Genomic DNA, 57,671 nt, shown 5'->3' with positions numbered 1-57,671 from the left:
CGCTTCCACAGGTTGGAACTTGTGGAAGACCTTTATGCAGTCGCTCGTCTTCTGGGGCGTATTCCTGTTGTTGCTGCCCGTATCGCTGCGGTGGATGGAAGAACTCGTCGGTTGGCCCGCGTTCCACTTTCCGGGACAACTTGCCGCGGCGATTGCATTGTTCGTCGCGGCCAGTGTGCTCAACGTCTGGACCGCGGTGACGATGGCCGTCGTCGGGCGAGGGACCCCGCTGCCGACCGACTGCCCGCGACACTTGGTGGTGGCCGGCCCCTATCGCTGGGTGCGGAATCCGATGGCCGTCGCGGGACTCACGCAGGGCTTGGCCGTCGGGTTGGGGCTCGGTTCGTGGTGGATGCCGGTGGCGGTGCTGGCGGGGGGACTGCTTTGGAACTACGCCGTCCGCCCGGTGGAAGAAGAGCACCTCGAGCAACTCTTTGGCGACCAGTACCGGGAGTATCGAGCCCGGGTGAACTGCTGGTGGCCAAGGTGCTCGGCCCTTCGCTAACATGGCCATCAAGTGTTGCGGAGGCGAACCTTTGCCGCACGCTACATGTCTCCACGGTGTTTGCTGGGGGGAAGGAAATTCGGACGAGGAGGGGAACAATGTCGGGTACAACCCGGGTGGCGCGTCCTCGAGGGGCAGCGGCCATTGCAATCGTGAACGGCACGGCAGCTGTGCTGCATGTGTTGTTTTGGTCGCTGGCGTTTCTACGTCTCTCGTCGCCACCCGCGGGGGCGATATCCCCACCGGCCGAAGCCTTGCCATTTACCTATGGATTCGGAATTGCCGACCTGTTGTGGTCGGTGCCGTTTCTGGTGGTTAGCGCCATCGGCCTATGGCGAATGCGCGATTGGGGATGGTTTGCCGCCCAATTGGCCCACGCGCTCTATTTCTACTCGCTGACGGTAATCGTTGTTCGAGACCTGCTTAGCCGCGCGATATCCCCCGGCACGGTGGTGTTTCTGCCATTCGCCATGTTTGCCATGTGGGCAAGCGTCTATTTGTGGCGGACTCGAAAGCTGTTCTGGAGCAACGTTTCCAATTCGCCGTGCGTAGAACGCTGAGGTGTCACCCTCGCCCCATACGAAGCTGGCGCCGTCGGTCAGCTACCGACAACCGGTGCCCAATGATTCACCAGCACCATCACACCCACGACGCACGCGCCCAGCGAAGCCACCAGCACGGCACCGCTGGCGATGTCCAGGGCGTTGCGAACCTCGGGGTGTACTTCGCGTGTGACCGCCCGGGCCAGGTGTTCGAGGGCCGAGTTTAGTAGCTCGGCGGTCATCACCACGGTGATGCACAGCACCAGGACCAGCCATTCAGCAAGAGACACCTCGAGCCAGGCGGCAACAATGCACACCACGATGGCGGCAGGCACGTGGACGTAAAAGCTGTTCTGGCCTTGCATGCCGACCAGCACGCCACGCAGGGCGCAGGCAAACTTCCAGAGCCAACGCCGCATCGGCGACGCGGGAGGAGGGACGGGGGTGTCGTGGTGAACTAGGACCATGTTGTTCGAAAGTCGGAGTGCGGCGAGTGTGAGTTGCTGCTCTATTGTAGCTCAGCCCCCGTCGCTAAACGCGCAACTACTCCAATCCGCCCGCGCCAACGGGTGGGATGTCGATGCCGGTCGCCCGGGTGAGGCTGAGCGTGGGCAGGAAGCGGGGCTCGATCAGGAAGTTAAAGCTCACGTTATCCTTCGACTCGTCGATGTTGGCGCCGAAGCTGAAGATAAGCGACTCGCCGATGCGACTGAACGTTACCGACTGGCCGATGTTGCCGGCATCGCTGAAGTCGACCAACGAACTGACAGAGCCGACCCATTTGGAGTTCATGCGATAGTTGATGGTGGCCGTCAGTACGTCGGCCGTGAAGGGGCCCCGCATCGTGCGGTAGCCGAGGTACAGATTGCCGCGCGATGGACGGTTGACGATCATGCCGGCCGACAGCGTCTTGAAGCCTTCGCCGAAGAAGTCGGCCGCACCGTCGGACACAATGGTGAACCGGTCGCCCACGTGCCAGCGATAATCGTAGTCGGCCAGTCCCAGCGGGGTGCCGAAGTTGTCGCGATTGTCGTCGGGGAACCACGAAATGTTCGTGTCGAGTGTCATCCAGTCGACAGTGTGTTGCCGCCCGGGCAGGCCCCGTTTGGTTTGCAGCCGATGCCGCATGCCGAACCGCACCAGCGCCAGGTCGTCGGCCACTTCCATGGCGGGCGAGGTGACCCAGCTCTGTGTGTTGGTCCGCAGCAAGTAGTAGCGTGGGTCGAACTTCGGGTCGATCGTGGTGGGCGACGTCGTGGGGTCGAAGAACGTGCCAGCCAGTTCGCCACCAAACGGCTGGAAGAACAACCGCCGGCGAATCTCTTCGAACACGTCGTCGTCGATCTCGTCGTACAGCGGGAAGTCTTCCATGTCGCGGTTTGACGTGGAAACGGAAGCTTCCATGTCGAACACCACCTTGTGGGCCAGTCCATTGAGGTTGAACACGGGGTCCTGAATGTAGGGGTTCGCCGTCCAGAAGGGGATGCTGGCACGCACGCCGGCCTGGCCGTAGATGCGTTGAATGTCGTTGCCGTTGCGATCGGATCCCCAATGTCCCAGTTCGCCCGTGGTGTAGGGCACCACCTTGAAGGGCTCGAAGTTCCACGGCGCTGCGATCGAACTGCGGACCAGCAGGCGTTCGCCGCGGCCCGTGATCCGTCCACCGGCGTCGTCTTGTTCCCAGGGCAGCAGGGTCCACTCCGATTGAAGCTGCGGATTGGTGGGGGTGCTGGCGACGTTCTGGTTGGCGTAAGCCAGGCTGGTGTGCGTGTTCAAGGTGAGCGACTCGTCCAGCAGGTCTTGCCCCAAGATGTAATGGTCGAGCCGCGGCAGCCATTGCGTTTGTGTGAAGAAGGGGTTGAGCTGCCCGTTGGCCTCGATGGAGAGCGATCGGTTTTCGGTCAGCCGCTTGAGCCGCACGCCGGTCAGTTGGTCCTTGCGGTCGTCCCACTCCTGCTCGTAGTACTGCTCCAGGAAAGTGCGATCGCTGATCCAGCCGACCTCGGCTTGTACGGTCCAGCCTTCCAGCCAGCCTTGCCCGACCTTCTGGCGATGGTTCCAGAACGTACGACCACGATACGAGGCCTCGGGCACGATGTCGCGGCGGAAGAAACCGAGGTTGTCGACGCCGTTGTCGTCGATAAACCAGGCGTCAAACAGGCCGCTCGTTGGTCCGATGGTGTTAAAGAACGTGTCGCGGTTGTATTCCACCGTAGTGCCATAGCCGAAGCCACGCCGATTCAGGTAGTCGAGGCTGACGTCCCAGTCCACGCCTGCCGGTGGTTCGTCGACGCCCAGCAGTTGGAACATGTCGAGGTCCACCAGCGTCTGAAATCCGTAGATGCGATCGTTCCGCACCCGCAGGTTGCTGATGTAGAAATCGGGGCTCTCCAGATCCGTCGACATGGTGGGCCAGTAGAAGACTGGAATGCCACTGACGTAGACAAAGTTACCCTGACTCTGTGCCAGGCTCCTCGACTCGTAGAGCGGCTCTAAAGTCACGGGATCCTGCGCCTGAGCGCCCGTGAACGGGTCGATCTTCGGCTGCTGCGTGTTCTCGAACGTGATGGTTTGCGCGCCCAGGTGTGAGCTGGGCACTTCCAGTCGGCTGGGGGTCAGGATGGCATCGTGCGCAACGAACTGCGATTCGTTGAGTTGCTCGATGACACTTGCTTTCAGTCGCACAATGTCGTTGAATTCCACTCCCTTCAATCCGGAGAGCGGTGTTTGCAGTTCGGCATTGATGATGGTGCCCACCCGCCGGCGGACATCGTAGTACATCCGATCGGCGTACACGACGCGGTCGCCTTGCCGAAACTCGATGTTCCCTTCCATGTAGATTTCGAGTGGCAAGTCGTTCTGTTGCTCGAACGAGCCAGGATTGTGTATCGAATTCGCCGACCAGATCACTGCCCGGTCGGTTTGAATGTCCAGCACGCCCACCGGACCGAACGCCTGGGGCAGTCCATTGACTTCGAGCCCCTCGATGATGATGCGGGTGCCACCGGTAATGGTGGTGGCCGATTCGCCGCTGGGCAGCGTCCGTGAATTGATCTGCATGCCCACCTCGCTGCGCTGACCGATTCGTACCCGCCTCACACCGCCTGGGTCCGCAACCACGGGGGCCGGGGGCGGAACGAACTGCTCGAACTGCGCCAGCTGCACCTCGCCCGATGGGGCACTGGCGAGCGACGCGTAGGCCTGCGTACCGATGGCCTGAAAGTGCGCCGAAGCACGGGTGTGGATGGCAGGGGCATTCGGCGGTGGCGCCGATTGTCGGCCGACCCGCCACGCCACGCCGGGGCCGGTCCGCCAGCGACCAAACCACTGCGGTACGTTCTGCTTGGCACTCTTGCCCGTGGGATCGTGATGCGACAGCAAGATCATCTGCCCGGCCACGGGCTCGGCGTAGATGATCACCTTGTGCGGCTCGCCGGGCTTATCGACGGCAGGCGGCTCGACCCACACGATTGCCTCGTTGGCCTGAACGGTGTTCGCCCCCTGGGTAAATGTGCAGCCGCCCGACAGGTGCCAGGCCTCGTACACGCCTTCTTGCCATTTGGTGGCGGCGGCCGCAGTGATGGCGATTGCGGGATCGTCGGCGGGGCGGGGCAGGAACACTTCGCCACGCGCACCGAGCATCGTCGCCGCCAGAAGCACGCACGCCGTGGCGCACACTCCGAGCGTACGCACCGCGCAGCGAAGCGCTGGCGCGAGGACGCGGACCGGACTAGGCGATTGCTGGACGATGGGACGAGGCTTCCTTGCCACACGAAACACAGCGATAAGCGAGCCCTCTGCCGAAATCCTTTTCGCACAGATAGAGGGGCGGCGGAGTATAGGGCTGGCCTCGCCTGGCGGTCAAGGCGCGTTCGGGACCACGCTAGCAAGCGCAAGTTACTGACAGCGAATACTTTGCGCTGAACCCAATGAAGCGTGAAACGCTTCGCGGTCAGCCGGGGTATACTCACCTGACGAGAACCCGACTCCAACCCCAAGTGAACCTATGCCGCATCCAACCAACGATCGACGCCGCGAGCTTGCCCGTCTTCTCCCGATGCCCCAGGTTCGCATGGCGATCGTCGGCTGCTTGATTCTGGCCACGTCGACCACGGCCATAGCCAACTCGCTGGGGCGGAAGATCGACTCGTTCGAGCTGCCCAATCACCTGGGAAAGCCCTATTCGCTCGCCCAGCTCGACGATAGCAAACTAATTATCGTTGCCTTTCTGGGCACCGAGTGTCCGCTAGCAAAACTCTACTCGGGCCGGTTGCAGGCCATTGCCAACGACTATGCGGAGCAGGGCGTGGCCGTCGTGGCGGTCGACTCGAACCGGCAGGACTCCCTCCGCGAGGTGGCCGCGTTTGTCCGCCAGCACGAACTCGAGTACCCCGTGCTGAAGGATCCGAGCCACGAGGTGGCCGACCTGTTTGGAGCCGAGCGGACCCCGCAGGTGTTCGTGCTGGATGCCGATCGCAAGATTCGCTACCAGGGCCGAGTGGACGATCAGTACGTGGTGGGCGTTGTCCGCGATCACGCCGATCGCGAAGACTTGCGGATCGCACTTGATGAATTGCTCGCCGGCAAGCAGGTCTCGCAGCCCGAAACCAAGGCGCTCGGTTGCATCATCGGCCGCACGCGGGAAGCCGAGCCTTCCAGCGAGGTGACCTACACCCGCGACATCGCCCCCATCCTGCAAGCACGCTGCGTGGAATGCCACCGCACAGGAGAGATCGGGCCATTCGAGCTGGCCACCTACGACGACGTCGCCGGGTGGGGCGAGATGATGGCCGAGGTGGTCCGCGACCAGCGGATGCCTCCCTGGCATGCTAGCAGCGAGCATGGCAAGTTCGCCAACGACCGCAGCATGCCCGAGAGCGAAAAGAAGCTGATCTACAAATGGGTCGAAGCCGGCTGCCCCGAAGGCGACCCGGCCGACTTGCCCGAGCCACCAGTCTTCACCGAGGGTTGGCAGTTGTCCCGCGAGCCGGACTTGGAGTTCGCGATGGAGGAGGAGTTCCACGTGCCAGCCGACGCCGGCAAGCAGGGGGTGCCGTATCAGTACTTCCGCGTGCCGAGCGGGTTTGAGGAAGACACCTGGGTGAGAGAAACGGAAGTTCAACCGGGCAATCCGACCGTGGTGCACCACACGATCGTCTACGCCGAGCCACCTGGAGCGAAGGGGCGACGCAACTGGATCTTCCTGTCGGCCTACGTACCTGGCCTGCGCGGCGAGCCACTCCCCGAAAGTTCGGCCAAGCTGGTGCCGGCCGGCTCGGAATTCATCTTCGAAATGCACTACACGCCGGTCGGCTCGCCACAAACCGACGTGACCAAAATGGGAGTCGTATTGGCCGATCCTGAGGAGATCGAACACGAAGTTGTCACCGCCGAGGTGGGCAACATGCGTTTCGAGATCCCGCCGAACGACAACGCCCACGTCGTGACGGCCACCAGCCAACCACTGAAGCAGGCCGTAACACTGATCTCCATGTCGCCTCACATGCATCTGCGGGGCAAGGCTTTTCGCTACGAACTGGTGACACCTGAGGGCGAGCGGGAGACACTGCTCGACGTGCCGGCTTACGACTTCAACTGGCAGACGCGGTACGTGCTGGCCGAACCGCGCACGCTCGAGGCCGGCTCAGTAATCTTCTGCCGCGCGGTGTTCGATAATTCGAAGCACAACCTGGCCAACCCCGACCCGACGGACACCGTTCGCTGGGGCGACCAGAGCTGGGAAGAAATGATGCTCGGCTTTGTGGACGTGATGCTGCCGAAAGACAACCAACGCCGCGCCGGCCAAAAGCCGCTGCACACGGGTCTCGACATCGTGGCCATGTTCGACTCGGCCGACGCCGACCAGAACGGCGGCCTGGCCAAGCAGGAAGCCAAGGGCAACCCCGTGGTCTACGCCAACTTCGACCGCATCGACACCTCAGGCGACCAATTGCTGCAAATGGGTGAGATACTCAAGGCGCTGGCGAAGGTGGGGCAGGTATCGAAGTAGCGGCTGCACGTCCAGGGTACCGGCTACGCCGCAACCCTGGACAGTGTCGACAAGCACCCAATCCCCGATGCCCCACGCTTGCGCGCCCATTCGTCATTGGGTACTTCGTCTTCGTCCTTCGTCATTCCCCTCACGGATCGAGCGTGTACTTCAGAGTATTCAGCCCAATCCGCGCCGCGTCTTCGCGGGTGTAGCCGCGGCATTGCACGGCTTCGTGTTTTTCCAGGGCGCAGCTTATGTCCAGGGGCGAGAAGATCACGGCCCAGCGGTCGCCCAGGCGGATGCCTTCGAGTTGCGGCTCAATTTGTCGCACTCGCGCGGCCAGGGGGCGGTCGTCGGCGGCTGGTTGGGGGTCGCGAACCTCCACCAGGTGCAGGTCGTAGCCGCCGTGCTCGGTGGTCAGCAGGCTATCGGTCACGGGGATCCGCTCGAACGAATACTCGGGCAACACCTCGGCCATCTCCCGCCGGAACGCCTTGGTGAAGGCAGCCGACGCGCAGATGCTGTCGGCCATCACGGTACCGCCGTTTTCCAGGTACTTCCGCAGATTGTTGCGTTCGGCCGGCGTAAAGCGGAAGTCGTGGCGGCCGTGCATGAACACCAGGTGATGGCGGAAGAGCTGCTCGCCGCCGGCGCCAATTAAATCGGCATCGGTCGATACCCGCAGCTTCATCTCGCCCTGCGAGGCGGCTCGCAGCAGATTCGCCAGCGCGCCGGGCGCGTCGTCGCAACCACCGCCATGCCGCAGCTTTGCCACATCGATCACACCACGTCCCCCCAACTGGTTCTCGGGGTTGGCGGCAAACTCGTCCACGAAGCTCTGTTCTTTGCCTTTTGGCTCACGATTCGTGGCGTAGGTCAACACGTTGATGCCGATGGTCAGCGCGTCGTCGATGTGCTGTTCAATTTCCTTGGGATACTTCTCGATGCGCCCCGGCCGGTAGAGTTCCCAGTAGCACGACAAGTCGGCCTCGCACAGCACCACACAGGTGCGGCAGCCGTATTCCACGCTCCACAGTTTGCCCGCGTAGGGCGAATCGGCGCGTACCAACTTCTCCATTCGCCAAATGGGATGGCTCGGCGGCACGCGTTGCAGTCGGTACTCCGGCTCGGGGAACATCTTGGCCACCAGTTCGCGGAAGCCCTGGTTGAAGTTCTCCGAGTCGCGGCAACACGATTCGGCAAACAGGAATCCACCGCGGTCGATGTAGTCGCGCAGCTTCTTCGCGTCCGCATCCAGACTGCTGGGCGCTTGATTGCCACTGACGTACAGCACCGGCGCTTGCAGCAGGTCCTCCACGGTCGAAGGACGCGGGTGCATGACCTGCCAGGTAAGGTCGATGTCCCATCGCTGCTCGGCGTAAGCCGTCAGGTTAGCGGCGTCGCGGCGATGGTTGTTCCAATCCATGCCGACCCCATGCTGCAGCTTGCCGATCACAATCGGTCGGCGCCCCTTGGCCAGGAACAACAGGGCCATGGCCGTGGCGATATGCGGCTGGTTTTCGATGGCACTGTTGCCACGCCAGTAGTGGTGCAGTGGGTCCTGGTGATTTACCAGGTACTCGGCCCCTTCGCGGTACCAGTCGGTCTCGCCAATCAGTCGCCGAGCGGTCAGTCGGCCAACGCGCTCGACGCCATACAAATAGTAGTAATGCCAGATCTCACCCAGGTCGAGCGGACCCGGGTTGCGTTCCACCGAGAAGTGCTTGCCCAGCCAGTTGATCCCTTCTTCGATGTCGTCGTCTTCCTCATGGGGCTGGCAGCACAAGACGCGACCATTCACCACGCGAGCGTCACCATCGCTGGTGGCGAGCGACGTGATCACTAGCGCGCCGATGCCGGCGCAGGTCATGCTGCCGGTGGGTGGGTTGTCGCCGTACTGCCAGGAACCATCGGGGTTCTGCGTGCGTCGCCAATAGGCGGCCGCCAGTTGCCACGTCTGGGGATTCACCTGCACGCCCGCCCGCTGGGCTTCGTGCAGCGCGAGCACGGCGAACTGCGAATTGCTTTTGTCGCCGCCCGCACCGGGATACGACCAAGCGCCGCTGTGCTGGCCGGCTTTGACCTGCGTTTGTTCGAGCCACTTCACGTTCCGCTCGATCAGCAATCGATCGCGTTTGGGGTCGGCATTGGCCAGCACCATTGTCTGCAGGGCGACCGCGTAGGTGCGGCGGAACTCGTTGCTCCGCAGGAAGGCCAGCGCCTTCTGGATTTCCACGCTGTCGACTTCCACCCCGGCATTTAGTAGCGAGAAGGTCACCAGGGCGGTTACCCCGCCCGGGTTGGTGCCCATGTCCTCCCAGGTTCCGCGGGGTGATTGCTCGCGAAGCAGATAATCGCGGCCCCGGTCGATGGCGGCCGTGACGTCTGCCGCAGTGATTGCCGCCCGCGCATGGCGCAACGACGGCGCGAACAGCGCGATTACAACGCTCGTAACGATTAGCGAATACCGCCGGCCTGACATGGCGAACTCCTTTAACGGGCGAGACGCGTTATCGCGCCCAACTATCGTACGCTACGATACTTACCTCGACTACCAGGGCGTTTATTGCAGATTGTCGCATTCGGTAGCCATCCGTAGAATGAATTTCCGCATTGAGTGTCCGCTCGCGGCCCGTCCGCACTACGAAAACACCGAAGGATAGCAGTTTGAGTACCGCCACGCCCTCTGGATCGCCGAATCCCGCTGCGCAGGGTTCTGGAACAAAAACGCGCAACCTAGGCGACATTCTGCAGGAATTCCGCCAGCATCGCATGGTGATGCAGCAGGAGCTGCAGAAAATCATCGTCGGTCAGGACCTGGTGATCGAACAATTGTTCGCCGCCATCTTTACCCGCGGGCACTGCCTGCTGGAAGGCGTGCCGGGTCTGGCGAAGACACTCATGGTCTCCACGCTCTCGCAGATTCTCGACCTCGAGTTCAAACGCATCCAGTTCACGCCCGACCTGATGCCTTCGGACATCACCGGTACCAACGTGCTGGAAGAAGACGAGCAGGGGCGGCGTAACTTCCGCTTCGTCGAAGGCCCGATCTTCACCAACATCCTGCTGGCCGACGAAATCAACCGGACGCCGCCCAAGACCCAAGCCGCGCTGCTGCAAGCGATGCAGGAACGCGAAGTGAGCGTCGGCCAGGAAACCTACAAGCTGCCCGACCCGTTCTTTACGATCGCCACGCAGAACCCCATCGAGCAAGAAGGTACCTACCCGCTGCCCGAAGCGCAGCTCGACCGGTTCATGTTCAACATCAAGATCGACTATCCGACGCTGGAAGAAGAACAGCGAATCCTGACCACCACCACCCGAAGCGAAAAGCAGGAACCGAACAAGGTGCTCTCGGCGCGGGCGATTCTGAACCTGCAGAAGCTGGTCGGCAGCGTGGCAGTGAGCGAGTACATCATCAAATACGTCGCCGCCCTGGTGCGCGCGACGCGGCCGCGGGACGACTCGGCGCCGGAGTTCGTCAAAGAGCTAGTGGAGTGGGGCGCCGGCCCCCGCGCGGGTCAGTTCCTCATCCACGGCGGCAAAGCCCTCGCAGCAATGGACGGCCGCTTCAGCGTGGCCATCGAAGACGTCCAGAAGTGCGCCATCCCGGTACTCCGCCACCGCGTGAGCACGAACTTCCAAGCCCAAGCCGAAGGGATGACCAACGAAGACGTGGTAACGCGGCTCTTGAAGGAGATACCGACGCCGGAGATTCCGAAGTTTAACGAGAAGGGGTAGCTAGGGAGACACGCAGAAGGAATCAGTCGCGGATTAGCGCGGATTTGGGCGGATGGACGCGGATCAGGAACAACTTGTCATCCTGAGGGAGCCTAAGCGACTGAAGAATCTGATTGGCCAATTTGGGAGGAACCCTAACCATCGTTAATCTTCACTAATAACTACTCCTCATTTGCGTCGATTTGCGAAGATTAGTGTTCCAAAGTATCCGCGACAATCCGCTCAAATCCGCGTCCATCCGCGACGAATTCAATTCCCCTCGCAAACCAACCCCGGGCGCTGATGCTTCCGGCTCGCCGAAATAACAATGGCCACTGTCGAGCAATACCTGAAGCCCGCTGTGATTCAGCAGATCAAGCGGCTCGATTTGCGCGCGCAGTTCATTGTGAAGGGCTTTCTGCAAGGGTTGCACGCCAGTCCGTTTCATGGCTTCTCGGTCGAGTTCAGCGAGCATCGCAAGTACACGGCCGGCGATAATCCACAGGACATCGACTGGCTGGTCTACGCCAAGACCGACAAGTACTACACCAAGAAGTTCGAGGCCGAGACCAACATCACCGGATACCTGGTGATGGATCAGAGCCGCTCGATGGCGTACACCTACCGGCAGGAGATGACGAAGTTCGATTACGCGATCTGCATCGCGGCCGCGCTCTGCTACTTGATGGTGCACCAGAACGACCCGGTGGGCCTGGTGACCTTTGGCGAGAAGATCGACAAGTTCCTGCCGCCCAAGAGCAAGCGACAGCAGATTGGTAACGTGCTGAGTGTGCTCGCACGGATGGAGCCCGCCGGCGAGACCGACGTGGCGAAGAGCCTCACGCAACTGGCCGCCATGATCAAACACGCCAGCCTGGTGATGGTGTTCAGCGACCTGCTGGGCGAGGCGGAGGAGACGATCGCCTCGCTACGCCGCCTGCGACATGGCGGCAACGACGTGATTTTGTTTCATATCCTCGACGAGGCCGAGGTCGATTTCCCCTTTCACGGTTTGATGGAACTCGAAGACCCTGAGACGCACGAAAAACTGGAGGTCGACGCCGACAGCTTCAAGAGCGACTACGCCGAAGAAATCAACGCGTTCCGCGAACAGTACCGCACCGAATGCCAAAAGAGCGGCATCGACTACGTGCCACTCGACACCAGCATGCCGTTCGACCGGGCGTTGATGGAGTATTTGGTGACGAGAAGGCAACGTGCGTAAGGGCTGTCGGCTAATAGCTGTCGGCTGTCGGCAAGAGGCTGCGACAGATTCCGAAACATCAAATGAAGGGGATCCATGCAAAACTTTCGCAACCTTGAAGTATGGCAATTGGCTCACGAAGTGACCTTGGAGGTATATCGGACAACGCGAACCTTTTCGGTGGATGAACGGTTTGGCTTGATATCGCAGCTTCGACGGGCTGCGTCATCGATCGGTGCAAATCTTGCAGAAGGCTGTGGACGCGGTAGTGATGCAGACTTCGGGCGATTTGTACAAACCGCGCTCGGCTCCGCCAGTGAAGTGGAGTACCATTTGCTCCTCGCCAAAGATCTAAACTATCTAGAAGCCGAAAGTCATTTGCGACTAGAGTCCACGATTCAACGCATCAAGCGAATGCTTGCTTCACTGCTCAAGAAGCTCCGCACATCCACGTAAGTTAGCCATGCTCTTGCCGACAGCCGACAGCCGACAGCCGAAAGCCCAATGTCTTTCTTAGCCCCCACATTATTGGCTGGGGCGGCTTTCATCGCTCTGCCCATCATCCTGCATCTCGTGATGCGCCGGGAGCCGAAGAAGGTGGAGTTTCCTGCGCTGCGTTTTGTGCGGAAGCGGCAATCGACCAATCAGACGCGGCTGCGGCTGCGGCATTGGATTCTCTTGGCACTGCGGTGTGCGTTTATCTTGTTCCTGGTGCTGGCGCTCGCGCGGCCGGTGCTGCGGGGCTCCGGGCTGCTGGGCGAGGGCAAGGCGGGACTGGCGGCGGCCGTGGTGATCGACAACTCGCCGCGGATGGACTACCTGAAAAAGAACGAATCCCGGCTCGACGCGGCCAAAGAGACCGCTACATGGCTCTTGGAGAAACTGCCGGCCGACGCCGAGGTAGCGCTTGTGGAACCAGGGCGAGCGCGGCGGGCCAAACTCGGCGAACGCGACGCGGCCATTTTGCGAACCGAGCGCCTGCGAACCACGCCTGCCGCCGCGCCACTGGCGGATGCGGTGATCGAGGCCGTGAGCCTGCTGGCCGAACGGCCCGACCACCGCCGCGAGGTGTATGTGTTTACCGACCTTAGCCGCGTGGTGTGGAACGACGGGGCGCTCAACCTGATGGGCGAAGCCCTCAAGGCCAACGAAGGGACCAAGCTCTACCTGGTAGACGTTGGCGAGAAGGATCCCGTGAACGCGGGCTTGGGCGAACTGGAGCTCTCGGCCGACCATTTGGCCACTGGCGAAATTGTCACGCTCCGCACCGATGCCTTGGCCAGCGAAAACCTGAGCGGCCGTCCGCGTTCGGTGGAGGTGTGGCTCGCCCCCGCTGGCGGCAAGGCCACCAAAAGGGCAGAGGAGCAGGTGGAACTGAGCGACGTGGCCCAACCGGTCGAAGTGCCGCTCTCGGGGCTCACTGCCGGCGTGCACCAGGGCTACGTGCGGCTATCGGGCGACGACCCCCTATCGGCCGACAACACGCGGTACTTTACCGTGAGCGTCGATCCACCGCCACGTTTGTTGCTGGTGGGCGCCACGGTCGACGATACCAACCTGATGGCCGAGGCCCTCGCACCGTCGGCCCTTGCGCAAACAGCAGCGGCGCAGTTTGCGGTGGAGCAAATTGCGGTCGACGGGCTCGATCGCGCGCAACTGGCCACCTTCGACGCGGTGATGTTGCTCGATCCGCCGGCGTTGACCTCCGCCGAGTGGCGAAAACTTAGCGACTTCGTCCAAACCGGCGGCGGTCTGGCGGTGATGCTGGGCCGCAACGCGGTCGGCAAGCTCGACGAGTTCAACGCGCCCGCACCACAGTTGCTCTTGCAGGGCGAGCTTCGCTGGGTCGACAGCAAGGCCACCTACCTGGCGCCTACCGGCTATGGGCATCCCGTGTTGCGGCAGCTTGCCGACATCGCCGAGGCCACGCCATGGCCGGCGTTCCCGGTGTTCAAGAAGTGGGCCGTGGCGAATTTTGACAAAGCGGCCACCACGGTCGCCACGTTTGCCGATGGCACGCCGGCCATTGTCGAGGGGCTGTTTGGCAGTGGCCGTGTGTTGCTGGTCACCACGCCGCTTTCGGATCGCGCTTCGGGCGATCCCTGGAACCTGCTGCCCACGAACCCCGACCCCTGGCCGTTCCTCGCGCTGGTCGAAGGTATGGCCGACTACCTGGTGGGGGCCGACAATCGGCCGCTGAATTACGAGGCGGGACGCGTGGTGTCGTTGCCGCTGCCCCGACGGAGCGACCTGGCCACTTACGTACTCGACCCGCCGACGGGCGACCCGCTGCCACAGAGCCTTTCGCCCGGCCAACAGGAGATTGTGGTGACCGTCACCGATCAGGTGGGCAACTATCGCGTTCGCTCGGGTGGCGAGCGGGCGCGGCTCGACCGAGGGTTCAGCGTCAACTCGGCCCCCGACGTTGGCATGCTAGCGCGCGCTGAATTTCCCACCATCGAAGCAGCGCTCGGCGAGGACCGCGTCGAGCTGGTCGCCAGCCGCAATTCGCTCTCCAGCACCATCGACCTGGGCAGCGTCGGCCGCGAGTTGTTCCCCTGGCTGATCGCCATCGTCGCCATCGTACTGGCGTGCGAACAGTGGCTGGCCGATAGATTTTACAAAACAGATTGATTGAGCAAGCAGTCACCGTGTCATTCTTTTTCTAACGCCTAACCCCTCGATCCGCGCCCCTCGTTCATGTCCCTCACCTTCCATCCCGTCGGCGGCTATCTGTTCGTGGCGATCATCGCCGCGGTGCTGTTGGTGCTGCTGGCGCGCGTGGGGCCGCGGCACATGGAGGTGCCGTTTGGGCGGATGCTGACGCTCAAGATGCTGCGGTTGGTGGCGATACTGCTGCTGTTGTTCGCCATGTTGCGGCCGACGCTGCAGTTCACCCGCAGCACGCCCGAAGACGCCACGCTGTTGATCCTGGCCGATCGCTCGCGGAGCATGCAGGTGGAGGACTCGCTGGACAATCGCAGCCGGTACGACGCCGTGCGGTTGGTGCTGGGCGAATCGGCCGATGGGTTGCAGTCGCTCGCTGAGAATTGGAACGTCCGGGCGTACTCGTTTGCAGAGTCGCTCGACCCGGTCGAGGTGTCCGGCGGAACGCTCGACCTTGGCGATCGTCCCACTGGCGAGCAATCTCCCCTGGGGGCGGCGCTGCAGGAATTGCTGGAGCGCGAAGGCGATCAGCGGCTGCGGGGCGTGATTGTGCTGAGCGACGGAGCCCAGCGGGCGGTGCCTCCTCTGGACGCCGCGCCGCAATTGGTGGCCCGGCAGTACGCCGCGGAGTCGGTGCCGCTCTACACGTTCTACTTCGGTCAGCCTGGCGGTAGCGACCGCTCGGACTTGGCGATCGAGAATCTGTTGGTCAATGGCACTGTGTTCGCCAACGCCCCGATGCGCGTCAGTGGCCAACTGACGGCCGAAGGGTACGCCAACCGCCGGGCGAAGGTGCAGCTATTGTGGGAGCGAGTGGACGACAAAGGCAACAGCAAAATGGAGGTAGTCGATACCAGCGAGCAGGAGATCGTGGCGGCAGATAGTCGCACGCCGGTCTCGCTCGGCTACACACCCACCACGCCCGGTGAGTACAAAGTGACGTTGCGGGCCGAGAGTCCCGAAGGCGAGCTGATTACCACCAACAACGAGTCGAGCACTTTTGTCACGGTGCGCGAGGGGGGCATCAAGGTGCTCTACCTGTATGGTGCGTCGAACATTGGTGGCGGCGCTGGCGTCGAGCAGGCGTTCGTGCCCCGCAGCATCGACGAGTCGCCCGACATTTTGGTCAGCCGCAAGTTGTTCGACTACACCCGGCCGCAGGAAGACCTGCGTCGCGAACTACAGCCGGGCAACTACGACGTGGTGGTCTTGTCCGATGTCGACAAGGACGCCATGGACGCCGAAAGCTGGCAGGCGCTGGCCGAAATGGTTCGCCGTGGCACGGGGCTGATGATGGGCGGCGGCTACCACAGCTTCGGTCCGGGCGGATTTCTCAACAACCCAATTGCCGAAGTGTTGCCGGTGAACATTGGCCCTGCCGAACGACAAAACTTCCGCGAGAAGCTTCGCGAAGACGTTCACGTGGCCGGGCCGCTGAAGATGCAACCGGCGGGCGACATTGGTCGTACGCACCCGATTATGCAGATCGAAGCCAGCGGCCAGCCTGGCGCCGGATGGGAAGACCTGCCGGCGCTCGACGGAGCCAACCGCCTGTCGCGGCGGCTGTTGAAACCCAACGCCCAGGTGCTGGCCGAGTCGGCCGACGCCGCGCGGCATCCGCTACTGGTGGTGGGGCAAGCAGGCAACGGGCGGACGCTCGCCTTTGCCGGCGATACGACCTTCCGCTGGCAACTCGAAAACCACGGCGACGAATTCCGCCGCTTCTGGCGGCAGGTGATCCTGTGGCTCGCCCGTAAGGACGACGATGCCAGCGGCCGAGTGTGGCTCGACCTCGCTTCCCGGCGAGTGAGTCGCGGTGGACGACTCGACGTGGAGGTTGGTGCGACCCCGGGCGACGACGATGACCCGAACGCCACGATCGAGTTCGAGGTCATCATCACACTGCCCGATGGCACAAAGCAGCCCCTGGTTACCGTGGCCACCGACACCGGCCGCCGTGCGGGCACCTTCGCCACAACCGACCAACCGGGCGACTACGTGGCCGAGGTTACCGCCAAGATCGATGGCCAGGTGCTGGGGTCGTCGCGGGCGCGATTCCTGGTGCCCGACCAGGACCTGGAGCTCGACCGCCCCGGCGCCGAGCCCACTCTGCTGGCCGGCCTGGCGAAACTCACCGAAGCCGCCGGAGGCCAGGCACTCGCGCCCGAGGAACTGCCGGCCCTGGTCCGCAAACTGGCGGCCGAGAAACCCGAGATGAAAACCGAAGTGATCGAGCGCCGCACCTATTGGGACAAGTGGCCGTTCATGTTGTTGTTCATCGCCGTGGTGGGCGTTGAATGGTTTTTGCGGAAGCGTTGGGGACTGGTGTAAAATGGCGATGGGTTAATAGTTGCACGCCATTCCGAGCGATCCCATGCTTGTGTCATCCTGAAGGAGCCTAAGCGACTGAAGGATCCACGTTGCGGCACCCCAGACGCTCGTTCATCGCAGTGGGTGAATGCTGTATCATGAGAAGCGGGTAACAGGAGTTTTCCGAGTCTGGGGCGTGCGGCATGGCTTCACAGGATTTCATCACCATTGCGACTTTCAGCACGGGGCTCGAAGCGCAGTGCGCCGCTGCTCAGTTGGAAGCCGGCAGCATCCCCACCTGCGTGCTGAACGGCGAGATTGTCGATGCGGCCTGGTTCTTGGGCGGAGCCGTGGGGGGAGCCCAGTTGCAGGTCCCCAAGGACGATGCCGAAGAGGCTCGAAGGCTGGTCGAGCAGATGCGAGCATCGGCCGTCGCTGCAGGAGACGAAGCCGAGGGGGATGAATTCGACGTGGAGGACCGCGCCACGGAGAGCGAGTCCAACGTCACGGTGCGCCGCGCACTCCGCGCCGCGGCAATTGGCTTGCTGTTTCTGTCATTGCAGTTCTACTCGCTGTACTTGATCGGCAAGCTGATTATTTCACGCGTGTCGCTCGATCGCGGGCAGCGCAAGAAACTGGCTCTCGCCGCGGTGCTGGATTGTTGCGTGCTAACTTTCGTGCTGCTTTATTTCTGGCCGCGGCACTACATGTCGGTCGCACCACTGCCTGGTGGTGAGATGCCAGAGGCCATGGAAGTGGAAAGATGACGTAGGAGTCGGCGTGTCAATCGATCGAAGCGGAAGCCCTACTTCACCGCACAGCGATCGCCAGCGCAGCGCCCCGTGAGCCGCAGGCGGTTCTTGGCGAACACACGGTAGCCCAGGTCGAGCAGTTGCTTGGCGACAGGCAAACGGCTCATGGCGACCGGCCAGCGCCAACCCACGGCCGTGTACAGGCGGCGGAAGACATCCAAGCCGGTGATGATTGTCCCGTCCGGCAGGCGGCCGTGGATGCGGGCCATCATCGTGGCGTGATCGAGTCCTAGCTCACCGGCGTCGAACTCTTTGGCCGCGATGTCGGTGAAGCGAATCTTGTCGTGCTTGTCGAGTCGCTGAAACCAGCGGATCTCGCGCATGCACAGCGGGCAGTCGCCATCGTAGAAGACTTCGAATTCGTGGGGGGAGTCGGACATCTTCGACATTTCGGTGGTGGTTGGTCTGGCCTAGGGAAGTGTAGTCCACCAGGAGAAAACGGCCAAGTTCCTTACCCGCCGGTCGCTTGCTCGAGCGCCTTGTCGAAATCGTCGAGTGTGTCGCTCAGAATCTCGCGCAGGGCCTGGCGGTCGGTCGGGCTCAGGTGGGCGAAGGTCTCGGACTGATCGCTGCCCGTGAGCACCTCCGCCAGCCGCGCGAGGGCTTGTTCGCGGATCGGGTACGGCAGCGATGCGAACGAGTCGCTGTAGATTAGATAACTGCACGGATATTTGAAGAGCCGCGCCACCAGGTCGAACTCGCGCAAGCTTCGTCCCTTGGTGTCGCGTGGCCCCTGCTGGGGGAACTCGGCCGTGAACTCCGACGTGCCGGCGATCGGCGAGGTCAGTTGATACTCGCCGGCAAACAGCAAGGCTTCGACCAGTTGCTCGCTGGCCGACTCGATGCGCCGCCGAGAGACGTCGCTCACGGTATCCTCGGGGCGCTCGAGTATCCGATTCCACGTGGCGTCGTAGTGCTCGGCCCGTTTGCCTTCGTAGGCGGCAAGCGTAATCGCGTTGTGCACTTGCGACTGCTGCTCGAGCACCATCAGGGCCACCAGGTCGCTATGGGGCGACAGGTAGCGGTCGGTGTCCAATCGGCCCACCAGGCTGGTGACGTTGGCCCCCAGATCATTCTCAGTTGGTTCCGGCCCTTCGTCCGGCACCTGGCAGTTGCCACGGTGCTGCATGGTGCCGTGGGTTCCGGTGACGTACCAACCGCCAAAACGTTGGGCAAACTCCGTGGTCGAGTCGCTCGTGACGCTGCCCAAGTCGAACCGAGGCTGCCCGTCCACTTGCGTATAAACGCTGCGGACCAGGTAGCCCGGCACGTCACGCGTGCGTTGACTGTGGTGACAGGACAGGCACCTTGATCGGTCGCGCAGTAACTGCGGCGAGTCGCTCGGCTTCTGTTCGATGGAGTAGAAGATGGCGCCCAGTTCGGGATCGACTGCCGACAATTCAACCAAGTCGCCCGCTTGTGCGGCGCCCAGGTAGCCCACGTAGACGTCGTCGCTGAAGTACAACGCCCGTGGTCGTCGGGGTGAAATCTTACGCACTTGCAAGCTGGTTTTTGAGAACACCAGCGTTTGAGATGAAGTGGGAACGCGCAACTCCTCGAGCAGCGACGGCAGCCAGCCATGCTGCTCGTCCCATTCGAGCTGGGTGCGTCCCTCGGCCAGTCGCTTTTGCAGCATCGCCACGGCGTCGACCACTGGCGACGTTTCATAACGAATCGGCGCTTCATTGATGCTCTGCTGACATGGAGCGACAGCAGCGGTGCAGAATAGCACACCGAGTGCGAACAACCATCGATAATAATGCACATGCATGTGCAGATTATGGCATCGTGGGCCGCTCGACGCAAGAACTCTTGCGGCAGTGCAGTGTCATCATCGGTTACGCCTCAGGAATTCCGTCACTCAGCGCAGTGCTCGGGCTTCGCCGGATTGGTGCCCGTAATACTAAGACAGCAGCGACTGGTACGTTTCCTGCTGGTCGCCAGCGGAAACGACGACCACGATTTTGCCTTGCAGCGTGCCCGCTCCGCGGAGGGTGTTGTCTTCCTGCAAGGTGTGGGCGGCGGCAGCCTCTTGCAGGGGAAGCGTGGCGCCGATCGGCACCCTCAGCTTCCCCGAGGCAAGCCAGCCGTTGATGTCCATGGCTGCCTTCTGCTGCTCGGCGGGTGGCGCCTTGAACATCACAAAGCCCAGCAGGCGGCATTCCTTCACGTAGAAAGGGCCCACGGGAAATTCAGGCCGTGCGTCGCGACCCGCCATCACGATCATGCGGCCCCGTGGCGCCAGCAGGTCGATCGTACGGTCGAAGTCCGGCTGGCGGAGCGTTTCCCACCAGACGTCGACGCCCCACGAGCAGAACTTCTTCACCGCGGCGGGTATGTCGTCCGTCTTGTAGTTCAGCACCAGGTCGGCGCCATAGCTGCGGCACATCATGGCCTTTTCTTCGCTGCCGGCAGTGGTGATCACCCGGGCGCCGATCGCTTTGGCCATCTGTACCACCATGGAACCTACGCCACCCGAGCCACCGTTGATGAACAGCGTTTCGCCCGGTTGCAGGTTGGCTTCGCGGACCAGCCCCAAGTGGGCGGTGATGCCGACCAGCGGCACGGCGGCCGCGGTATCGTCGGCCACGTTGCCAGGCGTGGGGTAAACAAGGTTGGCGTCCGCGGCCACGTACTCGGCAAACGTCCCCTGGCGGCCCAGCAGGCCTTGGTTGCTGCCCCAAACCCGCAGGCCAACGGGCAGGTCGGTGACCCCGGCGCCCACTTCTTCGACGACGCCAGCGAAGTCCGCGCCGATGATAAACGGACGTGGCAGCTCGGCTGCCACATCGCCGCTACGAATGTAGGTGTCGATCGGATTGACCGACGCGGTGTGTACTCGCACCAGCACCTGCCCGGGACCGATCTGCGGCTTGGGGACCTCGCCCACCTGAATGACTTCGGGCGGTCCAGTCTGCTCGATATAGGCTGCTCTCATCGCTTGCCCCTTACTAGGTGTCCCCCCAGTGAATCGCCACGTGGCATCGTGTCACGCGCCTCCTTGTGTTTTAATAGCATACTGCGACATTCGATGTTGCGGGAGGCGTGCTCCCGCATGCCGGACAATCGTCACACGCCGCGCCAGCTGCACAAGACAGTCCGAACGGGAATCCTATACTTCTACAACTCTCTGTCCATTGATTTCGACAAACTGGCAGCTGCAAGCTGACAGCCAACGGCCGCTAAATGCCCAATCGCTCCACTACGTACCGTTTTCTGCTACTCGGTTTGGTGGCTGTGGCTGCGTACTTTGCTATCACGTTGCCACCCACGGTGATCGGACAATACGCGGCGGCTAGCGAACATAGTCGCCTGGTCGGGTACGCCTATCTCGCGGTCGTCGTGCTCGGCACCGTGGTATTGGTGGGAGTCATGCTGTGGGTGATGTGGAAGGTGTGGCAGAACACCCGCACCAAGGAGCGGCAGGTCGAGCGCCGCTCGAAGGATCCCAGCAAACTCTCAGCGCGGGAACGCCGCGCGGAACTCACCGAGAACATCGCCGCTGGACGCGACTACGCAGCCACCGGCGGCATCAGCGATGCCGTCCGCGGCGAGATCGAGCGGGCCGTGGCCGAGATGGAATCGAAGCACGAAGCCGAGCGGCTGGAGGTCGTTGCCTTTGGCGCCATCTCCAGCGGCAAGAGCTCGCTGCTGAACGCCCTGGCCGGCCGCGATGCGTTCCGCACCGGCGTGGTGGGCGGCACCACGTCGGCCCAGAGCCAGGTCGAGTGGCCCGGTAGCGACCGCGTCGTGTTGGTCGACACCCCCGGGTTGGGCGAAGTGTCGGGCGAGATCCGTGGCCGCGACGCTGCCGACGCCGCGAAGAATGCCGACCTGGTGTTGATGGTGGTCGACGGCCCCTTGCGCGACTACGAACACGAACTGCTGGAGACGCTCGCCGAGATGGGCAAGCGCATCCTCATCTGCCTGAACAAAGCCGACTGGTTTACCAGCGGCGAGCGCGCCGAGCTGTGCAAGCAAATCGCCGAGCAAGCCCGCGGGCTGGTGTCGCCAGAAGACGTGGTGAGTGTGCGTTCGCGACCGGTCGAGCGTCCCATCAAACGCGTGCTGCCCGACGGCACCGAGGAGAACGGCACCGTCACCGAGCCGCCCGACATCTCTCCGCTGGCCGACCGGCTAGTGCAGATCGTCACCAAGGAGGGCGACTCGCTGCTCTTGGCCAATCTGCTGATGCAGTCCCGCGGCATCGTCGACGACGCCAAGGAGCGAGTGCTCACGGCGCTCGACGACCAGGCCCGCAAGGTAATCGACCGCTACATGTGGGCCGCCGCCGGAGTGACGGGAGCGAACCCGGTACCGCTGTTGGATGTGGCGGGCGGTACCGCGGTGACCGTAAAGATGGTGATGGACCTGGCCGGCATCTACAAGCAGAAGATCGACTCGGAGACCATCGTCGAGATGCTCTCGCAGATGACCAAGAGCCTGATCGCCATGCTCGGCGCGAGCGCCGCCGCGCCTGCCGTGGTCGGGGCGATCGGCACCACACTCAAAAGCCTGCCCGGTGTCGGCACCATTGCCGGCGGCCTACTGGTAGGCCTGGCCCAAGCCCTGGTGACCCGCTGGATCGGCCGGGTGTTCATGAAATATTTCAAGAGCGAAATGAAACCCACCAGTGGCAGCATCGCCGAACTGGCCCGCGAAGAATGGAGCCTGGTCACCCGGCCGGAGGAACTGAAGAAGCTGATTGTGAAGGGGAAGCAGAAGTTGGAGGAGTAGAGGCTTGTAGACGGAACACTAATCTTCACTAATCTTCACTAATAATGCCGTCAATGAGCATGTTTGTAACAACCAACATCTACGCCATGGGGAGAGTCGATGTATGAGCAAGAGGGATACGATCTGATGGGAGCAGCATTCGAAGTGTACAACGAGATCGGATATGGAATGGCTGAGGAAGTCTATCAGCAATGCCTCGATATCGAGTTGGAACTTCGGCAGATTTCGTTCGTATCTAAGCAGGAGTTGCGATTGCGCTACAAAGGCCAATTGATCGACAAAAAGTACGTACCCGATTTATTTGTTTTTGATGCCATCGTAGTTGAGCTCAAATCCGTCGCCAAACTCACTCCTGAACACGAGGCACAACTGTTCAACTACATGCGAATTGCCCGACAACCAGTCGGTTACCTGATCAATTTCGGTCACAAAGGCACCCTAGAGTGGAAACGATTGGTTATATCCGACTTGAAGGGAGCTTGAAGTCCACTCCTCGTTCGGTCGTTGCGTCGCGAGATTAGCGTATATTAGCGCAGATTAGTGTTCCTCACCGTCTTTCCAATGAACACCCCTGAAACCACCACCGATTCCGACCAACCCCTGCTCGAGGCGCTGGGGGCCGTGGAGCATGCGCTAGAGCAGGTGGACGATTGCACGCCCGAGGAGCGGGCGGCCCTGGCCAGCGATATTCGCAGCCTGCGCGATATGTTGGCCAAGCTCAAATCGGGCCGGGTGGAGATTGCCGTGTTTGGCGAGATCAGCACCGGTAAGAGTGCGCTGATCAACGCCCTGGTGGGCAAGGAGGTCGCCTCGGTGAGCATTCGTGGCGGCTGGACCCGCGACGTGTGGGACGTGCCGTGGGAGGCCGATGGCTACCTGGTGCCGGGCTACGCCGACTCGGGTGTTGTGCTGCTCGACACGCCGGGGCTCAACGAGGTAGACGGCGCCGAGCGGACCGCCATGGCCCGCGACACCGCCGAGCGGGCCGACCTGGTATTGTTCGTCACCGACTCGGATCTGAACGAAACCGAGTACTCCGCCCTGGTGGAGCTGGCCACGGGCCACAAGCCGATCATCCTGGTGGTCAACAAGGTCGACCTTTACACGCCACAGCAACTCGAAGATCTGCTCGAACTGTTCCGCGGGCCCAGGCTCAAAGGCATCATCGAGCCGGAGAACATCGTGTGCGTCGCTGCCGATCCCCGGCCGGTGGAGTACCACATCGAATCGGCCGATGGCACTGTCCGCAAGGAATGGCGCGAGCCCGAGCCTGACGTGGAAGAACTGCGGGTTCGCATTCTTGAAGTTCTCGAGCACGATGGAACGGACCTGGTGGCGCTGAATGCCTCGATGTTTGCCGCCGACCGTAGCGACCGCGTGGGTGCGGTCCGCGTGAAGATGCGCAACGACCGCGCGAACGCCATCATCTGGAGCTACGCCGCGGTGAAGAGCGTGGCGGTGGCCGTGAATCATTTCCCAGTGCTCGACGTCTTGGGCGGCACCGCGGTCGACGCCGCCATGGTCGCCACGCTGGGCAAGGTGTACGGTATCGAGATGACCACCGACAACGCGCGGGCGCTGGTGACCAGCATCCTCAAGGCGGCCGGCTGGGTCATGGCCGGCGAAGCCGTGGTGAGCTACATCTCCAGCTTCTTCAAGGGCCTGACCTGGGGCACCAGCACGGCCATCAGTGCGATTCCCCAAGGCGCGGCGGCCGGTTACGGTTCATACATCGTCGGCCAGGCCGCGCGGTTCTACTTCGAACACGGCGCCAGCTGGGGCGAGAAAGGCGCCAAACGCGTTGTGGCTCGCATCCTGGAGAACACCGACAAGCAGTCGGTAATCGACCACCTGAAGACCGAAATCAAGAGCAAGCTCACCAAGAACCGCCACGCAGCGAAATAGAACCCGGCGAGCCGGAAGCGTCAGCGACCGGAGCAAATCGCAATCGCGTCATCCTGCGGGAGCCGCATCGATGTCATCCTGAGGGAGCCTAAGCGACTGAAGGATCTACTTAGCCTGGCATGGTCATGTTGCACTCCTGGAACTCGGCCAACCAAACTCCCGTGCGTGGCCAAGCTGTCGAGTCGGCAAACTAGATTTCTCAGTCGCTTAGACTCCTTCGAAATGACATTAACCGTCATTCTCGTTTCACCTACGCTGCGGATTGTCTGAACCACGTCAGCGGCGGCGCGCCGAACAGGGGATCCTGTTCGTGTTGCTTGCGGACCGCGGCGAATTGTTCCAATCGCTCCAGCGGACTCATCCGCACGTTCGAGTCGTCCAGGGCCACGGGCTGTCCGATCTGGGCGGCCACTACCTGCTCGATGCCGCGCTGGTTGAGCTGAGCGGGACGCAAAGCGATGCGTTCGAGCTGGGCGCTGCCGGCTGGTTCGACGGCCGCTTGTGGCGGGGATGCCGGTGCTGGCATCGGTGCCGGTACCGATTCGTAGACCGGCGTTGGCTCGGGGCCCGCGGGCGGGGTGGGCGATTCCATCGGCGGGTAACCGCCGTAGTATTCGGGCGGCAGGTAGATCGCGCCGGTGTAGAAGTCGACGGCAAACGCCACCACGCCTGGCACGAAGAACAATGCCAGGCCCAGCCCGTTGAGCGCCGCGATACTCCAGTCGATGTCGCGACTATGGGGCTGATGCACCCGTTCGCGGTACAGCACGGACCCACAGCCGGTGAGGCAAATCGCGCCGCTGGTCAACGCTGCACTACGCAGCGAGTGATACAAGAAGTCGCGCCGATCCATCGTTGCGCTCCTGAAGCTCAAAGTTGTGCGTCTAGTTCCGTTCCGCGGCGCCGTAGAGGGTGCGTCCTGTACTAGATCGGTGAGCACCCGACGCCCGCGCCAGAAAACTTGTGCGGCCGCCGTCAGCTACAGCAACGCTAGCGTGGGTGACCGTACCCCGTAGAATGGGTCGAGAAGCAACAACACCGCCGACTGAAGGATCGATGTTGCCCCGTCGAGAAGTCGCACGCAGACGCGAGAAGAAGGTCGGAACACTAATTTGCACTAATCTTCGCTAATAGAGAATTAGTGAGTATTAGCGTAGATTAGTGTTCTACCACTTACTGTTCTCCAGCTGCCATCGTGTGTGATCGTTCTGGTAGAATGGCAGGAGCTCCACGGAGGAACTTTACCATGGCCGAACCACTCACGAAGAGCCAGCAGCAACTGCGGGGCATGCAAGTTCGCGATATGTCGATCGAGGAGCTAAAGGACTGGATCGTGGCCTGCGATCGGATGGAGGTGTGGGTGAAGCCGAACAAGGTGCGACGCTCGTGGAAGGATGCGCGGGAAGAGGCCGAGGCGGAACTTTTTCGTCGACTCGGTGGGTAATCGCGGCATTGAGTAGCAGGCGAACATCATGTCCGAACCGAATCCTTATCGCTCACCCGCCGCGGAGTCGCCGCCGCCCTCGCGCCGTATCGTATGGCTGAACATCGCGAGGGCGATTTTTCATAACGCGACGATTTTCTTCCTGCTGCTGGTTGCTCTGCAGGCCTTTCTCGGCGAGCGGAACCCTTGGTTGATTGGGGCTGTGATTGTCCTGTTGCTGTTGATCAGTCTGGTTCGCATACGCCCGCAGCAAGCACAGCACGACCCACGTCCTGCCGAGTGGGTGGTTTTTGCCGCGGGCTTGGTGGCAGTGCCCATCCTGAGCTACTTGTTCCGGCCTTCGATTTCCATGCACTGGTACATCATTGCGATGTGGTGCTGGATCTTCGTGTTCTGTGCGGTGCGCGACTGTTTGTACGTGACTGGAGTTTTGCCAGGTAGTCGTGAATCTTGAGGCGCCGATTTGCTACCCGCACTCGGCAACGACTATATTCACGTTCGTCGGGCATGGTGGATTAACTACAGTTGCCAGGGGGGCTGGGGCGGTGAAATTCTCTCTTAAGTGGCTGCTTGTCGTCGTAACCTATTTGGCAGTTGCCACCGCTGCTTGCGTACACCAAGGCTACGGATGGCGATGGGCTCTGTGGGTGGGCAATCTGCTGTTGGTATTGTACGCCGTGCTGGCCGTGGTTTACTTTCGCGGTCGCAGCCAGGCCATGGCGTTGGGATTTGTGTTGTACGCCGTGGCTGCCACCGTGGCGATGATGCGTTTTGCGACGCTTTCGCCCATTGCGGATGCAATACGCCCGTTTGTTCCTGCAGCGGTGGCCACCAACGAAGAAATTGCGGAAGCTGCCGAACGCGTCGAACGGCTTCGCTGGGAGATGGTGATATCGGCGAATGCGGCCAGTACGGAGTATCGGGACCGCACTCAGCAACAATACAAAGCTGCCCAACAGCGACTGCAGAGCATGGTTCCCCTGATGTCTCTGGCTGGGGCGGTGGAGTCGTTGTGCGTGATGGCGGCTGGCCTGGTGGGGTGTGTGGTGGGGCGGCATGTATGGACCGTGGCTCAGCGGCAGCAGACCAAACCGGCCGAGGAGCGTTGAAGGCGTGTTTGTTCGTTGAGGAGCGAAGAGGACTTCCAAGGAGGCAGCATTGAAAAACGTACGACTGCGATTTCGCATTGTCACGTTACTTGCCGTTACGGCCGCGATCGCATTCTTGCTGTGGGCCGTACCGGCTCGGAAAGAATACAATCGGCGAATGGAATTCGAATCAGCGGCACGGAATCTTGTGGTGGGGCTCAATGGGTCTCTATTCGAGCTGTTGCCAGAACATTCCCACCAAGGTCAACTCATTTCGGCGCATCGCGTCGACGCGGCGGGTCGCCTATCTACGTCCAGTTTCTTTCGTTACCAGCACTATTGGTACTGCATTTACAGGCACACCCGCGATCTCACCAGGGAGGAGTTGCAGGAGTTGAGGGCGGCCGGTTCCACCAGCAGGACGAGAACCTCCAAGTATTGGGAGGACGTGCGGGTTTATCGCTTGCCGTCGCCTCCCGTGAGATATGTGGCGCAAACCGAAAGCGGCAGGCGGAAGGTGCACCGACATTCAGAAACGGATGGCCGTTTGAAAGTCACGCCCGAAGATCGTACCCCAAGAGAGCAGTACGAAGCCGACTTTGTGGAGATCATCACCGGGCACCAGTCGTCGACGCTCGACATCGACTACGAGCTCATCCACTCGGCGGGCGATCCGTAGTCGCCGCTCCCGACCCGATCGGTCCGCGCGAGCTGAGACTCGCTTGACGCCATCCTCCGCCTGGATGCAAAACCCCGGGTGTAAAAAAGCCGCGGTAGAATTCGACTCGCGGTTTGGTCTAATGGCGGTTTGGCCACCGGTGCGTGGTGAGTGGACGGTGGAGCATTGCCTCGGCCGTAGACATTACCAGCCGCCTTACGGCGGCCGCTCGCTGGAAGGGTTTTGTCGCACTTGCGGCGAACCGAGCGCAACAACCCCTCGAGTAAAGTCGCACCCCCTGATTGGTTTCGCCTGTTATTTCAGTGGGTTTTTTATTCGAGGTGCGACAATACTCGCCGAGTAAAGTCGCAGGGAATCGTTGTTCGGTGCGACTGCGACATTACTGCGACATTACTGCGACAAAACTACCTGAACCCGACGAACACCGCATGCAAGAAATCATCCAAGACGATTTGTACAATTACCCCAAGTACTATGATCTGGTGTTCGGGTCGGATTGGGGAGCGGAGCTAGCGTTCTTGCAGGCCGTGTTTGCCAAGCACGGCACGGGCAAGTTCCAGCGGCTGCTGGAGCCGGGGTGCGGCACCGGGCGGCTGATGTACCGGCTGGCACAGGCCGGCTTCGAAGTGGCTGGCAACGATCTGGCCGAGCCGGCCGTGGAGTACTGTAACGACCGGCTGGAGAAGCATGGTTTTCCGCGGACCGCGATGGTGGGCGACATGTGCGACTTCACCTTGTCTGATTTTAAGGGGGCCGACTTCGGGACCAAGAAGAAGTTCGACGCGGCGTTCAACATGATCAATACGTTCCGCCATCTGCCCAGCGAGGATCACGCCCGACGGCACTTGGAATGCATTTCGGCGGCCCTGCGCAAGGGTGGGCTGTACGCCCTGGGGCTGCACCTCACGCCGACCAAGGGCGAGCCGATGGACGAGGAGAGCTGGCACGCCCGGCGGGGGAATTTGACGGTTTTGTCACGTCTGTGGACGGTGGAGCACAACCGCCGCAAGCGGATCGAGCGGGTGAGGATGAGTTTTGACGTTTATACTCCCACACGCACTTTCCGACTGGTAAATTGTGCCGATTTTCGAATCTACACGGCTCGCCAAATGGCCGATTTGCTGAGTAGCGTCCCCTCTCTAGAGGTGCTGGAGACATACGACTTTGCCTACAACATTGACCGACCGGTTAAGATAGGTGCCGAAACCGAAGACGTGGTGTATATCCTTCGCAAGAAGTAAAACAGGTGAGCGGGTCCCGGTGGGGACCGGTGAGTAAGTGAATCGCCGCGATGCATTGCCTTGTGCTTCGCGGCGAAACCACAATTCCTGGAATGAACGAACTATCCACTCCAACTGCTGTTGAGCCGAGTAGCTCGGATGCCGTGGTGCATCGCGAGGCGCTTGCCGCGTTTGTGGAATTCGCCGCCACTGCGCTGGAGGTTCGCTGCGCGCTGGCCGACGGAGTAGCGACGCTGGATTTCGAACACCGCGAGCATCCCGCCTGGCCGCGTCCCTATCAGACCCGCGTGGCCGTGGCGAGCGAGAAGATTGCCAGTCCGCCGCGCAAGGTGACCTCGCCCAGCGACGGTAGTCACTGGCTGTGGAACCTGGCCACGCTGGAACTGGGCGCGCTGGTGGCTCACCCCACCTCGCAGCCCGAGTCGGTGCACGAATTCTCCAGCCGCTTGTTCGGTGCCTACCGGGTGGAGAATGGTCAAATGCACCTGGCCGGTTGTCATTTGATCGACGTGCCGTTTCTGCGGGCGACAACCCTGGCTGCCGATGATCCGGCAATGGTCGAGCATCGCTACTTCGATCAGACGATGCAGCCGGTATCCGAGTCGTACCTGCAGCAGTTGGGGCTAAGTGACATCGCCCCGCTAACCTTTCAATCTTCTCCGCTTAGCCGGCCGCAAGTCGAGACGCTTGCCAGGCAATGCGATACGGCCGGCGAACGGTTCGTAGCGCTCACAGTTATCGTCGCGAAGCGTGCCGAAGGGGCGCTGCAGTTCGACATCGGCGATCAGTGCGCCCGAGTGCGGTTCCACGATTGGACGCGCACGCTCACGGCGCCAGCGTTTCACTGCGCGGCCAGCGGAATGGATACCTTTCATTTGGCTGCTATCGATGATGGTCGCATCGTGGCCGCCGAGGCCGTGGCCAATTGCGAAGAGTCGGGCGTGCGAGTGCTGGAATCGGAACGCGTCACCTGCAGCGTGACGGGCAAACACGTCGACCCTCGCTTAGCGGCCAAGTGTCCGGTGTTGGGCGAGTGGGTTTTGAAAGACCAGATGGCCACTTGTCGCGCGTGTCAGCAGTCGGTCAGTCGGCTAGCACTCGAAGGCGGCGTATGTCGCGCGTGCCGCGAGTTGCCTTTGGCGAAACCGACGGACACTTGGGTAGCGGGACTTCGCGAGACCTATCCGGTGTTGAAGAAATACCGAAAGTTCCGCGCGGGCAAACTAGGCGACCTGGTCCGTGTGATGGCCAGCGGCTGGTGGCGGCGGTTGTTGTTGGTCACCGCTGGCGAGAACGGTCCGCTGGTGCTACTTGCACGTCGCGAAGGTCTTGCTGGCACTTGGGAAAAAGTGCCCCCGAGCGAATGGCAATCGGTGCTGGGAGCCAAGGCGCCCGATAACGAATAATTGCATGACGTTCAAAATGAAGTAATGCAATAAATTGCCGGCTGCTTGCAAAGAAAGTCGGGGCACCACACGCGAGGGGGGCGTTACGACTTCGCGGCCGTCCTGGGCAACACCAAACAGCCCAGCATCGTCAGCGCTGCCACCACGCCAGCGGCAGCCAAGACGACGTTGCGATGGAACAATCGTTCGTCGAGTTGCTGCTGGTAGTTCACCTGCTGTGGTGTTGAGATTTCGTTGAATCCATTCTCGACAAGGATGGGCTCATTGATCTGCCAATTCAGCCAGAAATCGAGCGGTTTCCACTTTTCCAGCGTGGCATCGGCGTAGTGCGCGAGTTGTTGCTCGTAGATCTTGCCGAATTCGGGTGTTTCGGGCTGAGTTGCGGTCATCCACCCCGCCACGGCGAGCAGCACGAGTGTGAGCACGGTACCGCCGAAGGCAATGGAGTGGCGAGGAGTCCAGGCAGAGGTGCTTTCTGCAGCGGTTTGTTCGTCGCGTGGCAGCGTGCGGAGTTTGCGCAGCGGCGGCACCCCCACCATGTTGCCGCACTCGCAGGCGACTTGCGACCCAGCTTGGTGGACCGTGACACTAACTGATTTACCACATGCGCAGGGAACTAAGTATTTGTCAGCCATCAAGTTGGGGCATCAAGAGCGGTCCAGAAGTAGCCGATCTACCGAACAGCGGGGCAGTTTGCCACGTCTAAGCAGTGGGGCAGTGGCGTGCGTCAACTCGCGATTTTCCCTGCACAAGTGAGGACAGGGGAATCCGAATTCGGGTCAATGTACCCCGTTTTTCGCTTTTTGCCTATGGACCCGCATGTTGGGGTGCTTACAATTAGAAGGCCAGGTCAGAGGTACTGCTGCCACCTACCCTACTGGCCTATAACTCCGTCCAGCCAAGTCCCGAGGATGGGAATTGGCTTTCACGGATGAAGCCTTCGTGCGCGATAGGCGGATTGGAGTCGACAATTTGCACAGCGTAGTGCTGGCGGATGATGGGAACATCTCGTGGAGCCTTTCTCACAATGCGGCTCACGGCGATCATCCTCCGGCCTCGTGCAGATGGAATGAGCGGATTAATTAGAGATTCGGGGAATACTCACCGCCGCTGCTGCCCAGGCGATGGTTGATTATTGATTCGAGATGCGACGCACCCACACACTTGCTGGATTCGCCTCAACGACCTGCTGATAGTTTTTGGCCGCTGAGAATTTGACATCCTCGAGCGAGACGGTGGAGAAGAGTGTTAAGCGACTCGATTTGAAATATGAGAGCCTGTGCAGTTTCACTAACCTGTTCCATTGCCACATTGTGTTGTTGGAGTGATCGCACTCCGCGCACGGCACTGGTTCGCCCACCGACGGTTTAAGCGGTAGAGGTGCCAATGTTTTCCTTAATAGAAGTTCTTTCCAAATGCCCGTCGCCAACAGCGGTGCGGGTGCTTGGTGTTAAAATTGTGTGTCGCCCTGTGTCGCAAGCATTTCGTTTGTTTCGCACGGCGCTGTTTATGCAACCACAACCCGTCCGTGTTGTCGCAACACGGAGGGATGTTCGATAGCAGTAACAACCCCTGTGCAATCGTGAGCTGGCACCCAGGGAGCTGGCTCGGTTGTTACGAGTTTGTTCATCAAGGTAGGAGCCTCAACTTTGTACGATACCTTACTCGATCACACGCTCGAAGATGACTCGGATGTGTCGACCGACGACGTCAGCCAATTGGCTGGTCATCTACGTCCAAACAAGGAGGGCGACGACGAAGATGAAGTAGCTGTCGATACGGCAGGCGGCATGAACGATGACGACGATAGCGATGAGGATGGCCTGCTGGATGGCGGTGACAACGAGTCATGGTCGGACGATCCGGTACGCATGTACCTGACCCAGATGGGTGAAATCCCCCTGCTGACGCGAAAAGAGGAAATCTCGCTGGCGCGTCGCATCGAGAACACTCGGGCCGCCTTCCGCCGCAAGCTGCTGGCTTGCGACTATGTAATTCGCAGCGCCGTCAAAGTGTTGGGCCGTGTTCATCGTGGCGAGCTGCCGTTCGACCGCACCGTGCAGGTGTCGGTGACCGATCGGCTGGAAAAAGAGCAGATCATGGGCCGCATGCCGCATAACCTGCGGACGCTCGAAGTGCTGCTGGAGCAGAACGCCGACGACTACCGCATCGCGACAAGCAAGTCGTACAAGATGTCCGAGCGTCGCGCCGCCTGGAAACGCCTGAGCCGTCGTCGTTGCCGTGCCGTGATTCTGGTCGAAGAGCTCGGTCTCCGCACGCAGCGGATCGAGCCCATGATCGAAACGCTGGAGCAGTTCAGCGAGCGGATCGATCAACTGCAGTCGCAGCTCGACAAGATGAAGAAGGACCGCCGGCCGATGAGCGAGCGAAAGCCCGTGCTCGTCGAGTACCGCAACATCCTTCGCACGCTGCAGGAAACGCCCACCAGTCTCCGCCGCCGTGTGCGGGACCTGAAGGCGGTGTACTCGAAGTACCAACGCGCCAAGCGAGGCCTGTCCGAAGGTAACCTGCGTCTGGTGGTGTCGATCGCCAAGAAGTATCGCAACCGCGGTCTGTCGTTCCTCGATTTGATTCAGGAAGGTAACGCCGGTTTGATGCGTGCGGTCGACAAGTTCGAATACCGCCGTGGCTTCAAGTTCTGTACCTACGCCACGTGGTGGATTCGCCAGGCGATCACGCGCGCCGTGGCCGACCAGAGCCGCACCATTCGTATTCCGGTGCACATGGTCGAAACGATGAGCCGCGTTCGCAACGTATCGCGGATGCTGCTGCAGCGTTTGGGCCGCGAGCCGACGCTCGAAGAGACCGCCCGCGCCGCCGACTGCACGGTGGAAGAAGCCCGTCGGGTCCTGGCGATGAGCCGCTACCCGATTAGCCTCGACCGCCCGGTGGGCAACAGCGAGGACAGCCACTTTGGCGACCTGCTGCCCGACGGTGGTGCCGAGAGCCCGGCGATTGGCGCCGCTCAGGAAATGCTTCGCACCCGCATCAGCGCCGTGCTGAAGACGCTGAGCTACCGTGAGCGTGAGATCATCAAGCTCCGTTACGGCCTGGGCGACGGTTACAGCTACACGCTGGAAGAAGTGGGCCACATCTTCAAGGTGACCCGCGAGCGTATCCGCCAGATCGAAGCCAAAGCGGTCCGCAAACTGCAGCAACCCAGCCGCAGTGCCGAACTGCTTGGGTTCCTCGATTAGTAAACACTCACATGACTTGCATGTGATCGACCCAGAAGCCCCCGCCAGAGTTTGGCGGGGGCTTTTTGTGTTTGGGTGGCGGAGTAAGTAAGACAGAAGGTCGTGTCGGGCACAAGAAGTTCGACCAATCCGCAGGGGGGACTAAAACGTGGGTGAATTCACATCCATTGCCAAAAGACAGCAAAGCGGAGGTCCGAAGGAGCAGGTCGAAGCGACTTGGTTCTTCGGCTACGACGGTTCATTTGCTGTGGGGCCTGAGTGGCTTACGCGACTGAAAGCGAAGCTGGAACGCAAGTTGCCGATCACCGCCGAGGTGAAATTCAACGAAGACGCCACCCGTCTCTCTCTGCGACTGCAGTTCAAGGGCGTCGCCACGGAGCGAGAACTGGAGAGAATTCCAGATCGTGCCATGCGAGCTGTCGAGTGGTTCATCTTCTGGAATCGAAAGGGAGTGAAGGTGGAACGTCCGCTCGATGCTCCTGACTACAAGGACCGCACGCTAGGTACCTTGTTTTACGACGACGACATCGATTCGTGGTGCCGAGACGCGGATGACGATGAGGGAGCAGCTCCACTACAGAATTGCACCTGGTACCTATCGGGCCTGGAAGGGAAGCGGCCTCCCAAGGACAGACTCCAAGCAGCTCATGCGCTGGTTGCCAATTTCAAGGAGATCCACGCCCTGTGCATGACGGCAATTTGCGACGAACTGCTCGACGTCTACAACAACAAAGGCTGGAGGGGCGACAACCCAGAAGTTGGCCGCGATGAGTTTATTTCGCAGCTTTACTTAAGCTCTGTGCGTATTGATGACGACGGCGAGCGGCTTTGCTATGGGTTTGAGGATGGGTTGTTCTCGGACCGTGAAGCGGAAGTCGAGATTGAGGGCGGCGAACTGGTGCATGTAAGCCTGCTGGGGTGAATCCGTGTAACAAGCACAGACACACTGAAGTACTTCGATGGGCATTCGGTCATGTTCAACTTCAAGCGAAAGAAGGTCTCCGCCAGGACGGTACGGCGTGTGCTCGATCGTTTGCGGTCGGGCAAGGTCAGAGGCTGGGAAGCCCTTGAGAAGACCCTGAGTCCTATTTATGGAGATATGGACTTCGGCACCGCGCGATTGCTGATCGAAGCGGCGACTGAGCCATTCGCAGCGAAGATCTACAGTGGATCAGACACTATTGGGTACCAATTGCTGGACGCAGCGGGAAGGGATGAGCAGGAGGATCGTATCCCCTTCATCGAACAGAACTACGCAAAGCTCTCGGCTAACGACAATATCCAGAGTCGGGCGCTCCGATTGCTCGCCGACATTGGCACTGCGAAGGCCCTGGAGAGCTTCTGGAAACTACTCAAGCTTCCCGAGAGTAAGGGTGTAGAACTTCATGTGCCGATGGTCCCGCTGAAGGCCGGTTCCAACTGGCGTGACGATGCGGCGGAGCGCGCACCGTATATCTTTCCTGCGGTTTTCGATCTCATCGGTCACAGCAACGACCTGCCGAGCATCTGCGACCTGATCGTCAAGTACAGCCAGGAGGGCCTGCTCGACTTGTCGAACTACCCGGATACGATGGCAAAGCTCAACGATGAGGCGGAAAGATCGCTGAACGCGAGTTTGGAATACGATGCCCGGTGTAAGGAACTAGGTTTAGTTGAGCCGACTGCTGAAGAGTTCGATGAGGCCTTTACCGCCGAGCAGAATCTCGAATGGGTTCTCGATGTCTTTCGCCACACCAAGTTCCCAGAAGCGGAACCACTCTTGAATCGGGTTCTCGCCGCGTCTGATTTGCGGATGAAGATATTTGCAGTCGCCGCCGCGTTGAAGCAGGAGATGCAAGTTTCCTCCCAACTGCTGAACGAAATCGCGGAGACGCCAGCCCGGCGGGCCACGCTTTGGCAATTGCTTGAGGAGTGCGGCCTGCTAGAGCACTTTCCCGAGTCGTACCGTACACAGCGGCTACTTGCAGAGGCCGAAATGGTGATGTGGATTCGACATCCCTTCGAGTGGGACGCGGTGCCCGAGATGTTGGAACTACAGGCGATCGTCGAAGTCGAGGTCGAGGGTGAGACGAATCACTACTACTTGTTTACCTTCTCTCATTCCGAATTCAGCGAAGGCAAAACATGCGTAGGTATTGCGGGTCCCTATCCTAAAGAAGGTCCACCGAAGATCGGCGGCCGCTGGACCTTCAGCCACTTCAAGCAGTTGGAAGAACTCTCGCTTCGCCAGCACGCAGCGACGTTCCTTGATCGCGTCGAGGAGGGAATTGAGTTTGAAATCGTGCCGGTGAGCACAGGGGGCAATCTTGATTAGTGTTTCCAAATCATCCGATGGAGTGCATACCTCTTCTCACCTCGGGACCATTATCCCCGATGGTGACGCACCCAGCTTTGGCGAGTTGGAGTCCAAGTTGCAGTGTGAATGCGATTGCCGTGCATTGTTGCAATGGAACCCCGATACTTCCTGCGTTGATATCGAGATCACCACTCCACTGGGTACCGAAGACAAATCACAAGATCTCGCCGACATCGTGGCTGCTGCCCAACGACTGATACGCGCGGCGGTCGATGAATCACCGTTTCTCGACTTTGGTAAATAATCACCGGTAGAGGTTCCCGGTATTGGAACATTTCGTTACTCGCCTGAAGGAGAGGTTTGGCAAACCACCGTTGCAGTGCCGGTTGCCAAACGCTTCCGCTTGCCGTGGAGCAAACTGCCAATGTGCGAACTAAATATCGCCCCAATGGCAGGCCAGCCAGATGAGCAGTTGGTTGAGCACGCTCGCAATTTTGTAGGTCGATTGGAGGAGATTGATACTGCCAGCCGCGAGGCAATCGCGGAGGAGCTGCTCGAGACGTTTAACGATGTTTGGCGAGAAGTTGGACCGCCGTATACAAGAGAGAGGTTTGTTGGCAAGCTCCAGTTAACGAACCTGACTTGGTTGTATCGCGAAGATCGTCCCTACGCCTGGTACGGCACTGGGAAGTCCGATCTGTTCCAGGGCCACGAGATTGAGGTCCACTACAACCACGATTTCTCCGTCTACAGCGTGGGATTGTATGGCTAGAGAACTTCTAAAACGCTGAAAACGGGCGTGAAATCGAGCCTCTTTCCGTGAGCTATGCTTCGAAAGACCCCTGCGCCCGGTCCTTTCCTCCCAAACGTCATGACCAACCGTACCCAACGCCCCTCGAGCCAAGGCACCGGCTGTGCCGTGCTGTTTCTGATGCCGTTCGCGGCGTTCGGCGCGGCGATGATTGGGCTCACCTTGTGGTCGCTGGTCGATTGGCAGCGGATGCAGCACTGGGAGGAGACTCCCGCACGGCTGCTTTCGCTCAAATTGCAGCGAGGCGACGACACCGAGCGGATCCGCGCCGAGTACCAGTACACCTACGCGGGGCAGCAATACACCAGCGACCGCGTGGCACTCCATCAGATGGGCGACAACCTGGGCACCTATCAAACTCGCAACTACCGGCGACTCAAGCAGGCGATGGACGCCGAGCAAAGCGTCGCGGCTTACGTCAATCCGGCCCGCCCCGGCGAGGCCGTGCTACTGCGCGATCTGCGCCCTGAGATGCTCGCTCTAAAGGCGATGTTTGGATTCATCTTTGGCTTGATCGGCATCGGCGGATTGGTCGGCGTGGCGATTGCCAGCAAGCAACTCAAAAGCGCATCGGCCATGGCCCAGCAGCAGCCCGACAAACCGTGGCGATGGCGCGACGATTGGCGTGAGGGCGAGATCACCGTCGGCAGTAGCGGCGGCTTCTGGGCGACTCTGGTGCTGGCCATCATCTGGAACTCGCTCGCGGGAGCAGCCGCTGTGGCGATGCTGGTGGTCGACAAGAACGCGACACCCCTGGCCCTCGGTGTGCTGGCGCTGTTCATCCTGGCGGGACTGGGGCTCTTGTATCTGGCCTGCATGACGTACTTTCGCTGGCAGCGCTTTCCATCCGCCACGTTTCGCATGGCGCGCGTGCCCGGCGAGATCGGCGGGCAGCTAGCCGGCGTGGTGCTGATTCCCGCCTATGTGCGAGCGGACGATGGCTTCCAGGTGAAGCTCGAGTGCACCCAGACCGTGCGTGCAGGTAAGCAGACCCGCACCAACGTGCTGTGGAAGGACGAACAAGTCATCGAACGAACGCTCGATGAAAACGATTTCTCGCAAACCGCCATCCCCGTGCAGTTCGCTATTCCCCCAGACGTCGAGCCAAGCGATCCGCACGCCGACCGTCCGGTGAAGTGGAAACTGAAGGTCGCTGCCAAACTGTCTGGCCCGAATCTCGACTTCACGTTCGAAGTGCCGGTGTTCCGCAAGGAATTGGCAACGGAACCGCCGTTTGCTGAGTCCCAAGTGGCCGAGGTGTGAGTCGCCATCGCCGCGCAGGACGCCGCCATCGCCACGGGCACGCTGCAGGCCTACAATTACGGGTACGTCTTCAGCTACTTGGCAACTCTTGGCTCCTTGAAAACTCATGCAATCTTTCCTCCTTTCCGCCTGGCATACCACCGTAGAGCTCGCCCCGTGGCTGCTGTTGGGCGCCGCGGTGGCCGGAGTGATGCATGTGTTGTTGCCACGCGACTTCGTGCGACGGCAACTGCGGGGGAAGGGGAGCGTGGCCAAGGCCGTCGCGCTGGGGGTGCCGCTGCCGCTGTGCTCGTGCGGCGTGATCCCTGTGGCTATCAGCTTGCGCGAGCAGCAGGCCAGTCGCGGCGCGACCGTGGGCTTCTTGATTTCCACACCGCAAACCGGCGTCGACTCGATTTTGGTCAGCGCCGCGATGCTGGGGTGGCCATTTGCGCTGTTCAAGGTCGTGGCGGCGCTGGTAACCGGCCTGATTGGCGGTTTTGTAACCGATGCGGTGCAGCCAACAGCCAACGAATTGCCGACCATCCGACCGAATTCCGCCAGCCACGCAGGTCGGCGTTCGTGGCGCGATCTGGTCGACCACACCCTCGAAATACTACATTCCATTTGGGGCTGGCTGGTGATCGGAGTACTGCTCTCGGCTGCCATTACGACGCTGGTGCCCGATTCGATGCTTACGGGCCTCGCTGCCTACGGCGGAATGGCGGCCATGGCAGCAGCGCTGGCCGTGTCGCTGCCGCTTTACGTCTGCGCGACCGCCTCGGTTCCCATTGCCGCGGCGCTGGTGGCTGGTGGCCTGCCTGCGGGAGCGGCCCTGGTGTTTCTGATGGCCGGCCCTGCAACCAACGCAGCGACCATCGGTGCGGTGCGAAAGACCATTGGCGGCCGCGCCCTGGTCGTGTACCTCTCGACGATCATCATTGGCAGCATGGCGGCTGGCATGTTCTTCGATCGCGTGTTGAGCGCCAGTGGCGTCAGCCAGCATGTGCACGAGCATCCCATCACCTGGTGGGGCGTGGCCAGCGCCGTGGCATTGCTGGCTCTGATCGCCTGGTTTGCGATAAGTGACCTGATGCGTAAGCTCGCCAGCCGCAAGCCACTCGACACAGCCGGCAACCTCCCCGCTACCACCGTGCCGATCACCGGCATGACCTGCCAGGGCTGCGTTGGCAAAGTGGAAGCGAACTTAAAACGCGACCCAGAAGTTCGCTCGGCCCGCGTGACACTCGACCCCCCGCAAGCAGTAGTGGTGGGCGACATATCGGACCAACGTGTCCGCGAACTGGTCGAGAGCGCCGGGTTCGAAGTGGGCCAGGCCAGCGATTTGGTCTCTCGTTAGCGGCCGGACGCTCGCATCTTCCCGCTGGTTGACACCCACCGCCTACCGGCCTAGACTGGCTGCTCGTGTGTTGGTGGTTGGCCGCGCAATCGTTCTTGTCGGCCGACACAACAGGGAACTCCGGTGAAATTCCGGGACGGCCCCGCCGCTGTGACCGAGAGCCAACTCGCGGTTCGACTCTAATGCCATTGCCCGCCGACGTGTGGGTGAGAAGGCCGAACCGGCGACACTCGGGAGTCAGAAGACCTACCAACGCGTGGCATGCGGACCGACTGCGAGGGACAGTCGCTGCGTCAACATTCATACAGGATACGCATCCGACTCGTGCTTCGTTGGCCGGACGTTTATTGCGTCGGCACCCGCGCGCAGTTCGTTTGCCTGGCTACGATGCCGCGACGCATTGGATTCACTCTGGTTGAGCTATTGGTGGTGATTGCCATCATCGGTGCGCTCGTTGCGCTGCTGTTGCCAGCGGTGCAGGCGGCGCGCGAATCGGCTCGCCGCGCGACGTGCAAGAACCGGCTGCATCAGGTTGGTATCGCGCTGCAAGCGTATCACGACGTCCATGGAGCACTGCCGGTGGGCTGCACCGAGTGGCGACCGTGGCGCGGTACCGAGGAGCGTCAGCTGGCCTGGTCCGCGTTCTTGCTGCCCCAACTCGAACAGCAGTCGCTGTACGATTCGCTGGACCTCGAGTTGCCGTTCGATCACCCTGTGAACGCCGAAGCGGCCGCCACGATTCTGCCGGCGTACCTCTGCCCGAGCACTCCCCGCGGTGCCGAATTGTCGTCCGGCCGGGGACCGGCCCACTTCGGCGGCATGTACGGCGAGCGAATCACTTCGCCTAACAGCCCCGCCAAAGGTGCCATGCTCATCGATCGGGCGATCTCGTTTCGCGAAATCACCGATGGCGCGTCCAGCACCATTGTCGTGGCCGAAGATACCGCATTCGAAGATGGCCAGTGGATTAACGGTCGCAACCTGTTTGACCAGGCGTTTGCCGTAAATGCCGCGCCGGCGTTCGAAAACGATATCCGCAGCGATCACCCGGGCGGTGCCCAAGCCGCATTCGCCGACGGCAGCGTTCACTTTCTGTCCGACGACTTGCCCTTGGAAGTGCTGGCGGCGCTTTGCACTCGAGCCGGAAACGAGGTCTCGAATGACTAGGCGCGACTGGACCTACCACGTTGGACTACTACTGCTCGCCTTCGGCGGTACGGTTACTAGTGCTGGAGCAGCGACGGTTGTCGACTTCGAAGAGTTGTCGCTGGCAGGTACCGAATACGAAGATGGGCGGAACTTGGATGGTTCGTTCGAGAGCCAAGGGGCTCTGTTCAGCAACAACTACGAGGCCTTCACCGCCGACTGCTGTTGGGAAGGGTTTGCCTATTCACGGGCGGTCGATACAACCACCGCCGGGCCGATGAACCAGTACAGCGCGTTCGCTGGCAGTGGGGCGGACGGCTCGAGTCAGTTCGCCGTGGCTTACAGTGGCTACGATGCGGGCAACGGCGGAGCGATTCCCGCCATTTCGTTGCCCGCGGGGGCTCACCCTCTGTCGATCGAAGTGACCAACACCACCTACGCCGCGCTCTCGATGCGCGACGGCGATTCGTTTGCCAAGAAATTTGGCGGCATCTCGGGCAATGAGGCCGACTGGTTTCAACTCCGCATCGAAGGGTGGAGTGACGCGGATGTCTTACTTGGCGAGGTGGAATTCTACCTGGCTGACTTTCGATCTGCCGATAACTCGCAGGATTACATCGTCCAGGACTGGACCAGTGTCGACCTTTCGCCGCTGGCGCAAGACGGCGTGGCGCGGCTCGAATTCCGTCTCGACTCGTCAGACATCCATCCCCAGTTCGGCATGAATACGCCCGCGTATGTCGCCATCGACAACTTGGTATTAGGGCAGTCGCAGGCAGGCGACTACAACGGCGATGGCCTGGTGAACCTGGCGGACTATGCCGTATGGCGAAACCATCTGGGGACCAGCGTACCCGCAGGGTCCGGGGCCGATGGCGACGGTAGCGGAACGGTAGGCGTCGGCGACTACGGCATTTGGAAGAATCACTTTGGCGAAGGTGGCTTGGCGACAGCGATTCAGTTGGCTGTGCCAGAGCCGCCGAGCAAAGCAATGTGGATTTGTATCTTAGGTTTAGGCTTGGGAATTTGTCTCAAGCGAACTCGCAATTGAGGAATGCACTAATGAAGAGGACAAACATCGCGAGCAGCGCCCTGTTGGCGCTGGTGGGTACATGCGTCACGGCGGCGACTGGCATCGCCGGACCTTATCCCGCATTTACTGACGTCGCCAACCAGGTTCAGCCGTCGCAGGTCAAGGCATGGGCGTCGACCGTAGTCGACTACTCACCGGCACCAGGTGTTGATGCGGCGTATGCCGACCCCACCGTGGCGCTGGGTGCCAACGGCAGCGGCATCGTGTCGCTGGGCGACCTGGATGCAGGGCAGATTGATACTGGCGTTCAGCCTGGCTCCATCACGCTGCAATTTGCGCTGCCGATTGTCGACAAGGCCGGCCCTGATTTGGCGGTGTTTGAGAACGCGGCCGAGTACTTCACGGCACCGTACATCTTTGGCGAACTGGCGTACGTCGAGGTTTCGAGCAACGGAACGGACTTCGCACGCTTTCCTTCGGTCTCGCTGAACATCGAACCGGACGACAACGGCGAGTTGGACACAGACGAAATTGCCGTACCTTTTGGTCGCAATTTTGCCGGTGTCGACACCACCAACATCCACAACCTGGCGGGCGTGCATCCCGCCGGTATCGGCACGCCATTCGACCTGGCGGAACTGATTACCCAGCCCGAGGTCGTTAGCGGCGCGGTAGATTTGTCGGCCATTCAATTCGTGCGACTGGTCGATATTCCGGGCAACGGCGCCTTCCTCGATTCGCTGGGCAACCCGATTCTCGACACCTGGCTGACGACCGGCAGCGGCGGGCTGGATCTCGACGCGGTCGGCGCGCTGAATGTTCCCGAACCAGCCAGCATGGTGCTTGCACTGGCGGGCATCGCTACCTTGGCCTGGTGTCGACGACGGAGCTAACGCCATGCAGCGGCCGAACACACAGGACGATTCGCGCGACTACTACATCGAGCAGGGACGCGTTGTGTTCACGGCCGGCTATCTCTTGCGACGGGGCAAGTGCTGCGGCAGCGGATGCCGCCACTGCCCCTATCGCCAGTCCGATTCGGATTCTGCACCAACTGCAACGGTTGCAGATGGTATAACGGAGTCTCGCGAGCACGAGCCGCACGGTGGTCCGGCTGTTCAGACTTCGTTCTTGTAGGGTCCGGAGTGAGTTCTTTCCATTCGCAAAACGCGCGGGCGTGGGACAATCTGGCTAGGGACGGTGCGCCGCTCGCGCGTCCTGCTAGCGATACCGACTTTGCCAATCCGCTCAGGACCATCGATCCGGCAGGCTGGCTGGGCCCATCGATCCGCGGCTGGCGGGTGCTGTGCCTGGCCGCGGGAGGTGGAAGGCAGAGTGCGCTCTATGCGGCGGCCGGCGCGGAAGTCACCGTGCTGGACATCAGCCGCGCGATGCTGGCGCAAGACGCCGAAGTGGCCCGCGAGCGACGCCTGCAGGTTCGTATCGTAGAAGGCTCGATGACCGACCTGTCGATGTTCGGTACCGGCGAGTTCGACCTGGTGATTCAGCCCGTGAGCACCTGCTACGTGCCCGATGTTCTGGCCGTGTACCAGCAGGTGGCCCGCGTTGTCCGCGGCGACGGGCTGTACGTCAGCCAGCACAAGTCGCCAGCGAGCCTGCAGTGCAGGGCGAAGCCGCAGGCCGGGGGGTACGTGCTCGAAGAAACATACTATCGGGACAAACCGCTGCCGCCGGACGAACCATCGCGGCTGAGGGAGCAAGGAGCTACCGAATACCTCCACCGGTGGGAGCAGTTGATCGGCGGTTTGTGCCAGGCCGGGTTCGTGGTCGAAGGCCTGCTTGAACCGATGCATGCGAAGGCCGATGCGGAGCATGGCACGTTCGCCCACCGCGCCCAGTACATCGCCCCGTACGTGCGGATCAAGGCACGCCGCATCGGTGTGGAGCGAAGTTTACTCCGTTAGATCCTCGGCGGTTTCGGGCTCGACAGGAGTTTCCCTTTCGCGTGGCTCGAGCGTGATTCGCATCGTGTAGCGATCGAGGCGCGGTGCCAGCAAAGCAATCGCCAGCACCAGCGTCTGAATTACGTTGGCCAGCCAAGCGTCTTCCCACTCGATGCTGTTGGAGAGCCAGAAGCTGCCTGCCATGCAGGCAATTGCCAACAGGCCGACTTGCCAGAGTACTTTCATCTTACTGCGAGAGACTTCGACTGCGACCAGTGTTATGGCCGTGCTTTGCAGTACCCACACGACGATGGTATCGACATTCGCCGAGCCCAATTCCGGCAAAGCGAAACGAACAATCAATGAAACCACCGCAATCGCGGTGCTGGCCATCAAAAGATGTCGGACACCAAACCTGGGAGGCTGTTCCCCCTTTTCGGTGTAACGATTCCGATATTGGCGGATCCATCGCAAGGCGAAATTCACCCCCAAAACGAGGGTCGGAAGTGATATCCAAATCGTCACAATCATCGCTGCGGCATCCACTTGAATGCCGCGACCTTCATAGAAGACGAAGTGCAGAGCGGTGACGACGGCAACCAGGTAGCAAACGGCGATTCTCCTCCACGAAAGGACCGCTGCAGAACTTGCCCACAGCACGGCGACTCCCATCTGCCCGAAGCTCAGTCCAATCAGAACGGACTCTCTTGTAGCACGCGAGATGACAAGCGGCACAAACAAGTCGGCCAGCACCACCAGGGCGATAGCCGCCATGGTGAAGGCCCCGCCGGCGATCGTGATGCTACGCGTTTTCGTCAAGGTGCTGCTCGGGGTCTGATCTTTCACGAGGCTCGAGCGCCACTCGCAACACGTAGCGATCGAATTGCGGTACCACCAGGCAGACTGCGAGCGTCGTCATCTGGACGACGTTTGCGTAGAGTCCTTCATCCCAGCTGGTAAGACGAGTGCAAAGATAACCAATCGCCAGGCCAATTCCTGCGAAGGCGCCCAACCGCCAGAGACTCGGCGGATGATTCAGCAGTAGCACGCCAGCGGTGATTGCTGTGACCGACCATCCAAAAAGCGGCGCCAGGTTTCCGATGTCGCCGAAGGCGTCAATCGCCGGCAAAGCCAGTCGCACGGTGGCAGCGATCAGCGCAGTGACGATCATGACGCCCAGCAACTGGCGAACCACGAAACGAGGTTGCCAGGTCGAGAGATCTGTCCGGCTGCGGAGCGAGTGAATCAGCAACATGGAAAGCAAGATGGCCAACGCATAGACAAGGAACATCAGCACAAGGATTGCCAAATCATCTAGGTCTGGGATTTCAACCCAGTAGGCGAAAAGTACAGCTATTAGTGAAGCACCCGCTAACGAACCAACTGCCATCAGGAGGCGATACCTGATCCCCGCCGCAAAAGTCCACAAGGGCAGGGCCCCTGCCTGTCCAATCATGAATCCCAGAAAGACGGCGACACGAGTTTCGTCCAACGTCCTGTTCCACGGCAACAGGGCGATCACGTCCGTCAGCACGATCGCCGCAACCACCGCCAGCGAGAATGGCCCAAGGCGGCTCGCCGAGGTGCGGCCGTCGTCGTCGGTGGTGGCAGCGGGATCAGTCACGGGGATGTTCTGGAGCTTGTGGTTGGCCGAAATGTCCCATCGGCGTTGCGGCGAAGCGACCGGATGGTCAAAATAGTGTAAGTCAATTCGCCGTTGGGGCGTACCGGAGTTCCGCACGAGAACATTCGTAGCGGTGGCGTCGGTCCGGGGAAGTGTAGCTCGCCGGATTTTGCCTCACTAGTCCAACACCACCGTGCAACTCCGTGTCTGAAACTCTGCTCGAACGATGCGCGTTCCTTGCCGCTAGCGCCGCTGGCAACCCCACGCATTACGTGGTGGAACAAGCCTTAACGCAAGCGGAACTCGATTGGCGGTTCTTGTCGTTCGAAGTGGACGATGCCCATTTGGAGAAGGCACTCGAGGGGCTCGATGTGCTGGGCTTTCGCGGAGTGCTGGTGGCGCCCGAGTTCCGCACCGCCGCGGTCGAATACCTGGAAGTGCTGACGCCCCGCGCAGCTGCTGCAGGATCGGTCGATTGCCTGGTTCGCGAGCAGGGCAAACTGGTGGGCGACAATACTTTCGGCGCCGCCCTGGCCGATGCGCTGGGGGGCACGGACAAGGTAGCCGAAAAGTCGGTGATGGTCATCGGCTGCGGCAGCATCGCCCGAGCCATTGCGGCCGGCGCGTGCGACGCGGGTGCCACGGCGGTACACCTGGCTGATAGCGACGAAGGTCAGCTTGCGGAACTTGTGGAGCAACTTACCGAAGCAACCTCCCAGAACATCTCGCCGGTGTCAATCAACGACAACACGGTCCGCACCCCCGCGGGCGTGAGTATCGTGGTCTTTGCACCCGATGGCGACGACCAGGAGTCGCGCCCTGTGATCGACACGTCGGCTGCCGAACAGAAACTGACAGTGGTCGACACGCGACTGCGTGGTTCGCGCACGGGACTGCTGAAGTTTGCCAACCAACAGGGGGCGACCATCATCGATGGTGTGCAACTGTTTGCCAGCGAAACGGCGCTGGCACTCGAGCGATGGACCGGCATGGCATTCGACCGTGCTCCGCTGCAGGAACTGGCCGAAGAGTTCCTGGGACTGTAGTGGGATTTATGATTCGGGATGGCTGACCTATGATGGGCGTTGTACCCCATTCAGCAGAACTCATAAATCAATAATCCATCTATGCGTGGTTTCTTTATTACCGGTACCGGTACCGAAGTTGGCAAAACGTACGTGGCGTCGTTGGTAGCGGCCGAGATGCATTCCCGCGGTGTCCGTGTTGGCGTCTACAAACCGGTAGCCAGCGATTGCCAAACCGTCGCCGAGCGCAAAGCGGCTGGTGATAAGCTGGGAGATGACTGGGGACTGGAGCCGGACGAGTTGGTGGCCGAAGATGCCCTGCAACTGTGGCAAGCTGCGGGATGTCCGCTGACGCTCCGCGAAGTCTGTCCGCAACGCTTTCGTGCGGCCGTGGCGCCGAACGTGGCGGCGCGGATGGAGGGTCGCGAAGTCGACGCCAACCTGCTCCGCATCGGCATCGATCCCTGGCTTTCGGCGTGCGACCTGGTGCTGGTCGAGGGCGCGGGAGGACTGATGTCGCCCATCACGGACGACGACTACAACGCCGACCTGGCGGTCGATCTGGGCCTGCCACTGGTGGTGGTGGCCGCCAACCGCCTGGGCGTGATCAACGACACGCTCCAAACTGTGATCACTGCCAGCGTGTTCGCTGATGGGCTGGAAGTAGCAGGCGTGGTGCTGAATCAAGGTTCAGAGTTAGCAAGCGACGAAAGTCTGACATCCAACTCGGGCGAGTTGCGTAAGCACTTGCGTGTTCCTGTGCTCGGGGAGGTTGGCCACGGTGGGCAGGAGGGCATTGCCGCGGTGGTCGATGCACTGCTGAAGCTCACGAAAAGCTAACTCCTTTTCCGACGAGCTAATCCTCGTCGGAGATCTTTTCAAGATATACGTGCTCCAAGTGATCTGCTTCTTCTGGATGAGTCGCTTCGCTGCGACCGCGGAAGATGGCCATCAGAATCAAGACCCACCAGACGGTGTTCAGCAAGACGCTGAAAACGGACAAGATACTGAAGCCCCACGTCAGACTACTGGCACCTTGTTTGGTTATCTGGAAGATCAGCACCATCTGGACGATGTTTACCACCACGGAGGTTACAATCAGTCCAATGAACGCCACCACCAGCAGTTCAGCGTTGCGATCCCCCCGGCGCAGGTGGCCGAACGACAGCATCAATCCTACTGACCAGACGACAAGCATCGGCAGAATGTAGAGGAACCGCTGCAGAAAGCCGGACTCGACAATTTCTGCATTGGACATGCCTACGGCCCGGCCGATGCCCAGGAGGACGGCCAGCAGTACCGACACCGCAGTGAGGATGACCAGCAGACTCCAAGTGCTGAACTGCAGACCACGAGGATTTGGTTCAGGCGGGAGCTCGTGCGAGGGTTCGAAGTCGGTCATCGGTCGACCTTTTTCCGCGGAGCCGTAGCTCCACAGCTTTGGTCCCAAGAATTGGGGTAAGGTGTCAGACGCTATCTAGATGGTAGCGTCTGACACCCATCGCCTGTTTCCTAGTTGCCGACCGCACACGTGGCTTCTGCCATCCGCGATTCGGCCTGGCTAGTATCGATCGACAGTCGCAGCTTGACGCTCCAGCGGCCCGACTCGTCGGCTTGCAGGATCCAGTGCGGCAGTACCACCACCGATTGGTGCACCATCTCGAAGCCACCTTCGCTCTGGCTCACCGTGGAGATCGGGTGCGTCCAGATGCTGGTCGGACGGTCGATCGATAGCCCGCAGTCGACGCCGAGCCAGCTATCGACCAAGTTGAGCGACTGGACGTCGATCTGGTCGAGACGCTCGCCCAGTTGGCCGATGGAGTTGCCATCGCCCGAGTGGAAGTAACGATCGTCGGCACCCGCGGGCATGCCGGCAAAGTTCAGTTCGATGCCGAAGTGCAGCGGCTGATCGGTGGGCAGGCCTTCTAGCAGGTAGGCCACTTCCAGTTCCGAGCCGCCCGCTTCGAGGGTGACGCCCTTGGTGATGCGGACCTGGTGGCCATCGACGTGGCCGTCGCGGGTCATCATCACCTGCATTTTTTCAGGCGAGCGACGCAGCTTGGCGTCGTAGTTACCGGTCACAAAGTCGCCCTGCTCGCGGTAGGCGTTCGTGGCCACTTCGTCCAGCGACACGTCGAGGTCGAAGAAGTGGTCGACCAGGCTCTTCCGCAGATAGGTGTCGTACACGGCCACTTCCTTGTCGAGGCCTTCCTGCTTGAACACAACGCGGTCGTGAATGCTGGCTACGTCCCCACCGGCTGCCGAAGGGCCTGCAATCACCTTGCGGTGATAGGCCTCAGGACGGCGGGCGAGTGTGGCCAGCACATTGTGGCAGATGCTGCGGATGTCCAATTCGTACAGCGAACCACCCGCCGCTGGAGCGGTGTAGGCCACCAGGGCGTTCGATGCCAGGCGAACCTCGTGACGGGCGTCCAGGTTATAGTCGGCCGCTTCGCCGGTGACCCAGTCGCCGGAGGTGCGTCCTTGCCCCAGGTGCTCGTCGATCAGGTTATCCGCGGCGATCAAGTGGTTGTAGACCGCGTTTCGCAGGTGAGGCAGGTAAACGCCACCGAACGCCCCGTGCCAGTAGCTGCAATTGCACTGTCCGCGGTAGAGTTCGATTTGGGCCTGGTCGAGCTGCGTGCTCTGCTGGCCTTCGCCCCGTAGCTCGGCCAGGCGATTGCTCACCTCGAGCATGCGAGAGTACATCTCGCTGGTCTCCGGGTAGCGGACTTTGAAGTTCCGCCAGAAGCCGCCACGGATAAACGGCTTTACGTGGTCCCATTCGCCTTTCTCTTCGAGGCTGTGGTGCACGTCCTCGTAGTTGTTTTGCTGATCGGCAGGCAACGCCCACTCGGTCATTTCACGATAGCTCGACTCGGGGATGTAGATCTTGCCGAGCGGCGGCACGCTGTTGAGTGCTTCGGTGGGCGTAGTGACATTGATCCAATCCTGGTTTTCGACCAGGGCGTCAAAGAACCGACGCAGCCAACCATGTTCGTACACGTGAGCCTTGGTGTCGGGCCAGGTGCCGAACTTCTCGCCGTCGTCGCCAAACGTGACGATGGCATTGGGCTGAATCGAGGCCACATGCCGCAGGTAGTCGATGGTTTCTTGTGGCTCGGCAAACGGCAGCGTGTATCGCAGCTTCTCGCTGCCGGGGAACACGCTGACGAGCTGGCCGTTGTTTTCGGTCAGGTAGTAACCATGCAGTTGGTCCTCAGTCCAACCACCGTTCTTGAAGTGGAAATCGTCCAGCACGGTGTAGCGGATGCCGGCAGTGGCCAGGTCGCCGGTAAGCGTTTGCTCCCACACGCGTTCGGGCATCCACATGCCTTGCACGTCGCAGCCCAGGCGATTGTTGAGCCACTCGGTGTAGCTGGTGATTTGCCCCACGCGGTCCCGTGGCGGAATCATCGTCAGAATCGGTTCGAAGAACGCACCACCGACTATCTCGAGCCGGCCGGCCGATACCAGGGCAGCCAACCGATCGAGGTACTCGGGGTGGTGCTGATCGAGCCACTCGATCAACGAGCCACTGGTGTGGATCGCCAACTTGAGAGACTCGTAAGGTTCGAACACTTCCAGGAACGGCAGATAGCTGTCCTGGTACGCTTGTTCCATAACCCCATCAAAGTTGCCGATGGGTTGGTGATTGTGAAGAACGAGAACCAGGCGGATGGATGACGACATGGCGATTAGGCAGGGGCGGTAGAGTTTGGCGGATCGAGAGGGGACGATGGCAATGCTGGCACTACCCGATTCATCGTGATACTACCGAATACCGGCACATAAGGCTACGTGTCCGAGCAAGATTGGCAGAATGATTATAAGGCTTTCGGCCGGTGCAATCCGCACCGTCGCCAAGCCCGGGGGCAATGCTGGCAGTTTACTCAATCGTCAAGGTCTAGCGGAAACTTTGCCATTTAGGGTGCCGTTACGGTTTGGCCGTTTATAGCAGTCACTCGACTCTTTGCCTGCCCCCGCCCCGACCCTTCGCCCATTCACCACTTGGGCGGGCCGATCGTTACCACCAAATCAGCAGTTGTCGACTGGCAGCGCGGTGTGGACAGTTTTCAACCACCTGGTCGGAATTGCGTTCTACCGTTGCTAGGGCTCTGTGAACATCGCGCACTCAGTCGGCAGCGTCCCGTGCAGGATCTGTACGAATCTCGAACGGCGATTTAAGGAGGCATAGCGACCATGGCGGTTCTCGAAGCGCCCGTTGATACGACCACTCTAAAGGATGTAAAAGCAGTTGCGGGCCAAGTGGTCGAGTTCGAGCAGGATGCCCTGCGGAATACGCTGGTGCGCGCGGCGGGCAGCAAGCTTTCGGGCGTGGCTGAGTCGTCGGCGCGCACCGTTACCGACCAGATCAACGCCATTCGGCAAAGCTGCGCCGACTTCGACGCCATTCTCGAACGCATGAATGTGGTGCAGAGCAGCGTCGACCAGATCGACAACAGCATTGGCATCGTGGTCAGCGAGGCGGAGGGCAGCTCACGAGAGTTGGGGGTCGTAAGCCAGCGGATGGAGGTGCTGGAGGAGCACTTTCAAGCCATTGACGAACTCGTCCGTTCGGTGAACGAGATTGCCGATCAAACTCACCTGTTGTCCCTGAACGCCACGATCGAAGCAGCCCGGGCCGGCGAGGCAGGGCGGGGCTTTGCCGTCGTGGCCAGCGAGGTGAAAGAACTGGCCAACACCACCAAGACAACCAACCAGCAAGTGCAGGAGACACTCGACCGCATCGCCGAGGCCGTATCCACGCTATCGCAAAGCGTCGAACAATCGGTCGCCAAGATGCAACAATCGATTGCCGCGGTGGAGGACGCCCGCCAGAGCGCTTCGGCCATTGGCACGGAGACCCAACAGTTCAGCGATCGCCTGCAGGCTTCGCTCAACAACTTCCGTCGCTTGGACCAGACAAGCGTGCAGGCAGAGAACGAAGTCCGCGAGATCGATGCAATCGGCCAGACATTCACTTATCTGACGGAGTTGATGGCGATGTGCGCGGGTGAGCTGCAATTGATCAACCCACTCGAGAGGTTGCGGCCGTTAGTGGAACTCAGCACGTTCCGCGCACCGCAGCGATTTACCAAGGCCGAGCCCGAATACGTGCTCAAACAGGACGACGTCCTGATTTCGGCCACCGACACCAAGGGCAGGATCACGTTTGCCAACAACAAGTTCTACGAAGTGGCCGAGTTCGAACCAGGCACGCTGGTAGGTAAGCCACACAACATCATTCGCCACCCCGACATGCCGCAGTCGGCTTTTGCCGACCTGTGGACGGTGATCGCATCGGGCAGGTTGTGGCAAGGCTACGTAGGCAATCGCTCTCGCACTGGTCGACTGTATTGGGTGAAGGCCAATGTCTTTCCCTGTTACGAAGGGGGCGAGATTGTTGGCTACCTTTCGATTCGTACCAAGCCCGAGCCGGAGATGGTTCGCAAGGCGAAGGAGGCTTATCGGCTGGTGCCGTAACGAGATGCCAGAAAATCGGCAGACGCATTGGCGTGCCGTTGGCTTGTTCTGCACGCTATTAGAAATCCAGCACGTCCAGGTCTTGGGCGATTTGAGTTTTGGCGAACACCTCGTGGGCGTCGCTCAGGTCGAAATCTTCGTCCTTGGTCAGTAGCGGGTCGACGTGCGTCACGACCAGACGCCCCACCTCGGCGGCGGCAGCAACCTGAGCCACCTTGTCCAGGCAGCTATGCCCCGTCAGTTCCGCCAATTCATCCTGGCCCGCGGGGAAGTTCGACTCGTGGACCAACAGGTCGACACCGCGAATCTGCTCGATGTAATCGGCACCGGCCATCGCGGTGGTATCGGTGACGTACGCTAGTGAGTGCCCAGGCCACTGGAGCCGCATGCCAATTGAGCCTCCGGGATGCTTCAAGGGAAACGTCCGCAGCGTGCCAGCGTCGCCCGCGGAGTTCTTGGGTAGCTCGCATGTCTCTCCGAGCGGGCAGAACTGGTAGCCCGGCGCTACTGGGAATATGTGCGGGGCATACAGATGCCGCTTCACGGCTTCGAGCTTATCGGCGGTGCCGTGGACGGTTACCTGGTCGTAGGCATCGACCCCGAAGGTTTCCACCAGGTACGTCAGCCCGCTAACATGGTCTAGATGGGCGTGGCTCAGGAAGATGTGAATCTGCTGAGTAGCTAGGTGCTCGGCCAGGCGGAACAAGCCCGTGCCGGCGTCGAGCACCACTCCCACCTCGGGCAGCAGGAACGACGCGGTGTGCCGCCGCGCGTTAGGATGAAAGCCGGTGGTGCCCAAACAGACTAGTTGCATGAAGGAGAATTTAGCATGGCAGCGACAAACCTGGCAAATGGTGCACGCCACCTATCGCCTCGAGAATTCAAAAACACCATTAATGGCCGTTGCCGAGGTTGGCAGGCACTCTTGCTTTGCGGGGCGGTGCTCGTGGTGGGGTGCAGCAAGCCACAGCCACAGCCTCAGGAAGTGGTGGTGTACACCGCGCACGACGACGTGTTCTCGGGGCCCATTTTGGAGGGATTCAGCGAGCAAACCGGTGTGGAAGTGCTAACCAAGACCGATACCGAGAGCACCAAGACGGTCGGCTTGGCCGAAGCGATCCTCGCTGAACGCGAGCGGCCGCGATGCGATCTGTTCTGGAACAACGAAGTGCTGCACACCATTCGGCTGGACAAGGAAGGACTGCTCGAACGGGTCGATCTGCCCGAGGCCGCCGACTATCCCGCTCAATACAAAAGCAGCGACGGCACCTGGGTGGGCTTCGCGGCCCGGGCGCGGGTGCTGGTGGTAAATACCAACCGGGTGATGGAATCGCGTCGGCCGAAGTCAATCCACGACCTCACCGACCCGCAGTGGCGCGACCAGTGCGCCATCGCCAAGCCACTGTTCGGCACCACTGCGACGCACGCCGCCTGCTTGTTCGACACCTGGGGCGACGAGGAAGCCAAGAAGTTCTTCGAACAGGTCAAAGCGAACGCCAAGATTCTGAGCGGCAACCGCGACGTGGCCCGCCGTGTGGCGGCCGGCGAGTTGGCCTTTGGTCTCACGGATACCGACGACGCGATGGTTGAGATGGACGCAGGTTCGCCCGTTGCCATCATCTATCCCGATCAGGGGGAGGACGAACTCGGCACGCTGTTCATTCCCAACACGCTGGCCGTGATCAAGGGCTCCGCCCACCAGGAGAACGCCAAGCGACTGATGGCGTACCTGTTGAGGCCCGAGACCGAAGCCCTATTGGTCCGTGGCGAGAGCGCCCAGATTCCGCTCAACACCAAAACAACGGCCGTCCCACGGGTGGAGACTCCAGAGACCGTCAAAGCGATGCAGGTCGACTTCGAAGCGGCCGCGGACAAGTGGAACGCGGCTTATGAATTTTTGCGGGAGGAGTTTACGGGGGCGACGTGAGACTTTTGGCGTGGGAGTAGAGTACCTGCTAGAATGGGCGAGAAGGAGATCAATTCAATGACGAGCGACTTTTTCACCGACCCAGCACTCCAGCAGTAAGCCACCGCTGCTGGATATGCCTCCGTGGAAGCTTATTTGCAGATCCTCGTCGAGCGAGATCGAGAGCGCCTCGCCATCGCCGAGGGCATCGAGGCCATGCGGGCCGGTCGCGTACGACCGTTTGAGGAGTTCGACCGGGAGTTTCGCGAGCAGCACGGACTCGAACCTCGCTGCTAAATGTACGCTAGCTTCATGTCAGCTTTGACAGAGAGTGCCCGCCGTCGAACAAGACTCGCCATGCAAAAAATCACAACCATACCCACCGCGATAGTTGCGGATTCCGACTCTGGAACAACCTGCACCGCGGTCGCACCAAGGATCGTTTCTACGGCATCGTCGATTGGGATGTGGTAGCTAAAAAGTGCCTCGCCATCAAGCATAGCGATTTGGAACAAGGCTGCAGCGCGGCTTCCAGGGCCATTGGGATTCGGCTCGCTTCCCGTATTTGCTAGAATCAGTGCGGCAGGATCAGGAGATGGGAAGTCCGGGCCGAGCAATCCACCGGAAGAGTAGTCAGGCGCTAAGGGATGCTCTGCCGCCAGAGCAAGGGTGCCACTAAATGGCGGGTGATACCATACCGAAAAAGGGGAATCCGGCGACAGAAACTCGCGGTCGGGCGCACTCGACCGCCATTCCCACTCGTCCCAACCTGTTCCGATGGGAAAACCGCCTTCGATATCGACTAGCCAAGCGTCAAGGTCGATTAGTGTGCCAGCACCGTTTTCGATATCTAGTTCGACTTCGAAGGTGCCCTCCACCCGGGCGCGATGGTAGTAGGGAGGACTGCCGCACTCCCCACAGCCAAAGCTGTAACTGAACTCCTCCCCCGTAAACCGATAGGTTCGAATCTCTGCAGCATGCCCTGCTGCACTTAGAGCGATTAATGAGGCGAAGAACGCCAATACCTGGACTGATCGCATAACGAAGTACTCCCGAGGATTCTGCTCTCAAATCCAACGGGCACCCTATACAGAATTAGCACCGGTTTGTGTAGATCAGTGAATACTCTACAGCGCCCGCCGGTGCCGCCGTCCGCGCCGTGAACCTGGCAGTTGGGGGGGCTTCGGCTTCTCTTCCTCTTCCTTGGCCTCGGGCGAGCCTGGTTCGGGCGGCTTGGCCACCGGGGTGGTGGTGGCGAAGCCTTCGATTTCGTCCCGCTTCAGCAGGCGGTTAATGAGCATCTCGATGCGGGTCAGTTCCTGACCCTCTTCGGGCGTGACGAACGTGTAGGCCACGCCATCGCGGCCCATGCGGCCGGTGCGGCCCACGCGGTGCACGTAGTCGTCCGAGGCCTGGGGGATGTCGTAGTTGACGATGTGCGAAATGCTGCTCACGTCGATGCCGCGGCCCACCACGTCGGTGGCTACGAGCACCTTGATATTCCCATCGCGGAACTTCCGCATCACCTTGTCACGGGCACCCTGGGCCATGTCGCCGTGAATGCAGTCCACGCCCTCCACCACCTTGGCCAGACGCCGCTGGATGCGGTCGGTACCCCGCTTGGTGCGGCAGAACACGATGGCTTGCTCGGGCTGCTCGCGCTGGATCAGCTTCTGCAGCAGGTCGAACTTCAGTTGCTGCTCGACGGTAAAGTAGTACTGGTCGATCGTGTCGACGGTCTTGGTCTTGTCCGAGAAGTCCAGCACTACGGGATCGTGCATGTACCGCTGGGCCAATCGCTCGACGGCCGGGGCAACCGTGGCCGATAGCAGCAGCGTTTGCCGCTGCTTGGGGCAGCGACGCAGGATCTTCTCGATGTCGGGTCGGAAGCCGATATCCAGCATGCGGTCGGCTTCGTCCAGCACCACGGTCTTCAGCCCTTCGAGCACCAGCGTGCCACGGCTCATGTGGTCGAGCACACGTCCGGGCGTGCCGACCACGATGTCGGCGCCCTTTTCGAGCTTCGAAACCTGCTGGCGGATCGGTTTGCCACCATAAACGGCCACCGTCCGGACTCGCCGGCCGTGACTGAGCTTGTCGATCTCGTCCCGAACCTGCACGGCGAGTTCCCGCGTAGGTACGAGCACCAGCGCTTCAGGCGGGGCACCGCGTTTCTTTTCCAGGCGTTCGAGAATCGGAATGCCGAAGCTGGCCGTCTTACCGGTGCCCGTACGGGCCTGTCCCAGCACATCCTTGCCGGTCAGGGCGATGGGAATAACTCCTGCCTGAACGGGACTTGGCTGGTGGTAACGGGCTTTTTCGAGTGAAGCCAGCATAATGTCCGAGACGCCGAGCTCGGAGAATTGAGCGCAGGAAGTGGGCGACTCGGGCGTGTTGGTCGTTGAGGAAGTATCGGACACGTGGGCGAAATTTGCTCCTAACTTGTTACTTACTTTGAAGTTAGGGTACCAGCGTAGCTTGTCACAGTCAACGCCGGCCTTCGCGGGGGCAACAACCTGCCTGGTTGGCGGGGTCCTATAAAAAAAGGCTGGCAACAGCACCGGAGGGTGCAATTGCCAGCCTTTTGTGGGTTGCTCGATGCGCCGCGGTCGCGGCCAAGCGGTTTGGACGACTACTTCTTGGCAGTCTTGCGCTTGGCGGGAGCCTTCTTGGCGGCCTTTTTCTTAGTGGCCTTCTTCTTGGTCGACTTCTTGGGAGCGGCCTTCTTCTTGGTGGCCTTCTTCTTAGTCGACTTCTTGGGGGTGGCCTTCTTCTTGGTGGCCTTCTTCTTGGTCGACTTCTTAGGGGCGGCCTTCTTCTTAGTGGCCTTCTTCTTGGTCGACTTCTTAGGGGCGGCCTTCTTGGTGGTCTTCTTAGCCACCTTCTTCTTCGTTGCCATCTCCAATGGCTCCTTCTTTACGCGCCCGAGATTGTTATGTGGTCGCTTCCCTTGGGCGCTTGAAGGAAGGGGTGGACCGAGTTGTGCGCCTCCGTTGCGAAGGGCGGGTTGACCGGTCGACAACTCAACTTCCGATCAACCATGCGCGAATTGAAGCAACTCGCACGATAGGTTGTCAAGTGGAATCGGCAGAAATGGTGGCGCTCGCCACACATTTTTTGTCCATTGCGACGCGCGAACAGCGCGTCATCACCGCGCGATGGAAGCTAACAAGCCATCTGTTCGGACGTCACGCGCACCCAGTCCAGAAGTCGCGCATGTTGCTTGGCGAAGTGGTGGCAATCGGTGCCCAGAGGATGCTTGAAGAACGCGGCGAGTGGCGTCAGGGCGCCCACGTTACCGGCTCGCGAGGCCACGTCCGCCAGCCGCACCAGGTCCAGTACCAATGGTGCCGCCAGGGCCGAGTCGCAACCCTGCCAGGTGAACTGCAGCGTCATTAAAGTGCCTAAAAAACCGCGAAAATGAATATGATCCCAGGCCGTCTTCCAGTCGCCTAGACTCTCGATGTACTCAATCGAAACCAGCGTTTGTGGATCGTACCCCAGCGTTCCACCGACCACTCGATCCTTGGTGGCAACCTTGGCGGCGCGGTTCTCGGGGTTGTCCAGAATGCGGCCGTCGAGGTTGCCGAAAATGTTGTGGCCCACCCAACTCAGGACCTCTAGATTGCGCTCCGCGAACAACGGCGCGAGCACCGTCTTCATCAATGTTTCACCCGTCTTGCCGTCGTGTCCGGCGTGGCAAATTTTTTTTCTTTTTGTCAGCTCTTCAACCGCTGAAAAGTTCGCTCCGGCCGACGGAGTAAAATTTACAAATGGCAATCCAAGCTCGAGCGCGGCCACCGCGTACAAGGTGCTTGCCGGGATGTCGGCTCCCGGTTGATTCAACAACTCGTCGAACGCTTCCCATCGGTCGGGCAGTTCGGCTTCCAGTGGCGGCTCGGTCGAGGCCACGTTCATCACCACCAGGCCACGCAGATCGTTGGCTTCGATGAAGGTTTTCAGGTCGTTCTGCAACCGCGAGATTAGCTCTCTGGGGGCCGTTGTTGCGTCATCGTCTACCGGTACGTCGGCCAGCGCGCGGATCGCTTTACCTGCTTTGTAGGCGATTCCAGGCTTGATCGAGGCGTCAATTTGCTCCAATTCGCTGCTGCATGCTTCTACTAACTCGCGCGGCACTACCTGTTCGTTCGCCAGGCGCCCGGCTGTGGCCCGTAGGTTGGGCTCTCGAATGTCGTGCCCGCCGACAACCAGGTCGCCCCACGGCACCAACGGCAGGGCGGCGAACTCACGCAGCTCAGTGACTAGCCCGGTGGTGGGGGCCAACTGCTTTTGCAGACCCACCAGCCCCAGAATTGCGGTGGTGGCCACATTGCCACAGCCACCCACCATCCACACACCAAGTTTCT

General features: G+C 60.8%; 52 protein-coding genes and 1 riboswitch (2 of these 53 running past the window's edge). Of the genes, 35 read left to right on the top strand and 17 right to left on the bottom strand.

The annotated features are described in order from the left end of the window. On the top strand, positions 1-505 hold the 3' portion of the coding sequence (locus tag NG895_RS18115) for a methyltransferase family protein (protein WP_252853928.1). 35 nt of this gene lie to the left of the window's left edge; the window shows 505 of its 540 coding nt (coding positions 36-540); its start codon lies off the left edge, out of view; the stop codon is at positions 503-505. Between the two features lie 98 nt (positions 506-603). After that, complete coding sequence (locus NG895_RS18110; RefSeq protein ID WP_252853927.1) at positions 604-1,065, top strand: hypothetical protein; 462 nt, start codon at positions 604-606, stop codon at positions 1,063-1,065. A 38-nt stretch (positions 1,066-1,103) separates the two neighbouring features. Here the strand turns inward: NG895_RS18110 and NG895_RS18105 are convergent, their stop codons facing one another. Further along, a complete protein-coding gene (locus tag NG895_RS18105) occupies positions 1,104-1,514 on the bottom strand; it encodes a diacylglycerol kinase (protein WP_252853926.1) in 411 nt (136 codons plus the stop codon). 76 nt (positions 1,515-1,590) lie between these two features. Further along, on the bottom strand, positions 1,591-4,818 hold the full coding sequence (locus NG895_RS18100) for an LPS-assembly protein LptD (RefSeq protein ID WP_252853925.1): 3,228 nt from the start codon (positions 4,816-4,818) through the stop codon (positions 1,591-1,593). A gap of 235 nt (positions 4,819-5,053) precedes the next feature. Here NG895_RS18100 and NG895_RS18095 point away from each other — a divergent pair, with 235 nt between their 5' ends. Further along, positions 5,054-7,057, top strand: coding sequence for a thioredoxin family protein (locus NG895_RS18095; protein WP_252853924.1), 2,004 nt, complete (start codon positions 5,054-5,056; stop codon positions 7,055-7,057). A gap of 130 nt (positions 7,058-7,187) precedes the next feature. Here the strand turns inward: NG895_RS18095 and NG895_RS18090 are convergent, their stop codons facing one another. Then, on the bottom strand, positions 7,188-9,521 hold the full coding sequence (locus NG895_RS18090; protein ID WP_252853923.1) for a DUF4159 domain-containing protein: 2,334 nt from the start codon (positions 9,519-9,521) through the stop codon (positions 7,188-7,190). 263 nt (positions 9,522-9,784) lie between these two features. Here NG895_RS18090 and NG895_RS18085 point away from each other — a divergent pair, with 263 nt between their 5' ends. The 6 genes from NG895_RS18085 to NG895_RS18060 all read left to right on the top strand — a co-directional run bounded on the left by NG895_RS18085 (position 9,785) and on the right by NG895_RS18060 (position 17,707). Then, on the top strand, positions 9,785-10,780 hold the full coding sequence (locus NG895_RS18085) for an AAA family ATPase (protein ID WP_252853996.1): 996 nt from the start codon (positions 9,785-9,787) through the stop codon (positions 10,778-10,780). 307 nt (positions 10,781-11,087) lie between these two features. Then, the gene (locus NG895_RS18080) at positions 11,088-11,984 is read left to right on the top strand and encodes a DUF58 domain-containing protein (protein ID WP_252853922.1); all 897 of its coding nucleotides are present in this window, start codon (positions 11,088-11,090) and stop codon (positions 11,982-11,984) included. Positions 11,985-12,059: 75 nt separating this feature from the next. After that, a complete protein-coding gene (locus NG895_RS18075; protein WP_252853921.1) occupies positions 12,060-12,419 on the top strand; it encodes a four helix bundle protein in 360 nt (119 codons plus the stop codon). Positions 12,420-12,467: 48 nt separating this feature from the next. Next, complete coding sequence (locus tag NG895_RS18070) at positions 12,468-14,597, top strand: BatA domain-containing protein (RefSeq protein WP_252853920.1); 2,130 nt, start codon at positions 12,468-12,470, stop codon at positions 14,595-14,597. A 66-nt stretch (positions 14,598-14,663) separates the two neighbouring features. Then, on the top strand, positions 14,664-16,961 hold the full coding sequence (locus NG895_RS18065) for a glutamine amidotransferase (RefSeq protein WP_252853919.1): 2,298 nt from the start codon (positions 14,664-14,666) through the stop codon (positions 16,959-16,961). Positions 16,962-17,143: 182 nt separating this feature from the next. Then, positions 17,144-17,707: a hypothetical protein gene (locus NG895_RS18060; protein WP_252853918.1), complete on the top strand. Its 564-nt coding sequence runs from the start codon at positions 17,144-17,146 to the stop codon at positions 17,705-17,707. A gap of 38 nt (positions 17,708-17,745) precedes the next feature. Here the strand turns inward: NG895_RS18060 and NG895_RS18055 are convergent, their stop codons facing one another. From NG895_RS18055 to NG895_RS18045, 3 genes are all read right to left on the bottom strand, one after another. After that, the gene (locus NG895_RS18055; RefSeq protein ID WP_252853917.1) at positions 17,746-18,132 is read right to left on the bottom strand and encodes a thiol-disulfide oxidoreductase DCC family protein; all 387 of its coding nucleotides are present in this window, start codon (positions 18,130-18,132) and stop codon (positions 17,746-17,748) included. Between the two features lie 71 nt (positions 18,133-18,203). Beyond that, positions 18,204-19,523 (bottom strand): hypothetical protein, encoded by a 1,320-nt coding sequence (locus tag NG895_RS18050; RefSeq protein WP_252853916.1) that lies wholly within the window; start codon positions 19,521-19,523, stop codon positions 18,204-18,206. Positions 19,524-19,655: 132 nt separating this feature from the next. Continuing rightward, complete coding sequence (locus tag NG895_RS18045) at positions 19,656-20,690, bottom strand: NADPH:quinone reductase (RefSeq protein WP_252853915.1); 1,035 nt, start codon at positions 20,688-20,690, stop codon at positions 19,656-19,658. Between the two features lie 248 nt (positions 20,691-20,938). On the opposite strand from NG895_RS18045, the gene NG895_RS18040 reads away from it, so the two are divergent. The 3 genes from NG895_RS18040 (at position 20,939) to NG895_RS18030 (ending at position 24,394) form a co-directional block, all read left to right on the top strand. Further along, positions 20,939-22,489, top strand: a complete 1,551-nt coding sequence (locus NG895_RS18040) for a YcjF family protein (protein WP_252853914.1) — start codon at positions 20,939-20,941, stop codon at positions 22,487-22,489. A 99-nt stretch (positions 22,490-22,588) separates the two neighbouring features. After that, positions 22,589-22,972, top strand: coding sequence for a GxxExxY protein (locus NG895_RS18035; protein ID WP_252853913.1), 384 nt, complete (start codon positions 22,589-22,591; stop codon positions 22,970-22,972). 78 nt (positions 22,973-23,050) lie between these two features. Next, positions 23,051-24,394 carry a GTP-binding protein gene (locus NG895_RS18030; protein ID WP_252853912.1) on the top strand — a complete coding sequence of 448 codons (1,344 nt, stop codon included), beginning with the start codon at positions 23,051-23,053 and terminating at the stop codon, positions 24,392-24,394. A 250-nt stretch (positions 24,395-24,644) separates the two neighbouring features. Here NG895_RS18030 and NG895_RS18025 read toward each other — a convergent pair whose 3' ends face one another. After that, complete coding sequence (locus tag NG895_RS18025) at positions 24,645-25,247, bottom strand: hypothetical protein (protein ID WP_252853911.1); 603 nt, start codon at positions 25,245-25,247, stop codon at positions 24,645-24,647. Positions 25,248-25,640: 393 nt separating this feature from the next. Between NG895_RS18025 and NG895_RS18020 the strand changes: the two genes are divergently transcribed. From NG895_RS18020 to NG895_RS17995, 6 genes are all read left to right on the top strand, one after another. Further along, entirely contained in the window at positions 25,641-25,838 is a 198-nt protein-coding gene (locus tag NG895_RS18020; RefSeq protein WP_252853910.1) for a hypothetical protein, read from the top strand. A 28-nt stretch (positions 25,839-25,866) separates the two neighbouring features. Continuing rightward, on the top strand, positions 25,867-26,292 hold the full coding sequence (locus NG895_RS18015) for a hypothetical protein (protein WP_252853909.1): 426 nt from the start codon (positions 25,867-25,869) through the stop codon (positions 26,290-26,292). A gap of 91 nt (positions 26,293-26,383) precedes the next feature. Next, on the top strand, positions 26,384-26,947 hold the full coding sequence (locus NG895_RS18010; protein WP_252853908.1) for a hypothetical protein: 564 nt from the start codon (positions 26,384-26,386) through the stop codon (positions 26,945-26,947). A gap of 49 nt (positions 26,948-26,996) precedes the next feature. After that, positions 26,997-27,605 carry a hypothetical protein gene (locus NG895_RS18005; protein ID WP_252853907.1) on the top strand — a complete coding sequence of 203 codons (609 nt, stop codon included), beginning with the start codon at positions 26,997-26,999 and terminating at the stop codon, positions 27,603-27,605. Between the two features lie 428 nt (positions 27,606-28,033). After that, positions 28,034-28,846, top strand: coding sequence for an SAM-dependent methyltransferase (locus NG895_RS18000; RefSeq protein ID WP_252853906.1), 813 nt, complete (start codon positions 28,034-28,036; stop codon positions 28,844-28,846). A gap of 92 nt (positions 28,847-28,938) precedes the next feature. Continuing rightward, complete coding sequence (locus tag NG895_RS17995; protein ID WP_252853905.1) at positions 28,939-30,252, top strand: hypothetical protein; 1,314 nt, start codon at positions 28,939-28,941, stop codon at positions 30,250-30,252. Positions 30,253-30,335: 83 nt separating this feature from the next. Here the strand turns inward: NG895_RS17995 and NG895_RS17990 are convergent, their stop codons facing one another. Next, positions 30,336-30,887 carry a hypothetical protein gene (locus NG895_RS17990; protein ID WP_252853904.1) on the bottom strand — a complete coding sequence of 184 codons (552 nt, stop codon included), beginning with the start codon at positions 30,885-30,887 and terminating at the stop codon, positions 30,336-30,338. A gap of 1,014 nt (positions 30,888-31,901) precedes the next feature. Here NG895_RS17990 and NG895_RS17985 point away from each other — a divergent pair. The 12 genes from NG895_RS17985 to NG895_RS17930 all read left to right on the top strand — a co-directional run bounded on the left by NG895_RS17985 (position 31,902) and on the right by NG895_RS17930 (position 43,283). Further along, entirely contained in the window at positions 31,902-33,470 is a 1,569-nt protein-coding gene (locus tag NG895_RS17985) for a sigma-70 family RNA polymerase sigma factor (protein WP_252853903.1), read from the top strand. Between the two features lie 148 nt (positions 33,471-33,618). Next, entirely contained in the window at positions 33,619-34,392 is a 774-nt protein-coding gene (locus NG895_RS17980; protein WP_252853902.1) for a DUF2262 domain-containing protein, read from the top strand. A 51-nt stretch (positions 34,393-34,443) separates the two neighbouring features. Beyond that, positions 34,444-35,784, top strand: a complete 1,341-nt coding sequence (locus tag NG895_RS17975; RefSeq protein WP_252853901.1) for a hypothetical protein — start codon at positions 34,444-34,446, stop codon at positions 35,782-35,784. Continuing rightward, on the top strand, positions 35,777-36,070 hold the full coding sequence (locus tag NG895_RS17970; protein WP_252853900.1) for a hypothetical protein: 294 nt from the start codon (positions 35,777-35,779) through the stop codon (positions 36,068-36,070). Before NG895_RS17975 ends, NG895_RS17970 begins: the two co-directional genes overlap by 8 nt. Before the next feature lie 144 nt (positions 36,071-36,214). Then, positions 36,215-36,538, top strand: a complete 324-nt coding sequence (locus NG895_RS17965) for a DUF2262 domain-containing protein (protein WP_252853899.1) — start codon at positions 36,215-36,217, stop codon at positions 36,536-36,538. Positions 36,539-36,637: 99 nt separating this feature from the next. Continuing rightward, positions 36,638-37,840, top strand: coding sequence for a DUF3592 domain-containing protein (locus tag NG895_RS17960; RefSeq protein ID WP_252853898.1), 1,203 nt, complete (start codon positions 36,638-36,640; stop codon positions 37,838-37,840). A gap of 106 nt (positions 37,841-37,946) precedes the next feature. Then, positions 37,947-39,179, top strand: a complete 1,233-nt coding sequence (locus NG895_RS17955) for a permease (RefSeq protein WP_252853897.1) — start codon at positions 37,947-37,949, stop codon at positions 39,177-39,179. A 54-nt stretch (positions 39,180-39,233) separates the two neighbouring features. Beyond that, a riboswitch (cobalamin riboswitch) is annotated at positions 39,234-39,447 on the top strand. A 119-nt stretch (positions 39,448-39,566) separates the two neighbouring features. Further along, positions 39,567-40,346, top strand: coding sequence for a DUF1559 domain-containing protein (locus NG895_RS17950; RefSeq protein WP_252853896.1), 780 nt, complete (start codon positions 39,567-39,569; stop codon positions 40,344-40,346). Next, a complete protein-coding gene (locus tag NG895_RS17945) occupies positions 40,339-41,376 on the top strand; it encodes a DUF4465 domain-containing protein (RefSeq protein ID WP_252853895.1) in 1,038 nt (345 codons plus the stop codon). The genes NG895_RS17950 and NG895_RS17945 overlap by 8 nt, the downstream gene beginning before the upstream one ends. 11 nt (positions 41,377-41,387) lie before the next feature. Beyond that, positions 41,388-42,251, top strand: a complete 864-nt coding sequence (locus NG895_RS17940; protein ID WP_252853894.1) for a PEP-CTERM sorting domain-containing protein — start codon at positions 41,388-41,390, stop codon at positions 42,249-42,251. 4 nt (positions 42,252-42,255) lie between these two features. Continuing rightward, complete coding sequence (locus tag NG895_RS17935; RefSeq protein ID WP_252853893.1) at positions 42,256-42,495, top strand: C1orf53 family protein; 240 nt, start codon at positions 42,256-42,258, stop codon at positions 42,493-42,495. A gap of 8 nt (positions 42,496-42,503) precedes the next feature. Beyond that, positions 42,504-43,283, top strand: coding sequence for a class I SAM-dependent methyltransferase (locus tag NG895_RS17930; protein ID WP_425267239.1), 780 nt, complete (start codon positions 42,504-42,506; stop codon positions 43,281-43,283). Here NG895_RS17930 and NG895_RS17925 read toward each other — a convergent pair. Both NG895_RS17925 and NG895_RS17920 read right to left on the bottom strand, forming a co-directional pair. After that, positions 43,272-44,081, bottom strand: a complete 810-nt coding sequence (locus NG895_RS17925; RefSeq protein WP_252853892.1) for a hypothetical protein — start codon at positions 44,079-44,081, stop codon at positions 43,272-43,274. The genes NG895_RS17930 and NG895_RS17925 overlap by 12 nt on opposite strands. Further along, entirely contained in the window at positions 44,065-44,886 is an 822-nt protein-coding gene (locus NG895_RS17920) for a hypothetical protein (RefSeq protein ID WP_252853891.1), read from the bottom strand. The genes NG895_RS17925 and NG895_RS17920 overlap by 17 nt, the downstream gene beginning before the upstream one ends. 203 nt (positions 44,887-45,089) lie before the next feature. On the opposite strand from NG895_RS17920, the gene NG895_RS17915 reads away from it, so the two are divergent. Together NG895_RS17915 and bioD are read left to right on the top strand one after the other, a co-directional pair. Beyond that, on the top strand, positions 45,090-45,932 hold the full coding sequence (locus NG895_RS17915) for a shikimate dehydrogenase family protein (protein WP_252853890.1): 843 nt from the start codon (positions 45,090-45,092) through the stop codon (positions 45,930-45,932). A gap of 81 nt (positions 45,933-46,013) precedes the next feature. Next, a complete protein-coding gene (bioD, locus tag NG895_RS17910) occupies positions 46,014-46,751 on the top strand; it encodes a dethiobiotin synthase (protein WP_252853889.1) in 738 nt (245 codons plus the stop codon). Between the two features lie 16 nt (positions 46,752-46,767). Here the strand turns inward: bioD and NG895_RS17905 are convergent, their stop codons facing one another. Both NG895_RS17905 and NG895_RS17900 read right to left on the bottom strand, forming a co-directional pair. Beyond that, positions 46,768-47,313 (bottom strand): hypothetical protein, encoded by a 546-nt coding sequence (locus tag NG895_RS17905; protein WP_252853888.1) that lies wholly within the window; start codon positions 47,311-47,313, stop codon positions 46,768-46,770. 110 nt (positions 47,314-47,423) lie between these two features. Then, a complete protein-coding gene (locus tag NG895_RS17900) occupies positions 47,424-49,604 on the bottom strand; it encodes an alpha-amylase/4-alpha-glucanotransferase domain-containing protein (RefSeq protein WP_252853887.1) in 2,181 nt (726 codons plus the stop codon). A 510-nt stretch (positions 49,605-50,114) separates the two neighbouring features. On the opposite strand from NG895_RS17900, the gene NG895_RS17895 reads away from it, so the two are divergent. After that, positions 50,115-51,398, top strand: coding sequence for a methyl-accepting chemotaxis protein (locus NG895_RS17895; protein WP_252853886.1), 1,284 nt, complete (start codon positions 50,115-50,117; stop codon positions 51,396-51,398). A gap of 58 nt (positions 51,399-51,456) precedes the next feature. Here the strand turns inward: NG895_RS17895 and NG895_RS17890 are convergent, their stop codons facing one another. Beyond that, entirely contained in the window at positions 51,457-52,212 is a 756-nt protein-coding gene (locus NG895_RS17890; RefSeq protein ID WP_252853885.1) for an MBL fold metallo-hydrolase, read from the bottom strand. Between the two features lie 15 nt (positions 52,213-52,227). Here NG895_RS17890 and NG895_RS17885 point away from each other — a divergent pair, with 15 nt between their 5' ends. Then, on the top strand, positions 52,228-53,325 hold the full coding sequence (locus tag NG895_RS17885) for an extracellular solute-binding protein (RefSeq protein ID WP_252853884.1): 1,098 nt from the start codon (positions 52,228-52,230) through the stop codon (positions 53,323-53,325). 123 nt (positions 53,326-53,448) lie between these two features. Next, positions 53,449-53,601, top strand: a complete 153-nt coding sequence (locus tag NG895_RS17880; RefSeq protein ID WP_252853883.1) for a hypothetical protein — start codon at positions 53,449-53,451, stop codon at positions 53,599-53,601. Here NG895_RS17880 and NG895_RS17875 read toward each other — a convergent pair. From NG895_RS17875 to NG895_RS17860, 4 genes are all read right to left on the bottom strand, one after another. Further along, a complete protein-coding gene (locus NG895_RS17875; protein WP_252853882.1) occupies positions 53,598-54,326 on the bottom strand; it encodes a hypothetical protein in 729 nt (242 codons plus the stop codon). The genes NG895_RS17880 and NG895_RS17875 overlap by 4 nt on opposite strands. Positions 54,327-54,431: 105 nt before the next feature. Beyond that, the gene (locus tag NG895_RS17870; protein WP_341871467.1) at positions 54,432-55,724 is read right to left on the bottom strand and encodes a DEAD/DEAH box helicase; all 1,293 of its coding nucleotides are present in this window, start codon (positions 55,722-55,724) and stop codon (positions 54,432-54,434) included. A 212-nt stretch (positions 55,725-55,936) separates the two neighbouring features. Then, a complete protein-coding gene (locus NG895_RS17865; RefSeq protein ID WP_252853881.1) occupies positions 55,937-56,203 on the bottom strand; it encodes a hypothetical protein in 267 nt (88 codons plus the stop codon). A gap of 266 nt (positions 56,204-56,469) precedes the next feature. After that, a protein-coding gene (locus tag NG895_RS17860; protein WP_252853880.1) for an inositol-3-phosphate synthase crosses the window boundary here: on the bottom strand, positions 56,470-57,671 show its 3' portion. 10 nt of this gene lie beyond the right edge of the window; only the last 1,202 of its 1,212 coding nucleotides appear in the window; its start codon lies off the right edge, out of view — the gene reads right to left on this strand; the stop codon is at positions 56,470-56,472.

The organism is Aeoliella straminimaris (assembly GCF_024054565.1).
Taxonomy (GTDB): Bacteria; Planctomycetota; Planctomycetia; order Pirellulales; family Lacipirellulaceae; genus Aeoliella; species Aeoliella straminimaris.
The sequence above is the reverse complement of the archived record's forward strand: the minus strand, read 5'-3'. Positions and strand labels throughout refer to the sequence as shown.

Excerpts from the sequence above, each read along its gene's own strand:
- NG895_RS17885 (WP_252853884.1), top strand. The coding sequence starts at position 52,228 with ATGGCAGCGACAAACCTGGCAAATGGTGCACGCCACCTATCGCCTCGA.
- NG895_RS18030 (WP_252853912.1), top strand. The coding sequence starts at position 23,051 with ATGAACACCCCTGAAACCACCACCGATTCCGACCAACCCCTGCTCGAG.
- NG895_RS18090 (WP_252853923.1), bottom strand. The coding sequence starts at position 9,521 with ATGTCAGGCCGGCGGTATTCGCTAATCGTTACGAGCGTTGTAATCGCG.
- NG895_RS18060 (WP_252853918.1), top strand. The coding sequence starts at position 17,144 with ATGGCTTCACAGGATTTCATCACCATTGCGACTTTCAGCACGGGGCTC.
- NG895_RS17935 (WP_252853893.1), top strand. The coding sequence starts at position 42,256 with ATGCAGCGGCCGAACACACAGGACGATTCGCGCGACTACTACATCGAG.
- NG895_RS17940 (WP_252853894.1), top strand. The coding sequence starts at position 41,388 with ATGAAGAGGACAAACATCGCGAGCAGCGCCCTGTTGGCGCTGGTGGGT.
- NG895_RS18050 (WP_252853916.1), bottom strand. The coding sequence starts at position 19,523 with ATGCATGTGCATTATTATCGATGGTTGTTCGCACTCGGTGTGCTATTC.
- NG895_RS17960 (WP_252853898.1), top strand. The coding sequence starts at position 36,638 with ATGACCAACCGTACCCAACGCCCCTCGAGCCAAGGCACCGGCTGTGCC.
- NG895_RS18110 (WP_252853927.1), top strand. The coding sequence starts at position 604 with ATGTCGGGTACAACCCGGGTGGCGCGTCCTCGAGGGGCAGCGGCCATT.
- NG895_RS18075 (WP_252853921.1), top strand. The coding sequence starts at position 12,060 with ATGCAAAACTTTCGCAACCTTGAAGTATGGCAATTGGCTCACGAAGTG.
- NG895_RS17905 (WP_252853888.1), bottom strand. The coding sequence starts at position 47,313 with ATGACCGACTTCGAACCCTCGCACGAGCTCCCGCCTGAACCAAATCCT.
- NG895_RS18080 (WP_252853922.1), top strand. The coding sequence starts at position 11,088 with ATGGCCACTGTCGAGCAATACCTGAAGCCCGCTGTGATTCAGCAGATC.
- NG895_RS18070 (WP_252853920.1), top strand. The coding sequence starts at position 12,468 with ATGTCTTTCTTAGCCCCCACATTATTGGCTGGGGCGGCTTTCATCGCT.
- NG895_RS17945 (WP_252853895.1), top strand. The coding sequence starts at position 40,339 with ATGACTAGGCGCGACTGGACCTACCACGTTGGACTACTACTGCTCGCC.
- NG895_RS17975 (WP_252853901.1), top strand. The coding sequence starts at position 34,444 with ATGTTCAACTTCAAGCGAAAGAAGGTCTCCGCCAGGACGGTACGGCGT.
- NG895_RS17990 (WP_252853904.1), bottom strand. The coding sequence starts at position 30,887 with ATGGCTGACAAATACTTAGTTCCCTGCGCATGTGGTAAATCAGTTAGT.
- NG895_RS18095 (WP_252853924.1), top strand. The coding sequence starts at position 5,054 with ATGCCGCATCCAACCAACGATCGACGCCGCGAGCTTGCCCGTCTTCTC.
- NG895_RS17900 (WP_252853887.1), bottom strand. The coding sequence starts at position 49,604 with ATGTCGTCATCCATCCGCCTGGTTCTCGTTCTTCACAATCACCAACCC.
- NG895_RS17890 (WP_252853885.1), bottom strand. The coding sequence starts at position 52,212 with ATGCAACTAGTCTGTTTGGGCACCACCGGCTTTCATCCTAACGCGCGG.
- NG895_RS17865 (WP_252853881.1), bottom strand. The coding sequence starts at position 56,203 with ATGGCAACGAAGAAGAAGGTGGCTAAGAAGACCACCAAGAAGGCCGCC.
- NG895_RS17895 (WP_252853886.1), top strand. The coding sequence starts at position 50,115 with ATGGCGGTTCTCGAAGCGCCCGTTGATACGACCACTCTAAAGGATGTA.
- NG895_RS18000 (WP_252853906.1), top strand. The coding sequence starts at position 28,034 with ATGCAAGAAATCATCCAAGACGATTTGTACAATTACCCCAAGTACTAT.
- NG895_RS18045 (WP_252853915.1), bottom strand. The coding sequence starts at position 20,690 with ATGAGAGCAGCCTATATCGAGCAGACTGGACCGCCCGAAGTCATTCAG.
- NG895_RS17950 (WP_252853896.1), top strand. The coding sequence starts at position 39,567 with ATGCCGCGACGCATTGGATTCACTCTGGTTGAGCTATTGGTGGTGATT.
- NG895_RS17965 (WP_252853899.1), top strand. The coding sequence starts at position 36,215 with ATGGCAGGCCAGCCAGATGAGCAGTTGGTTGAGCACGCTCGCAATTTT.
- bioD (WP_252853889.1), top strand. The coding sequence starts at position 46,014 with ATGCGTGGTTTCTTTATTACCGGTACCGGTACCGAAGTTGGCAAAACG.
- NG895_RS18020 (WP_252853910.1), top strand. The coding sequence starts at position 25,641 with ATGGCCGAACCACTCACGAAGAGCCAGCAGCAACTGCGGGGCATGCAA.
- NG895_RS18055 (WP_252853917.1), bottom strand. The coding sequence starts at position 18,132 with ATGTCCGACTCCCCCCACGAATTCGAAGTCTTCTACGATGGCGACTGC.
- NG895_RS18105 (WP_252853926.1), bottom strand. The coding sequence starts at position 1,514 with ATGGTCCTAGTTCACCACGACACCCCCGTCCCTCCTCCCGCGTCGCCG.
- NG895_RS17955 (WP_252853897.1), top strand. The coding sequence starts at position 37,947 with ATGCAATCTTTCCTCCTTTCCGCCTGGCATACCACCGTAGAGCTCGCC.
- NG895_RS17995 (WP_252853905.1), top strand. The coding sequence starts at position 28,939 with ATGAACGAACTATCCACTCCAACTGCTGTTGAGCCGAGTAGCTCGGAT.
- NG895_RS18035 (WP_252853913.1), top strand. The coding sequence starts at position 22,589 with ATGTATGAGCAAGAGGGATACGATCTGATGGGAGCAGCATTCGAAGTG.
- NG895_RS18015 (WP_252853909.1), top strand. The coding sequence starts at position 25,867 with ATGTCCGAACCGAATCCTTATCGCTCACCCGCCGCGGAGTCGCCGCCG.
- NG895_RS18065 (WP_252853919.1), top strand. The coding sequence starts at position 14,664 with ATGTCCCTCACCTTCCATCCCGTCGGCGGCTATCTGTTCGTGGCGATC.
- NG895_RS18040 (WP_252853914.1), top strand. The coding sequence starts at position 20,939 with ATGCCCAATCGCTCCACTACGTACCGTTTTCTGCTACTCGGTTTGGTG.
- NG895_RS18025 (WP_252853911.1), bottom strand. The coding sequence starts at position 25,247 with ATGGATCGGCGCGACTTCTTGTATCACTCGCTGCGTAGTGCAGCGTTG.